We start from the raw sequence: 57,671 nt of genomic DNA, 5'->3' as shown, positions 1-57,671 counted from the left end.
ATTAGAATAATATTTAATTCTTTAAATATATTTAAAATAGGTATTATAAATTATTTAAGGAGTGAATTTAAATTGGATCCATATAAAGTATTAGGAGTTCAACCTGGCGCATCTAGTGATGACATTAAAAATGCTTATAATAATATTCTTGCAAATTATAATGTAAACATGAATAATTTATCTATTAATAATTCTACTGAAAAAGCTTTAACAGATGCTAATATAGCTTATGATTTATTAATCAACGGAAATCTTTATAAGGAAATAAGAAATTTAATTGAGCACAACAACTTTGTTTTAGCTGAATCTAAATTAAATCTAATCGATCATAGGAACTCTGCTGAATGGAACTATCTTCAAGGATTTATTTCTCTAAAAAAGGGCTGGTTTGATACTGCTGTAAATCATATAAAAGCAGCTACTGATTTAGATCCTGAAAATCCTGAATATAAGGATAGCTTAATAACTTTACAATCAAGAGCTAATGAAATTATGAATGTTTATAAACAAAATAATCCTAAGACAAACCCTCCTGGTGGTAACAATAATATGGGCGGGTGCCCTGGTGGCAACACTGGTGGCGGTGGAAATGGTGGTATGTGTTAATACTAGAATTTCTATAAAAAATAAGGGTAGAACAATTCTACCCTTATTTTTTTGTTAAGCCTTAGAAAGCTCAACAATTAATCTTGACAATATTTCTAAATCCTCTATTTTCATATGTTCTTCCAATGTATGAGGCTTTCTTTCTCCACTTGATAGATTAACTGCTTTTAATCCATTTCCATTAAATACATTAGTATCGCTACCACCACCTGTAGATTTTGTTTTTCCTTCTATTCCTATGGCTTTTAAAGCATTCTTAGCTTTAATTACTATTTCATCATCCTCATTAATTACAAATTGTCCAAACAATCTATTTACAGTTATTTCAACTTTTCCTCCAAACTTTTCAGCAGCCTTTTCAAAAGTTTCTATCATATGAGCTGTTTGTTTTTCAAGACTTTCAATTACTGTACTTCTTGTTTCTGCTTCTATAATAACTTCTGGACATACAATATTAGTTGCAACTCCACCATTTATCTTTCCTATATTTGCAGTTGTATTTTCATCTATTCTTAGCAATTTCATATTTGATATTGCTTCTGAAGCTATTTGAATTGCACTTATACCATCTTCTGGTGATACTCCTGCATGAGCTGATTTACCAGTTATTTTAACTAGTAACTTATCTTGAGCAGGTCCTTTAATAACTATAGTTCCTATATCTCCACTAGTATCAAAAATAAATGCATTTTTAGACTCAATCTTAGAGTAATCTAAATTTTTAGCACCATATATACCAACCTCTTCTGCTACAGTAAATACTATTTCTATATTAGGATGTTTAATATTATTTTCTTTAATAACTGTTAATGCTTCTATAATTGCTGCAATTCCACCTTTATCATCTCCACCAAGAACAGTAGTTCCATCTGAGTAAATAATATCATCTTTTATAATTGGCTTTATATTAGTGCATGGTGTAACTGTATCCATATGGCATGCAAATAAAATAGGTTCTCCTTCCACATTTCCTTTTAATTTAGCAATTAAATTCCCTGTATCTGATTTTACAACTTCACAAGCCTTATCAAATTCTACTTCTAACCCTAATTTTTCTAAATCTTTTGCAAGTCTTTTAGCAAAAGCTCCTTCTTTATAACTTTCTGAATCAATTTGAACATACTCTAAAAATCTTTTTACAACTCTATCTCTATTTATCATATGTAATCCCTCCATAATAATAAGTTTAAATATAATTATAACATACAAAAATAAAAATATTACTGAAATTAGAAATCTCAGCAATATTTTTAATAACCTTTACACTATGATACTTTTTTCTTCTTAGTTAAGTAACTGCCAATAGTTACTGCAATAAATCCTGATAATTCTAGTACTCCTCCAAATGGAGCTCCTGTATTAGGAAGTTTGGAGCCAACACTATGATTCTTAACTTCAGAATTTTTGTTATTTATTATAGTTTCTTTATTTTCCTTTTCATTTATTACTGTATCATTTTTATTATTATCTGTATCTGAAACTACTTCTTCCTTAGTATCATCTACTCCAGCCACTAATACATTTTTTTCTTTAGGATTTATACCTTCATTCTTCCAAAGATCCTTTATTTCATCTCTCATTACTAAATTAGTATTACATACATTTTTAGCTTTTGAAAAATCATAATTATCTCCACCAATTGCCATAAAATCATTTGTTACAACCTTATAGTATCTATCTTTTTCTATTTTGGTTCCATCTTCTAATCTTACTGATGTTATTCTTTTTCCTTCTTCATTTTCTGGTGTATACCAAACTTTCACTCCTGAAAATTGTCCCCATCCTCTTTTTTTAGGATCTATTCCATAATCTATTATTTTAATAATATCTTCACCTTTAAGCTCCATAGTTACTAAAGTATTATCAAAAGGAAGAACTGTATATAAATCTCCCATTGTAACTATACCTTTATTTATAGGTGCTCTTAATCCACCTCCATTAGTTATAGCAATGTCTGAACCAGTAATTTTCTTCATTGCATCACATACTGTAATCCCTAATAGAGTTACTCCATTATATTTATTATTAGTTAAATCTACCTCTAAATCTGATATCTTTTCTCCTAAAATAACTTCTAAATCCTTTTCATAATCTTTAACCATAGTTTGTACTTTTTCATTTTCTTTAATATCATCTTTTCTCTTATATACTTCATCATAACTACTTTCAACTGATATTAACTTACCTTCTGGATCAAATGTAAAACTTAATTTACCTAATCCTCTACCATTGCATCCACCTTCTGCAATTTTAACTCCATTAACTGTACCAGCTGTAAATCTATGATCATGAGCTGCTACAATTGCATCTACCATTCCTTTTTCAACAGATTTAGCAATGTCTACTGATTCACCTTTTAATTCTCCATTTTCAAACTTTGCTCCCATATGTGTAATTACAACTACAGCATTAACATGTTCTTCATCTCTTAAAAATTTACCATATTTATTTACTTCTTCTACACCACTAGTAAATTTATAATCTACTACATTTGTTGGCTTTGTAGTATATAAAGTATCTGGTGTTGCTAAACCAATTAACCCAATTTTAATTCCATTTCTTTCTACAACTAGATATGGCTTTGCAAAAGAAGCAATATCATTTGTTTTTTTATCTATTAAATTAGCAGCTAAAAATTGAAATCCACCATCTTGTGACCACTTTTCAAAATTTCCTGTTCCCCAATCAAACTCATGATTTCCTACAGCTGATGCTATTAAACCTATTTCTTTTGCAAATTTATTTATAGGTTCTCCTAATTTTAAATTTGACATTGCACTTCCTTGATACATGTCTCCACCTGAAACAATGAAGCTATTATATATTTCATTATTCTTATTTGTATATTTCTTTATCTCTGTTGCTAATTTAGCTACACCAGGATTTTTCTTTGTTTCTTGTACACTTCCATGTATATCATTAAAGCTTATTATATCTATTTTCTTATTTATTCCTCTTACTAACTCATCTAAATCATCCACTGATAATTGCTTTTTTATTTCTTCCCATGTAATAGTATCTTGTCCATTACTTAACTTTATTTTTCCTATGTTTAATAAACCTACTACTTTATTTTTTAACTCTTTATTATCTTCATATCCTAAAATCTTTATACTATCATAATCTTTATCTTTAGCAATCGTTTTCTTGTCAAGTAAATTATTATCATTCGATATATTAGATGTTTCAATTGCTTGTTCATCCATAGCGTAAACTTTTTCATAATTTATTGGAATTATTAATCCTAAAATTAATGTTAATGTAGTTAAAAATGCTATAAAATTCTTTTTACTAGTTTTTCTCCACATATATTTCTCCCCTATCCATAATAAAAAGTAAATGAACTTTTGTTAACAATAAATCCAATTTAATTTTAATTTATTTTTTTACTTTTTTCAATGTTTTTGTTAATAAAATGTATTTTTTACAGTATAATTTTATTAAAAATAAAATTATACTGTAAATTTTCTTTCTATTATTCTATCATTCTTTTATTTAAATAATATATTTAAAGTAAAAATGTTATAAAAAAAGAGTATTTTCTTAAAATTAAGAAAATACTCTTAAATAAACTAATTCTTTTTATATATAGAAACTATTGCATTAACTCATATATATCTGAAAATTCTATGGAAACCGTATCTATTATTGGTTTAGAACTTTTTTCTATAAAATCGTTATTAATTTCATCATTTAATTCTAACTTTTTATTAGGCAATTTTATTATAAATTCACTTCCCACACTTACATTATCATCTAAATAAATTTCACCATCTTGTAGTTCTACTAATGCCTTAACTAAAGCTAATCCTATTCCACTACCTTCATTAGCTCTTGTAAAAGATTTATCTATTTGAACAAATCTATCAAATATAACATGTTTTAACTCTGATGGAATACCTACTCCATCGTCTTTAACCTTTATAGTTACCCAATTCTCATCTGAGTCAATATATACTAATATATTTCCACCATCATCTGTAAATTTAACGGCATTTGAAAGAAGATTTAAAATTATTCTTTCTATATATTCTGGACTACATTTAATAATTAATTCCTCAATTGTTGTATCAAAAATTATATTTATATTTTTACTTTTTACATAAGGTATAGTTGATAATGATATTTCCTCTACTAAACTTACTATATCATAATTTATAAGCTTAGCTTTTATAAATCCTGAATCTATTTTAGTTATATCTACTAAATTATTTATAAGCCTTAGCATCCTAAAACAATTTTGTTTTATTGTTTTATCATATTTTCTATAAATTTCTCCTAGATCTTTGTCATTTGTATTTTTATATGTATCAAAAATTTGAACACATGAATATATAATATTTATTGGGGTTTTAAATTCATGAGATAAATTAGCAAAGAATTGACTTCTTATATTTTCAACTTCTTTTATTTCATTGTATTTTTTCTCTAAATTTTCCAACTCTTCTCTAAAACTACAATCCCTTGCAACTATTATCTTAGATAATTTCCTCTTCTTTTCCTCAGTAATATTACTTATTATACTTTCTACCGATAAATGGTCACCATTTTTTGATTTCCATATTTGTTCTTTTAAAATTATATTTTCATCATCATTACCTATTACATTCTTTTCTGAATATATAAAGTCTTTAAGTTTTTTACCATATAATTCTTCTCTTTCACACCCCAATTTATTTAATGCTATATTATTAGCATATGTTATATTTCCTAGGCAATCTTCTGTAATAATTAAATCTTTTATATTTTCAGTAATTGTTAAAAGCATTTTTTGATTATTCTGTAATTCTTCTGTTAACTTTTCACTTTCCTTTATTTTATTTATTGTTTCTATAAATAATCCAATTAATAATATTATAAATCCTACAAAGGCTAAACCAGCTCTATAGGCAAAAATATCCTTAATATTTATATTAATAGATTCAAATACATTAATTCTTCTCATATTAAATATACTTAAACTCGAAATTATTATAGTATAAATAAATTGATTTCTTTCTAAACATTTTTTAGCTAGTAATACAAGTAATATATAATAATATACTACTATTACATCGTTAAATAATAGTATATTTTCATATAATAATTTGTTATTTATATTATAATATATAGCCAGTTCACCTATAATACTTAAAATCGTTATTATTATTGTTGCTAAAACAGAAATCCCTTTTCTCTTTAAAATTACTTTTACAACTTTGCTATTATTAAAAACGGCTAAAGTTAATAAAATTGCTCTAAATATAAATGGAAGAATTATAGAACTAAATTTTAATATATTTTCTTCATATAACCCTCTTATTAAAATGTTTATTAAAATATATTCTATAGTTATACTTATATAACTCAAGTTTAATATAAAAAACTCGTTACTTTTATACATATAATAATATACGGAACAACACGCTATTGATATTATTCCTAACACATAATTTGTGCTATTTATACTTTGCGACTTCCCCAATCCATATATTGGAAGTAAATCTAAAAATAAAATATCTACTATTATTATAAGTAAAAATATTATAGTTCCAATTAAAACATCCTTAATTAATCTCTTTCTAGAATTATTTTTTTCATCTTCATATAAATTAAATATCATATTATAATTCCTATCTTTTATTTTTTATCTATCAAATAACATATTATCATAATATCAGCCATTATTGTTCATTTTTTCTTCACTATATTTCACCATTCATCGACTATATTAAGGTATTTTAATAATTATTTTTTTAATAAAAGAAGCATTAGTCATAAAAATAATAACAAATGCTTCTTTATTATAATGTTCTATTTTCTATTAATATAAATTCATTTTTTCTTTCTTAGATAAATACGAAGAAATTATTGCTGTTATAGGAACTGTTAATATTATACCTATGCTTCCTGCCAATCCCTGAATAATTTCAGTTCCTAATACATCTAAGTTTAATAATCTATTAGCTGTCATATTAGATGAGTATATTAAAATAAGTGTATTTAAAGATCCTCCAGCAAAAGCCAATATTAAAGTATTAGACATAGTTCCTATTATATCTCTTCCTATATTCATTCCACTTTTAAATAAACCTTTAATATTTATTTCTTTGTTTATTGAATTTATTTCAAATACAGATGAAGATATAGACATTGCAACGTCCATAACAGCTCCTAAAGATGCAACTAATATTCCAGCAAACATTATTCCATTAATCTTTAAACCTGTAGTTTCAGCTATATACATTATACTTTCTGCCTCTTCCATATTAATTCCTGAAAGGTAAGACATATAGCCGAATACATACGCTAATATGCCAGCTATTAACACTCCAAATAAAGTTCCTAAGATAGCTGAGAAACTTTTCTTATTTATACCTGAAACTAATAGTAATGTTACTGTTATACTTATAATTGCAATTACTATAGCTGATATTATTGGATTTATTCCTCTAAGCATTAAAGGTAACATTAAAAATACTACACATATCATAGTGAATAATAAAGATATAATAGATTTTAATCCTTTAAAACCTCCTACTAATAGTATTATTATAAAAAATAATAATACTAAAATTCCTAATGTATTGCTTCTTTTATATCCAATTATAGTAACATCTTTCAAGCTTCCATCCATAAAGTACATACCTGCTATTATTTTACTACCTTCTTCAACCTTAAAATTATATAACCTGCTGACATTATTAGTTATATTATATTCATTTCCCTTATAGGGACCATCTAATATTTTTAAAGTTACATTTTGATATCCCAATTCTATATCTTCTATGTACTTATCTACTTGAAGTTTTTCTTCTAAAACTTCCTTTACTTCTGCTTTATAATATTCAACACCTTTATTTAATTTATCATTTAAAAATCCGTTATTAAATATACTACTGGATGCAAAAATAATTACTACACTTAATATTACAGTAATTAAAATTGATATAATATCTTGCCTATAGTCTTTTATATTTATCAAAGGTATCACTCCTTAATTATATTCTTTATCTTTTGTAAACTAAAAGGCTATTTTAGAAGGAGTAAATCCCTCTAAAATGGCCCTTGATAATTATTTATCTTTTTTCTTTTTAAATACTAATATTACTCCACCTACAAGTACTATTATTGATAAAACCATAACTACCGTACTATTTACCCCACCTGTTTGTGGTAACTTACCTTCTGTTTTATTTTTATCTGTTGAACCTAAATTTGAATCATTCCCTGAATTGTTACCATTTCCTGATCCATTATCACTTCCTGAATCACCTTCTTGATCTCCACCTGAATCTTCACCGCCTCCAGGTATTTCTTCATTTTTCAAAAGTTTTATTTCAGAAGTATTTCTCACTCTTAATCTCTCACCTTCTGGGTCTATTGATACTAATCCAATTACTGATATAGTATCTCCAACTTTTATTTCTGGATCCCACTTTCCTTTTGATTCTTCATTCATTCCATCCCAAATATATCCTTCAACATATGATCTTGAAATACCACTTCCATCATCAACATAAAGATTAGAACCATCCATTTTAACGACTTTACCTTCAACCTCTACAAGTTTACCACCATTAATTGATAACATACTTTCTTTAGTTGTAAGTTTAGTTGGTTTTATTTCTGAAATATTTTCATCAATTATTTCTAATTGATTATCTTCATCCTTAATGGAAATTTCAAATTCACCTTGATAATGTTCAACTTGTCCTGTAACTCTAACCTTTTGACCTACTTTCAATTCAGTGTTAGAAACTCCAAATACACATAATCCACCAGTTTCATCTTCAATATATACTACTTCAAAGAATGCATTTTTAGGTGTTACTGCTTCAGATTGAGAAGTAACAGTTCCTTCTACAGTAAACTCTTCACCTTGTAAATCTGGAATTCCATCATTATTATCATCTTTTCTAACTTCTGCAATCTTTACTGTTTTAGCTTCTTTCTTTGGTAACATCCAATCTAAAACATTTTTAGTTACATTAATATTTGAATGGCTTTCAGAATTCTTACCATCTATTTCAAAATCAGAGAAAAAGGTATTTCCTGAAACTATTACTTTAGCTCCACTCTTTAGTTCCTCAGCTCCTACAACAGATACATTTCCCATTTCAACTTTAACATTATCTTCTTGATTATCTGCATCGTTAGCTGTTGTTGTTTCATGACCTTTAACTAAAAAGTCAACATTTTTACCTGTTGCCCCTTCTGCAAGAATTATTGATGCTCCACTATAAAAGCTATATTCTGATTTTCCATTTTCAATTCAATTTACTAAATTATATTTTGGTGAATCATATTGATTTAAATATAACCTATATGGCTGTCCACCATTTTTAATATCATCAACAACTTGATCATCATTTACTCTTAACTCTGTTCCTATTTTTTCTAATACAGAATTCATTTGAATACCATTGCTATACTGGCCAGTTCCATCACCATAATCAGCCTTAGTTGTAACTATTATATTACCACCATTGTCAACATATCTTTTAATAGAATCTATTTCACTATTTTCAAATTTGCTTGCAAGTAAATCATACTCTGACTTATCTCTACTTTGAGGATCTGTAAGTATTAATAAATTAATATTTTTTAATGTTTCATCTGTTATAGGATTCTTATTAATATTAGTTATAGCACCTCTTTCTTGTAATATATTTTTAAGTGCTGAATATTTTCCTGCATAATCTCCTGTAACATATTGATTATAATGAGCCCCATCTATTACTACTCTAGAAATATCTTCTTCATTTACTACATTTATCTTAATACTCTTAGTAAATACTCTTTCTTTTCCTTCTATAGAAACTGTAGCTTTAGTATATATTGTAAACTCTCCTGATTTTTTTGGTACCCATGATAATTCAACAGTTTCTGTTTTAGTTGATTCTATTCTATCAATAATTTCTTCTCCAATTTTATTATCAGAATTTATCTCATTTTCAAAAAATTCTATTTTTATATTTTCTAACGCCCTGTCTCCATTATTATAAACTCCAGCTGAAATATTTACTGATTCATTTGGTGTTGTTAATTCATTGTCAACAGTAGTTTCTATCATTCCAAAGTTTATATTATCTCCAACCCATATAGGTGCTGTAACTGCTATGTCTTTATCAGCTTGAACTACTTTTACATAATAATACGTATATTCTGGATTTAACTCAAAATCCCAATTAACATTATTACTATTAAACTCTTTTGAAGTAACCTCTACTCCTCCATTTGCTATAATTGAAACTTTACTTATAGCATCATCATCTGCTATATTAATTTTAAAGTTAAGCTTATCTACTCCACCTAATGAACTACCCATTAATGCACCATTAGCTGTATAGTCAATAGTCATATTAGAATCTTCTGATGCATAAACTTGCTTACTTCTCATTGAATCATATAAAGATTCTCTTGAGTTTTCTTCAGAGATAACTACTGTTCTAGCATTATTTGAAGTAAACCATTTTCCCTTATGATTATCTTGATTATTAGTAGGGGCTACATGCCACCCTTTGTCTAAAGCTCTTGTATAATATTCATAACTAGGAAAGTAACCTGAACCTCTTATTGGTCCTTCTCCATTTCCAACTTCTATTAAATTTACAACTTCATCTGTCTTTTCCCTGTAGAATCCAAAATCACTGAAGTCCCCAAAGGTTTTCCCTGGGTGATTTAGCTGTGATACTGATTGTGGTTGAGTTTGTAGTCTTTCATAATAAGTCTTTAAATCCATTGACTTATTAGTTCTAGTTTCAAACCCAGGTGTATTAAAAGTATTTATATGTCCCCAGCCACCAGTTGAACCTGACCAAGTCATTTCATAGCCATAAAGAGCTGTAAAATCTTTATTTTTATCATGCTTATCAGCTGTTTTATTAGCTTCTGTCCATACGGAACTTGCTGATCCATCTGCAAGTGATGCCTTTGTATCATTATCAAACCAATTTGAATGGTCTGTAACTCCTAAATAATCAGCTCCATTTGTTCTAGCCCAATTATATGCATCATTTAAAGTTCCAGTTCCATCTGAAATATTAGTATGCGAATGTAGTTGTCCAAAGAAATGATTTAATTCACCCTTTCTAAAAGTCCATTCCTTAGAAGATAAATTATCCAACGTATCCTTAACTTCTATTTTTACTGTATGAACTCCATCTTTTAAATCTTCATTTGGATTATATTCTACTAAATTTTCAGTTATTCTTGCTTTATTAGTAACTTCTTTTCCATCAAAAAATATTTTAATAGTTTCTACATTAACAGCTGTTCTATCCCTTAATGAGGCTTTTATTATAGGTCTTAATTCATTTCCTATACTTGAATTTTCAGCTGGTAAAACATCAAAAATTTCTGGTCCTATCATATCTTCATCAGTAATTTCTACCGAATAAACTTGTGTTTCTCTATTATTAATTCCATCAGTAGCTGAAATTCTATATTCTAATCCATTTATATTTAATTCCTCTTTAGATATATTAACTGAATATTTATTTTCACCTATTTTTCCCATATCTAATGTTTTAAATGGCTCTGTTCCTTTAGTTCTATAGGATACTACTACATTCTCAACATTTTTATTATCTGTAACATCTGTAACTATTTCTAAATCAGCATCCTTTGGAGCTTTCTTTATAGCTTTATGATTTATGACTGGAGCTTCTAAATCTGATGATTCAACTTTAGTAAAAGTACTTGAAGATCCATATATTTGTATATTATCTTTAAATCTTCCCATAGTTCCTTCTACATTAACAATATCTCCAGTCTCTACATTTATATCACTTGGTAAATAGTAAATAGATAAAACATCTTTTCCTTGAGTTAAAGTTTTTTCTGTAGTATCTATAACAGCATTAGTTATTGACACATATTTAGAATCATGATTACCTTTCAACAACTGTTTAATACTTACTTTTTCAGCCTTCACTGTAATATTTTCATCTAAAATCTTAACGTCTTCATTAGGTGTGACTTGTACTAATTTATTAAAATCACCTACAATACCTTTAACCTCTACCATTTGTCCTTTTTTAATATTATTAAAATCTATTGATGTATTATGATTTGAAATAGATATTCCACCTGTTTTGTCTTGTATATGAAGAGTTTTATTTCTATCATTAAATGATACAACACCTCTTATAACTAATTCTGTTCCTTTTTCTGAACCTCTAGCTTCTGATATATCCACCAATCCGTCTACTGGAGGAAAAGTATTTTTATCACTTGTTATTTTAATATCATCTATTGCTAAATTTCCTGAAGTCTTATTAAAGCTAAATTTAACTTTAGTTGTATCTTCTGGAATTTCAGTTTCAAAACTCCCTGAACTAGCTATGTCAGGTCCAGCTATTTCTTCCCAAAAACCATTCCTTAATATTTCTAGTTTTAAAGTTGATGTATAAGGACCATTACCAGTTTGTCCTTTATACCAAAAACTTAGCTTTCCTAAAGTCGTTAAAGTAAATTCTGGTGTTTCTAAAGTTTCAATTTTACTACCTTTTTTTCTTCCTAATCCTAATGCTGGAGATGCTTCCCCATAGTTTCCTGAAGTATCATAACCTGCTAAATTTGTTGCTGTCTCTCCATTTCTAGTAATAATCCAACCTTTTGAAACTAAGCTAGTTTCATTCTTATCGCCTTTAAACCCCTCATTTATAATTGTTTTAGTATTTTCCGTTGCAGCAGATATTACATCTATACCATTTTCAAAAGCTAATGTACTTTTAATTGGTACTCCTATAGATGTAAAGAAAACGGATAAAGCAATTAATAAGCTCATAATTTTCTTATTTTTTCGGATCATCAAAATTATCCCCCTTATGTTATATAATTCATATTCAATATAGCATAAGACTATCTTTTTTTCATCTTTAATCCGAATATTATATATAAAATTCTACTATATTATAAGATTTTTAATTAGAATTTAACATTTATTTTCTTATTTTAATTTAATATAATTCGTATTTTCTTATATTTTCATCAAACTTTACCAATATATTTATATAAACATATAATTTTTATTTATAACTTTTAAGCTTTATTAAACTATTATTATTATTATGTAAATTTTAAATTAACATAATTTAAATATTTTTTACATATTTTATATATTATAAATTTCTTAATTTTTTCATATATTACGTTTTAAATAACTAATTATAAAAAAGAAGTCCAATTTAATTTTAGTATTAAAAATAATTTTAACCATGAACCAATAGGTTACTTAAAGAATAATATATAATAATGTGGAGTTTAATTAACAGCTTTAATTATCTTATTAAAAGCAGGTGTTTTAAATGGTTGTTAGCGAAGTCAATCAAATTATTTTAAATATAAGAAGAGGAAATTATAGATATATTGGTTCAGGTTCTAGCCGACAAGTATTTGACTTAAGAAATGGTTATGTCATTAAAGTAGCAAGAAATAAAGCCGGAACTGCTCAAAATAGAGCCGAGTATATAATATCATCTTCTGATTATTCCGAGTTATTTGCAAAAGTTATATATGCTTCAGATAATTTTTATTTTATAATAATGGAAAAAGCCAATACAGTAAATACCTTTTCATGGGTACTAAAATATTTTAATGCTAGCTGTAATAAAGATCTTGTTAACTCAACAAAATTGCAGTATATTCACCAAAAATACAATTTATTATGGGCTGATTTATTTAAAAAAAGTAGTTGGGGAGTAATTAATGGACGACCTGTAATTATTGATTACGGGTTTACAAGAATGGTCGCAAAAAGATATTATTAATCTTTAAAATAAAAGGGACTATGAAAATAGTCCCTCCTCTTATATGATATACAGAAATCAATATATAATAATTCTGTTTCACATTTATATTAATTTTTATCCTATATAAAAACTCTTAAATTATTAAATATTCACAGTACATTTATACTAATCTAAGAATTCTGATTCAGCATTATGCCAAACTTCTTGAACATCATCATCATCATCTAAAAGATTTAACATCTTTTGGAACTTTTTAGCATCGTCTTCACCAATCTCTGTATAAGTATCTGGTATCATCTTAACTTCTGCTTCTAAGAATTCTATACCTTCTGATTCTAAAGCTTCTCTTACTGAACTAAAATCTTCAGGTGATGTTGTTATAATAAATACTTCATCTTCTGCAGCAAAGTCTTCTGCTCCTGCATCTAATGCCATCATCATTAATTCATCTTCATCTTGATCTTCTCTTTCTATAACTATTTCGCCTTTTTCTTGGAACATGAATCCTACACAACCTGCAGCTCCCATATTTCCGCCACCTTTTGTAAATGCACTTCTTACATTTCCTGCTGATCTATTTTTGTTATCTGTTAATGTTTCTACAATAACAGCAACTCCTGATGGACCATAACCTTCATATACTATTTTTTCGTAGTTCACACTTGCAAGTTCCCCAGAAGCCTTCTTTATAGATCTTTGTATTGTATCATTAGGCATATTTGCTGCCTTTGCTTTAGCTATTACATCTCTTAGCTTTGGGTTATTGTCAGGTATAGGCCCTCCATTTTTAACTGCAATTACTAATTCTTTACCTATTTTAGTAAAAATTTTACCTCTTTTTGCGTCTGCTTTTCCTTTTTTATTTTGGATATTATGCCATTTTGAATGTCCTGACATTTACTATTCCTCCCAACATTTAATTTAAAATTTTATATTTATAGACTATGTCTAGCAAAAATTATAACACAATTACTTAAACTTTACAATTATAGCTATTATGTATCATTTTTTCCTTTATTATATACATTTAAATAGTCTATTTTCTTCTTTAAAATAAATTTCTTCATCTGATTTAACATTTTCTATCTTTCCATTTGTAACCTCTACAAATTTACTTTCCATTTCATTAACACTAGTTAATTCAGCTAATATATTAACTTTAACTTTGTCTGAATATTCCACATCTTCAATATACCAGTTATTTTGGCCACAAATATATTGTATTTTTCCCAGCATATCATAATCCATAGTACTACTTAATTTAACACCTAACACTTTTTCAACAACACCACCTGCTTTTAAAGCAATTGCTGCACCTTTAGTATATGCTCTAGTAAGACCACCAGCCCCTAATAATACTCCTCCGAAATATCTTGTTACAACTACAGCACAATCTGTAATATCACTTTTCTTCATAACTTCTAATATAGGAATTCCTGCTGTTCCTTGTGGTTCTCCATCGTCACTATATCTTTGAGTACCCATATTTTCACCAATAATATAGGCCCAACAATTATGTCTTGCTTGCTTATGCATATTCTTTATTTCTGAAACAAATGCCTTAGCTTCTTCTTCTGTTTCACACCTTTTAGCATATCCTATAAACTCTGATTTTTTTTCTATAAATCTATCTTCTCCAAAGTCTCTTATTGTTATATAAGACATTACTTTAATTCCTCCCTAATAATTTTTATACCTTTTATTATTTTTTCTTCATCTACTTGTGAAAACCCTATTCTAAATGTATAAGCCCCATCACTTGGATATCTAAAAAATATTACTCCAGGAGTTATATAAATACCTTTTTCTTTCAATAAATAAAATAATCCCTTAGATGTATATTTTTTATCCTTAAGCTCTAAATAAAAATTTAATCCACCTTTTGGATCTATAAATTTTACTTTATCACTTAAATTTTCTTCTATTAATTTTTTCATTAATAAGTACTTCTTTTTATACTCTTCTTTTTGAAAATTAATATGACCTTTCCAAAATCCATCTTTTATATATAACTCTAATGCTCTTTGCATTAAACTAGATGTTGCTATATCTGTACTTATTTTAGAGTTCTGAATACTTTCTCTAAAGCACTCCGGTGTTATTATATATCCAAGTCTTATTCCTGGTAAAAATATCTTAGAGAAACTTTTTATATAAACAACCCTATCATTTTTATCTAATTTTTTTAAAGGCTCATGAACATGTCCATCTTCATATATTAGTTCTGATAAATAATCATCTTCTATAATATAAAAGTCATATTTTTCTGCAAGTTCTAATAACTTTATTTTCTTTTCTCTGCTACAGCTTATACCAGTTGGGTTATGAAAATAACTCATTGTATAAAAACATCTAATTTTATTTTTCTTTAGGATTTCTTCAAACTCTTTTACATTTATGCCATCTTTATCAAGATTAACTTCAAATATATTGGCTCTTCTCCACTTAAATACTGATAAAGCCCCTCCATAAGTTGGTTTTTCTACTATAACATTATCATTTATATTAAGAATTGCTTTTGAGGCTATATCTATACCTTGTTGAGCTCCTGAAACAACTAATATATTATCTAAATTTAAAGAATTATTCCAAAAAGAATTATTAATTGTTTTTCTTAATTCTTCATAGCCCAGTGGTTCCTTCATTATTAGCGCATTTGCTCCATCCCTATCTAAAACTCTATTCATAACATCTTTAAATTTATTAATTGGAAAATATACCTCTGTAGAGGTTTCTCCTGAAAAATCTATAATATTATTTAATTCCTTTTCATTTAACTTCTTAAAACACCTATTATATTCTCTATTAAAAATGGGAAGTATATCTTTTCTTTTTGCATATGTCCCTGATCCAACCTTTTGATATGCATATCCGTCATTTTTTAACTTTTTATATGCATTTACTATTGTTACATTGTTAACCCCTAACTCTAGAGATAGCTTTCTTATAGTTGGTAACTTTTCTCCATCTTGTATTTCCTTATTATCTATAAGTTTTTTTATATGATTTGATATTTGAATATATTTTGGTATCTCCTCTTCAAATAAAACATTAAAATCAATCCCCATTTCTTACCTCTTTACTAATTTTAAAATTCTTTATATGAATACACATTTTCTTCTGTTAATAAATTTTCAAAAGGATCTTTAAAATCTCTAACATCTTTTGAAACCATATTATTTTTATATAATTTTTTTAATATGTTTTCTATCTTTATATCAAAATTTTTAAATATTGTAGAATTTTTTATTTCATATGAACTTAAAGCTCTATTTTCATTTTCTAGAAATTCAATTAAGACTTTTGCTGCTACTTTTAAATTTAAATCTACATATGTTTCTATATATTTTAAAGCCTCATTTATATGATTTATATCAAACTCTTTAAATAGTACATCTTTTACCTTTTCATTAAATGAATCATTTAAATTACAAGCCATAGTTAATGAATCTTTACTTACAACAAGCCCATTCATGTTTAAATATAATTTTGAATAACTATCGAAAACTCTTATCAATATTTCATAGCAAGTATATAACCCTCCAGTATGTAAATATTTCTTACAAATTCCAATATCCTTAAGTAATTTACCTAGATACACTAAATTCCATATTTCCTTGTCCTTAAATGTTAAATACTTTATATCAGTATATATAACGTCTATATCTTTATCTTTTGAGTATATTAACTTTGAAGACAATAGTGTATCTTTTAACACTCTTTTCTGGCTAGATTCATTATATATATTAATAAATGATTCTTTACTTAAAAATTTAATATGAATAGGAATTGATAACGACTCTAAATATACATCTCTAACTTTATCAAACTCATCTTTACATAAAACAAATAAATCTATATCTGACTCTTCCCATAAATCTCCTGAAACCATACTTCCAAATACAAATATAGATAATATATTTTCATTTTTAGTTAACACATTAGTAATTTCCTTAAATGCTTTTTGATAATCAATTATTGCTTTTGCCATTTTAATCCTACTCCCCTTTAAATTGTACTATAACAATCATTATATAAAAAAACTGCGTTGAAGTCTAATCTTCATCGCAGTAAAAATTATTATAATAGTTCTTCATATCTTTAAAACACTCTTCATCTAAATCTAAAAAACTTGATTCATAACAATTATCAAAAGGCATATTACACCTTTCCAAATCGTCTTCTATTATTCTTCTATATATAGAATTTCTCTTTTTTAAAATTTCAAACATACAATATATCTCTTTAACTATTTCATAACTTAAATCTACGGGTAGCTTAATTTGCTTCTTTTTAGCAAATGCTATAGATTGCATATTTTGTGATGCTATAGCCATTGATTGAGCTGATTGTGATAAAAAAAACATTTCATCTAACAACGGCCTTATTTTTCTATCATAAAATATCCTTTCATCATCTCCGCCAACATTTAAAGAAGCTATATTATTTTGAAAGGCATTTACCCTATCTACTAATGTAGACATATTATTAAACCTTTCATTTAAAGTCTTTCCTTGAGGAGTCGTGCTATCATTTGATGTGCTCTTTCCTGTAGTACTTCCTGTTGTAGTGTTATTAGCATTAGATGTCCCTTGTCCTGCAGTACTTTCTGATGTGGTGTTAGCATTTTTTTCAGAATTATTATTAAAACCTTGAGCTATATTCTCACCTTCAACGGATTGAATATTTTGTTCTACAACAATATTCTCATCACCTTGTGTTGAATCAGGATCTCTATGCTTTTTCCCCACTTAATCAACCCCATAAAGTACTTTTTATATTATATTTTTATTTTATTTCATTTATTATAAATTCACTTGATTTATTAAAAGTTTCATCATCTACCTCAACAACCATATAAGTTCCTTCATCTCTGTAATCTTCCTCAAAAACTCTTCCATTTCTATGAAGATATGAATTTATATCACTTCTACTATACGGAATTAAATATTCACATTTTTTCATTTTATAAGGAAGTTTTTCTTCTATAAGTTTTAAAAGCTCTTCTAAATTTAATCCTTCCTTAGCTGATATTTCTATTGTTTTATATTCTTTTACAGCATCTTTTATAACATCTAGTTGTTCATCTGTTGCTTTATCTATTTTATTTAAAACTAAAATGGTATCTTTATCCTTAGCTCCAAGCTCTGATAATACATCTTCTACAGCTTTTATTTGTTCTAAAGCATAATTAGAAGAAACATCCACTACATGACAAAGTAAATCTGAATATATAACCTCTTCAAGAGTGGACTTAAAAGCTTCTACTAAATCATGTGGTAGTTTTCTTACAAACCCAACTGTATCTGTAAGAGTTACTACTCCCTTATTAGATAGTAAAATAGCTCTAGTTGTAATATCTAATGTTGCAAATAACATATCCGCTTCAAAGACCTTTTCCTTTTCTTTTGATTCCTTTTGAGCTGCTATTTCACAAAGTTTATTTCTTAAAGTAGATTTACCTGCATTAGTGTACCCTACTAATGACACTTTAGGAATACTCTCCTTATTCCTCTTTTCTCTTTGAGTTTCTCTTATTTTTTTTATCTTCTTAAGCTCTGCGTTTAAATCATATATAGTTTCTCTTATATGCCTTCTATCTGTTTCAAGCTTTTTCTCTCCTGGCCCCCTGGTTCCAATGCCTCCACCAGTTCTTGAAAGCACTGTTCCAAGCCCTTGTAATCTACCTAATCTATATTTAAGTTGCGCCAATTCTACTTGAATTTTAGCTTCCTTACTTCTCGCTCTTCTTGCAAATATCTCTAATATTAATGTTGTTCTATCAATAACTTTAGCTCCTAGAGCAGCTTCTAAATTTCTAACTTGTGAACCTGAAAGCTCATCATCAAAAATAATAAGGTTTGCTCGTTCAGTTTGCCTTAAATGCGCTATTTCTAAAACCTTTCCTTTTCCTATATAAAAAGCTGGATCTATTTTACTTCTGCTTTGAAAAATCATATCTAAAACAGGTATATCACAAGCTTTTGTAAGTTCTTTTAATTCTTCTAAACTTTCTTTAGTATCAGAGCCTACTAATATAGCCTTCTCTTCATCCTCTTCTACTACATCTTTTTCTTTTATTAAGCTTTCTATATATTGAATTTTATCCAAAATATTTATTGAAAGAATTTCATTAACTGAAAGATTATCCTTTTCCTCATAATCTAACATATCGTCAGTTATTGTTAGCATACCTAAAGAACAATCTATTACTTTTCCGCTATAAATACCAATTGCAACTATAGCATCTAATTTTAACTTTAATAATGCTGTTAAATCTAGAGCTGAGAAATTACATATTCCATTTGGGTGTGTATGTATAATTCTTACTCCTGATAATCTTTTTTCCTTTATATCAATCATCGCTATTTCAACTGAAGTTGAATCTCCAATAGCAACTGAAACCACTTTTCCTCTTCTATCTACTCCAACACTTATTTCTCTTTCTAAAATAGTAGATACACGTGTTATCGTTTCTAAAATTTCAATACTAAAAACTTCATCTTTAAGAACTCTAACTCTATAAAGATTTTCAAGTTCATCTAAAAAGCACTTTTTAACGCCCTCTATATTTCCATATATCATTTATTACATACCTCATTTTCTTTATTTTGGTCTACTATATATACTTGACAACTTTCATATAATTTTATACTATTAATTAAATATTGTAAATACGGCATTATGCTTTAAAATACTAGATTTTGGAGGGTCAATCATGGATATGGAAAATAAAAAACGTAACATACTTTTTACAGAAGAACAAATAAAAACTAGAATATCTGAACTTGGAAAAATTATAACTGAAGAATATAAAAATAAGAAACTTTATGTTCTACCTCTACTTAGAGGAAGCTTTGTATTTGGTGCTGATTTGTTTAGAGCATTAGATTGTAAAGCTAAAGTTGGTTTTATGACAACTTCTAGCTATGGTCATGGTGAACATAGTACTGGTGAGGTTAAAGTTGTTAACGATATCCCTGATAATATAGAAGGTTGGGACGTATTAATAGTTGATGATATAATGGATACAGGATATACTATGGATTTTGTTATAAATTATGTTAAAAGCCGTGGTGCAAACTCAGTTAAAACTTGCGTATTATTAGATAAACCTTCAAGAAGAAAAGTAAATCTTACACCAGACTACTGCTGTTTTGAAATAGAAGATTTATTTGTAGTTGGTTATGGATTAGATTATGAAAGTTTTTATAGAAATGTTCCTTATGTGTTTAACTGGGAAAGCTAACTTGAAATTCACATAATTTTATTAATAAAAAGCAACTAATACTTTATTAGCTGCTTTTTATTATACTTTACTTCTTAAGGTTTATTAAATTCAATTGCTGTATTAGGTATTTTACCAACTATTATAGTTTCTGCTATAGGTATTTGAGATATAATTTCTATCTCCTGGCTATTTAAAGGTATTATTACTCTCATATTTAATTTTACATTTAAATATATTTTATGTCTTGTTTGGTTTATACCAGCACTTTCAAATACAGATTCATAACTACTTGTTATATTTCCTACCTGCTCCATCTTTATATTTATCTTCGGTCCTAAGTTATGAATTACTGAATTATTAGTCATATATCCAATTGGAATTTCTACTCCTAGCGTTTCTAAATTTTCTAATCTCCTATTACTCTCCAAAATTAATCTAGAAGAAAGAGCATTTAGCTTTACAGTATCCGCCCTTACCATTGTAATATTCTCTTCTTTATCCTTCTCTATTATCATAGCTTCATCATAATTAAATTCTTTGGAATAAATATCAAGGGCTGTTTCATTAATTATATCTGTGGCTTCCCTTTTCATCTCCATTTCTGCTATTTTTATTACAGCTGGTAGAATGCTTTTACCGAAAAAATATAGTAAAGAATTAAAAAGAAAAAATATGGCAATAATAACCACTATAAACTTTTTATGCCTTATTTCAATATGTTTTTTTGATTTTTTTGTATAATAGTTCATATTCACCTTTTAGAGTTATTATTTTACTCTTTATATAAATATGCTATAATATTCTATAATATTTATTTTAATTTACTAAATATAGATTTATGAGGGAGGAACCGATGGCTAACAAAAACGATTCTAAACATGATATAAGCCAAGCTAAAAATAAAACAAACAAAAAAAATAATAGCAAAAAAAGCCAATCTAAATATAAAAAAATTTTTAAAAGGATTTTTTTAGGAATGCTAATAGTCCTTCTATTATTTTCTGTTATAGGATTAGGCTATATTTTTGCAATTATAAAAAGTGCTCCGCCACTTGACGTCAATTCAATATTAAATTTAAGTCAACCTTCAATGCTTTACGATAATAATGGAGAATATATCGATAATCTTCCAACTGAAGAAGAACGATATATTATTAAGTTTGAAAATATGCCAGAAAATCTAAGAAATGCTTATGTTGCAATAGAAGATGAGCGATTTTATGAACATAAAGGTATTGATATTAAAAGAATATTAGGCGCTCTTTATAGAGATGTAGTCTATATAGTTACTGGTAGAGGTGGCCTTCACGGTGCTTCAACTCTTACTCAGCAACTTATTAAAAATACTGTTTTAACTAACGAAACTACTATAGAAAGAAAAGTTAAAGAAATTTATCTTTCTTTAAAGCTTGAATCAAAACTTTCTAAAGATCAAATTTTAGAAGCATACCTTAATACTATTCCTTTAGGAGGATTAGTTTATGGTGTAGAAGCTGCTTCTCGTTATTACTTTGAAAAACCAGCAAAAGATTTAACACTTCCTGAATGTGCATTTATTGCTGGCCTTACACAAGCTCCAACATCTTATAGTCCATATAACCCTGAAAATAAAGAAAATCCTGACAGATATCTTAATAGAACAAAAGCTGTTCTTATGAAAATGAGGGATTTAAAATATATAACTACAGAAGAATACGATGATGCATATGCATTTGTAGATAACAATAAATTTGCTTTCTCTCAATCTGAAGCTGATTATTCATTAAATTATGAATGGTTTGCTTACCCAGCTGTAGATCAAGTTAAACGTGATTTAAAGGAAAAGTATAAGTATACTGATGAAGAAATTTCAAAACTTATGGTTAATGGTGGTTTAAAAATATATACTACTATGGACAGAAAAATTCAAGATTCTACTCAAGCAATATTAGATCAAAGAGAAAATCTTTCTATTGATCAATACGCAAACCCTGAGGATTTTGATGAAAATAATGTTCCTTTACTTCAAGCCTCTGCAGTAATAACAGACTATAGAACCGGTGAAGTTAAAGCATTAGTAGGTGGTAGAGGTAAGCAGCCTGCAAGATCAACTAATAGAGCTTACGATATATTACGATCCATTGGATCTACAACTAAGCCTTTAACTGTTTATGGTCCTGCTATCGATACTAAGCAATTTACAGCTGCAACAGTTATAGATGATGCTCCATTGCCATCTTCAATTGGTGATCAATATGGTGGATACAGTCCAAATAACTGGAACTTTAAATTTGATGGTTTAATTACTCCACGTGAATCACTTGCATTATCTAAAAATGTACCTACTGTTATAGTAGAACATACAATTGGAACAAAAACTGGTTTAGCTTATGCAAAAAAACTTGGTTTAGTTTATGATGAAAATACCACTTTATCAACTTTAGCTTTAGGTGAATCTAATGATTCTAACGAGGGTGGTAATTCTTACATTTTATCATCTGCATTTGGTACATTTGGTAATAATGGTATATATACTGAACCTCGACTATACACCAAAGTTGTTGATGCTACGGGAAAAGTTATATTAGAATCTGAACCAAAACAGACTCAAGTATTTTCCCCTCAAGCTGCCTATATTATGCAAGAGTTATTAAAAGGACCTCTTACTTTCGATGGAGCTAACGCAAAATTTAGTGATATACCTGTAATAGGTAAAACTGGTACTACTGAACATGTAACAGACTTTTTATTTGAGGGTCTTACTCCTTACTATTCAGGAGCTGTTTGGATAGGATATGATAACCATAGACCTATGGGTGGTGCTAGCTATAGTTCATCTGCCGCATCATTATGGGGTAAAGTTATGGCACCTATACATGAAGGATTAGAGCCTAAAGAAATTTCATCAAGACCTGATGGAATTATAAGTGTGTCTGTTTGTAAAGATTCTGGTAAAAAACCTACTGATCTTTGCACAAGAGACCAAAGGGGTTCTAGAGTCCATAATGAATTATTTATAGAAGGTACAGAACCTACTGGTGTATGTGATGTTCATGTTACAGCCAAAGTAAATAGAAACAATAATAAATTAGCTACTGAAAATACACCAAAAGGATTAATTGAGAATAGAGTATTTATAAGAAAAGAGAGACCTTATTCAGGAACAGCAGACTATCAATATATATTACCAACTGAAAAAGATGATACAAAAGCAGAAGTACAAACTCCTCAAGAAAAACCTAATAATAACAATAATAGTAACAATAATAATTCTAATACTAACGGAAATAACAATAATAGTAATAGTAATAATTCTAATAGTGACAGTAATAACGATAGTAACAATAATAATTCCAATAACGACAGTAACAACAACAACAACAACAATAATAATAACAATGGAAATAACCAAAGAAATACTAATGTCGTTAATACTAATCCATTAATGTCATTAAGAACTTTATGTAATTTAATGTTTTAAACAAAAAGAGCTAGAAAATTCTAGCTCTTTTTTTATTTCCATAAGAATTATTATAAAAAAAGTATTAATATATCACCTATTTTTTTGAATAAGTTGTCAGTTATCACTTCATCATTCCCTTATAATACACTAATATATAGGGATTTTTACCATAAAAAAATATTTTTATGAATTAAATGATTTTTTTTCTTGCATATTTTCAAATACTATTATAAAATATCTATAGTAAATAAGTTATTTAATAAGTAATATTTAGATAAATTTTAAGGGGGAGAAAGAATGGAATTGATAAATAAATTAATTTTAAATATTAATGATTTCCTATGGACTTATATCTTAATTGCCATGTTAATCGTTAGTGGAATATATTTTACTTTTAAAACAAAATTTGTTCAATTTACAAATATTAAAGAAATGTTTAAACTTTTAGGTGAAGGAAGTTCAAAAGAACACGAACACTCTGTTTCATCATTCCAGGCCTTTTGTATTAGTACTGCTTCAAGAGTTGGTACGGGTAATTTAGCTGGTATAGCTACTGCACTTGCAATAGGTGGTCCTGGAGCAATATTTTGGATGTGGCTTATTGCATTAATTGGAGCTTCATCTAGTTTTATTGAATCTACTTTAGCTCAAATTTATAAAGTAAAAGATGGTAACTCATTTAGAGGTGGTCCTGCTTATTATATGGAAAAAGGACTTAAAAAGAGATGGATGGGTGTATTATTTGCAATACTTATAACTATAACATTTGGACTTGTATTTAACTCTGTACAAGCAAACACTATAACTCTTGCATTAAATGAGTCTTTTGGATTTAATAGATCAGTTCTAGGTATAATACTTACTTTATTAACAGTTATTATAATATTTGGTGGAGTTAACAGAATCGCAAATGTTTCTAGTATTCTTGTTCCAATAATGGCTGTTGCATATATAGCTGTTGCTTTATTTATAGTAGTAATAAACTTCTCTGAACTACCTGGAGTTTTAAAAATGATTTTCGATAATGCATTTGGTATAAACCAAGCAGTTGGTGGTAGTCTTGGTGCTGCTTTATTACAAATTATTAAAAAAGGAAATCCTGTTTTATTACAAGGTGTTAAAAGAGGATTATTCTCTAATGAAGCTGGTATGGGATCTGCGCCTAATGCTGCCGCTACTGCAACTGTATCACATCCAGTTAAACAAGGTTTAATTCAAACATTAGGAGTATTTACTGATACAATTATAATTTGTAGCTGTACAGCATTTATTATTCTTCTATCTGGTGTACCACTTGATGGTTCTGTAAAAGGTATCCAACTTACTCAAATGGCACTTACTTCACAATTAGGTCCTTTTGGAGGAATATTTGTATCAATTTGTATATTACTATTTGCCTTCAGTTCAATAGTTGGAAATTACTATTACGGTGAAGCAAATATTTCATTTATAACAGATAAAAAAATATATGTTTTAGTTTATAGATTATCTGTTGGTTTAATGGTATTCTTTGGTTCATTAGTTAGTATGGATATAGTTTGGAATTTAGCTGATGTATTTATGGGACTTATGGCTATAATAAATCTAATAGCTATACTACTTCTTGGTAAAATAGCATTTAAAGCATTAGCTGACTATAATAAACAAAGAAAAGAAGGAAAAGATCCAATATTTAAATCTTCATCTATTCCTGAATTAGGAGATGAAGTTGAAGAATGGAAATAACAAAAAAGAGCTTTGATTAATCAAAGCTCTTTTTTATCTAACTTCTTTCTTTTCTACTTCATCATTACCTATACTAATTACTTCTCCAGAATTAGCACTAATAAAAAGTTTATTTTTTTTACCTAAGATCTCTTTGCTATTTATTTCTACTGTAAATATATAAGCTAATTCGCTTCTATTATCATCTTTTGTTTTTACATACGCTAGTAAAGGCTCTTGCTTTATATTTACCTTAATATTCAGCTTAGAAAAATATTCATTAGCTATTTCATTAGCTTTATCATATTTTATATTTATATCAGAAGTGTGTTTAATATCATTTAAAAAACTATTAGAATATCCGTCTAATTCTCCTGTTATTTTATTTATTTTTGCAACTATTTCATAATCGTAATATGGATATCCATCTTTAAATTTATAAAATACAACTGTATAAAATTGAACCATATCGTCATCTGGTTTTCTAATTTCTTTCAATTTTACTTCTTCATTAGAAATAGACTTTATATATTTCTCTGCTAAAGTTATTGCCATCTCTTCTTTTATAGCTATTGATCTAGAATTTACTTGTTTTATTTCTTTTTTTGAAAATCCTATAACATTATAATCCTTATCCAAATCTACTCCATAATTTCCTGTAGCTACTGTGTATTTAATATTAGAATTATTATTTAACTCTGTTTTTAGAGGCTTATACTCCATTTTATTAGCATTTACACTATTATCAATAGCATTTTCACTTTGAAGAACTTCAATAAATTCTTTAGTTACTTTTATTTCCCGTGAAGTACTTCCCAATATAAAATAGACTGAAACAACAATTGCAAATAATAAAATTACTGATAATAACAAAAAAGCAATTGTAGTTTTCTTAATTTTCACCGTCATCCCTCCTAATATAGAATATGGTATTTTTATTTATTTATATTGTACATTATTTAAAGATTAATATAAAGTTTTTTATTTGTGTTATAAATTTATAAATATCCATTAATCATATTGTAAAAAAGCATAATTAACCGTATAATTTCATTATATTGTACAAATTGGAGGTAATTAAATGAATTTATCAAAACTGATAGAAGAAAAGAAAAGAGAAAAACAAAAAAAACAAAAAGCTAAAACTACTAAAAATATAGCTATTGGAGCAACTGCTGGTATTTTAGCAGGTCTTGCTAGTGGAATACTTCTAGCCCCTAAATCTGGTAAAGAAACTAGAGAAACACTAAAAAATAAAACTTCTCAAACTAAAGAAAATTTTATTTCTAAGACTAATGAAACTAAAGAAAAAATTTCTAAATATCTTAAAGAGAAGAAGTCTACTGAGGACTCATTAGATGAACAATGTGTAATCAAAGATATCACTACACCTGTATCTAATGAAGAAGCTAATGATTCTGAAAAAACTATTTAGTTACATAAGTGAGGTATATATATGATTATAGAAATTAATCCTAATACTCTCCTTTTAGGTATTATAACAATTTCGATAGTTATTGCTATTATTTACTTAATTATAACATTAAGAAAAGTTTTAGCATTATTGGACAACCTTAATAAAACTCTAGTAGATAATAAAAGTAATTTGGATAATACCTTTAAAAATTTAAGTGACATAACTGATAATGTAAAAGACATAAGTGATGTAGCTATAGAAACTACAGCCGAAGCACTTGTTGTAAAAGAAGATCTAATTAATCGATTAGATATAATTAAAGATATAGCTAATATAATAGCTGGAGTATTTCTAAAAAAATAATAGAAAAGAGGTAGATACATTAATCTACCTCTTTTCTAAAGATTTTATAAAAATAAAACCTTTAGCCCCCTAATTTTACTTTAAACAAGTTTGCTTATTGCTAATGCGCTAGTCGAAAATTGCATTAAGTTTATTTAATGCAACCTACTATTTCATTTATATCCTTTATACCTTGTGATATACAGAAATTTTCTATTTCTTCTATTATCTCTTTTCCAGCCATAGGATTTATAAAATTTACTGTGCCTATTTGTATTGCTGAAGCTCCTGCCATTATAAATTCTATAGCATCAATACCGCTACTAATTCCTCCAAGACCTATTACTGGTATTTCTACAGCTTTAGCCACTTCATGTACCATTCTTAATGCTATTGGTTTTACAGCTGGTCCTGAAACCCCTGCATAAATGTTATTAAATATAGGCTCTCTTTTATATGGATTTATAGCTAATCCTTTTAAGGTGTTTATTAATGATATTGAATCAGCACCTGCTTCTTGACATTTTACTGCCATATCTACGATATTTTCAGCATTTGGAGAAAGTTTAACCATAATAGGTTTATCGGCTATCTTCTTTATTTTAGAAACTACATCAAAAGCCACATCTGATTTTATTCCAAAAGCCATTCCTCCTGATTTTACATTAGGACATGATATATTGAGTTCTATCATATCTATATCTTGTCCTCTTAACTTACATATTGCTTCTTCATAGTCTTCCATACATCCACCGCCAACATTAGCTATTATATTAGTTCCTAATCTCTTCATCATTGGCAGCTCTTCTTTTATAAATCTGTCTATACCTGGATTTTGAAGACCTACAGAATTCATCATTCCTGATGGTGTTTCATAAACTCTTATTCCTTCATTCCCTTCTTTAGGATTAAGTGTCAATCCTTTTGATGATATACCACCAAGAATTCCTACATTATAGAAGTTATTATATTCTCCTCCAAAACCAAATGTTCCTGATGCTGCAATTACTGGATTTTTAAAATCTATACCATTTATATTTACTTTTAACATATTAACCTCCTTGGTGATATTATAATTCTACATAGCTACCATCAAATACTGGACCATCCTTACATGTTCTTTTATGTCCATCTTTTGTTTTACATGTACATACTAAACATGCTCCTACACCACAAGCCATATGCTTTTCCATTGAAACATATACCTTCACACCATTTTCCTTACACATTTCAACTACTTTTTTCATCATAACTTCTGGTCCACAGCAAAGCACTGTATCATAATTTTCTACCTTAAGTAGTTCAGTAATAAATCCTCTATGCCCATAATTACCTGTATTAGTACTAATATATGTGTTATTCACAAACTCTTTCAAATCATTTATTAAATAAATATCATCTCTAAATCCAGCGTATAAATCCATTACTATATTAGTGTTTTTTTCTCTTAATCTTTTTGCAAGTTCTAGCATTGGCGCTATTCCAATTCCTCCTGAAACTAATGCTACTTTCCCTAAATCTTCTTCTATATTAAACCCATTTCCAAGTGGACCTGTTAAGCTTATAGTATCTTCTTCTTTAAGGTTAGCAAACTCTTTTGTTCCAGCTCCCACTACAGCATAAAGAAAGGTTATAGTTTCAGAATCCTTTTCACATATACTTATAGGTCTTGGTAATAAAGTTTTCCCTTCAATTTTTAACATATAAAATTGACCTGGCTTAGTTTTATTTTTATCCTCAACAACCATTTTATAGATTCCATTTACTATTTCCTTATTTGAAATTACTCTTGCTTTAGTATAATTCATATATAAGTCCTCTCCTTTTATAGTAATTTTACAGCATTTTTTATTTCATCTCTCATTCTTATAGCTTCTTCCCTTGCACAAATAGCAAATTCTTTTTCTCTTCCCTCTTGTTTCTTATATGCTAAAAGTATAGCTCTTGATGAATTAACTACTCCTCCATTACCATTATTTAAATATAACGCCACATCTTCAGCTTTACCACCTTGAGCTCCATATCCTGGTATTAAGAAAAACATGTTTTTAAATCTTTTTCTTATTTCTTTTCCTTCTTCGACATGAGTGCATCCTATAACTCCACCAATTGCGGAATACCCACACTCTCCAGTAATATTTTCGCCAAGCTCTTTAAGCTTATCTCCCACCACAGCATAAACTTTTCTTCCATCTACTGTATCAATATTTTCTATATCTTCAGCACCTTTATTTGATGTTCTAACTAATGAAAAAATTCCTTTTGTCCCCTTTTCTAAATATGGTATATATGGTTCTATACTATCCATTCCCATATATGGGCTTAATGTTATAAAATCTGCTTCAAAGTCTCCCTGAAAATGAGCCTTTGCATATTGAGTTGCAGTAGCTGCTATATCCCCTCTTTTAATATCAGCAATTATAATAGCATCTTTTTCTCTTAAATATTTTAATGTATCTCTATATGCTATCATTCCCTTTATTCCTAATGCCTCGTAATAAGCTATTTGGACTTTATAGCATGATACTACATCTAAAGTAGAATCTATAATTTGCTTATTAAACTCAAATATTGCCTGAGCTTCATCTTTTTCCTCAAATAAATATTTCGGTATATAATCAATTGATGTGTCTAATCCTACACATACAACTCCCCTTTCATTAACTCTATTAAATAATTTATCCATTATATTACTTCTCATAAATAATCTCCTATTTCTTATATAATATTCTTCCGCCTTTTATAGTCATTTCAACTTCTCCATAAAACTCCATTCCATCAAAGGGTGTATTTCTACCCTTAGAATGAAACTCATTAGAATTTATTTTTACTTTTTTATTTAAATTTACTAATACTAAATCTCCATCTAACCCTATACTAATTATTCCTTTATTCATACCTAATATTTTTGCTGGATTTTTAGACATTATTTCACTTAATTTATTTATACCTATAATATTATTACGAACTAAGATTGTATAACATATTGAAAATGCTGTTTCAAGCCCTACCATTCCTGGTGAACCCTTTTTCTTATCTTCTTCTGTATGAGGGGCATGATCAGTACCTATACAATCCACAACACCAAGTTTTATAGCTTTTAAAATAGCATCTACATCTTCTTGTTCTCTTATAGGTGGATTCACTCTATAATTATTTATTTTAGTAGTTAATGCTATATGATGAGGTGTAACCTCACAAGTTAAATTTACTCCATCATCTTTAGCTTCTTTTATATAATTAATTGCTTCTTTAGTACTTACATGAGCCATATGAAGTCTTGCTTTACTCTCTTTAGCTAATGCTATGTCCCTTAAGGTCATCATATTTTCTGCTATTCTCATATCTGTTTTTGAAAATTTATGATCTTCTGCATGTGACATTATAATCCAATTATTTTCTTTTGCTTTTTTCATAGCTTCATACATTATAAATGAATCCATAACTCCTACACCATCATCTGATATAGCTTTTATTTCTTTATCACCTTTAAGCTCATCTAAATGTTCTACAGTTCTTCCATCAAAATTCTTAGTTACTGATACACATTGGTGAATGTCTATAAGACTTATTTCTTTAGAACGATTTCTAACTGTATCTAATACCTCTTTACTTGAGCATATTGGAGATGTATTAGCCATTAGACAAACCCCCGTATATCCACCCCTTAATGCAGCCTTTGAACCTGTTTTTATATCTTCTTTATAAGTAAGTCCAGGCTCTCTAAAATGAGCATGTGTATCTATAAATGCTGGCATTAAAGTTAATCCTTTTGCATCTATTTTATCCACATTATCTATTTTTAACTCTTTTCCTATTTCTTTTATTTTTCCTTCTTCTATATAAATATCACCATAAAAATTTTGCATTGCATCTATTACATTTGCATTTTTAATTAATAAATTCATATTAAGCACCTCGTACATTATCCTATAATAATTTTGTTATATTATCACAATATTCACATCTATAAGTACATTCTTTTAAATTAACTAGTTTAAAAGAATGATTTACATATTTTTCATCTACTGTTATACATCTTGGATTATTGCACTTTAAAATATTTAATACCCTTGTTGGTAATTTCGGCTTAAACTTTTTATTTATTTCACCATTTCTAACTTCGTTTATTGTAATACTTGGAGATAATATACTTAAAACTGTATAATTTATTTCTCTTATATTTTCAATTTTTATTATGTCTTTTTTCCCTAATATTTTGCTATCTGCATTTATTATTAGAGTCACTTGATTTTTCTCATTTTCTAAGTTTAAATAATTAAAAATTTTTATACCCTTTCCAGCTTTTATATGATCTATAACTAATCCATTTTTTATGCTAGTTATTTGAAACATTATGCCACCTCCAAAAGTTTAGCAATTAACGCCATTCTTACATACATTCCATACTCTGCTTGCTTAAAGTATGCTGCTCTTTCATCTTTATCTACTTTCATTGATACTTCATTTACTCTTGGTAGTGGATGTAATACTATCATATCCTTTTTAGCTAAATTCATCTTACAATTATCTAATATATAACTGTCTTTTAATCTTATATACTCATCTTCATTAAAGAATCTTTCTTTTTGAATTCTTGTCATATATAATATATCAAGTTCTGATATAACATCTTCAAGTCTTTCTACTTCTCTAAACTCTATATTATTATTTTTTAATATTTCTTCTCTTATATATTCTGGTATTACAAGTTCTTTTGGAGATATTAATATAAATCTATTACCATTGTATCTTGACATAGCTTTTATTAAAGAATGTACAGTTCTTCCATTTTTCAAGTCACCACAAATACCTATTGTATGATTTTCTAAACCATTTTTTAATGACTCTATAGTTAAAAGATCTGTTAATGTTTGAGTTGGATGTTGATGTCCACCATCTCCAGCATTAATTACTGGAACTGATGAATACATGCTAGCTACTTTTGCTGATCCTTCCTTTGGGTGTCTCATAGCAATTATATCTGAATATATTGAAACTACTTTAATAGTATCTGCTAAAGTTTCACCTTTTGAAGCTGAACTTGAATTAGGTTCTGAAAACCCTAATATTTTTCCTCCTAATCTCATCATAGCTGCTTCAAAACTAAATCTTGTTCTAGTGCTTGGTTCATAAAAAAGTGTTGCTAATATCTTTCCATCACAAATATTGGAAAATTTTTTAGGATTTGAAATAATTTGATGTGCTAATTTGAATATTTCATCTAATTCTTCTAAATTAAAATCACTTGGGTCAATTAAATGTTTGTTTTTCATTACATATCACTCCTTATTAACATCTCTGTGTTAAATTTAAAGGTTGAAGTTCTATTAATTCTTTTTATAAAAATTTGCTAAGGCGCTTTTGGAGCCTTCGATTTTTTCACGTATGTCCCCTCTCCAAACTTTGTCTAAGGAGAAAACTAAGGTACCAGTATTTATTTTTTATTATTTAGGCCAACATACTTAGTTTTAAAATCATGATTAAGTTATCCTAAATTTAGATATCAATATAATTTCCTAAAGAATAAAAAAAGTCTTCCTATTTAAAGGAAGACATAATTAGTCCTTGTTTTATGGATTAATATAACTTCCTTTTTAATCTCTCGGATTAACTTAAAGGTTACTCTATTTTTGTTAGAATAACACTTATCTTCAAAATTGTCAATTGAAATTATTTCCACAAATTATATATAGTAAATTTCTGTATTTAAAAATATTTTTAATACATATACAATGCCATTATATTTTACAAATATAATTTTTTTATAAGTACTTTATATATTTTAATAGACTTACTTTCTGCTTGCTAATATAATGTTTCGAAACACTTATAATAACATTTTATTACCATTGTTATTTATAAATAGTAATATTATAATTTAGAATAATATATAAATCCAAAGGAGTTTTTCTTATGAATGAGGGCCAAGAAAAATTTTCAAACTTTATTATGCTAAATGTAGAAGAAAAAAATCAAGATAAATCTAAAGAATTATTAACTGAAAGTTTTAAAAAACAAAATGATGGTACATTTAACAAAGAGTATTTAATTACTTTCATTCCTAGAATGTTAGAATTAATAAAACCTGAATGTGTTGAACAAGTAAAAAATATTATTATAAATTATAAAGCATAATTATATTTTTATAATAAAAGTGACGTTATCCTAATTAAACGAGAGTGTAAAATAGTCTGTGTAAACTTCAGAAAATGATATAATAAATTATCAATTATGGAGGGAACACAGACTATGTCATTTTCAAAGGAAGAATTAATAAAAATATTAGCAAAGGATCCAAATATTAAAACAGCTGAAGATATTCAAAATGTTTTAAAAGACTTATTTGGAGGAATGCTTCAGCAAATGCTAGAAGCCGAATTAGATAATCATCTTGGATATGAGAAACATGATTACCAAAATAAAAACACAACTAATAGCCGTAATGGCAAGAGCCGAAAAACTATGAAATCCAATCTTGGCTACTTCGACTTAGATGTTCCAAGAGATAGAGAAGGTTCTTTTGAGCCTGAAATAGTAAAAAAACATCAAACTGATGTTTCACATTTAGAAAGCTCAATAATTGGGATGTATGCTAAGGGAATGACTACAAGAGATATAGCATCACAAGTAAATGAAATATACGGAATGGACATATCACCAACATTAGTTTCTAATATAACAGATAAAGTAATTCCAATGATTAGAGAATGGCAAAGCCGTCCGTTGGAAACAGTATATCCTATAGTATTTATGGATGCTATTCACTTTAAAGTGAGAAAAGATAACACCGTTGTTTCGAAAGCAGCCTACGCTGCGATTGGAGTAAATATTGAAGGAAAAAAAGATGTTCTTGGTATATGGATAGGAGCATCAGAGTCATCAAAATATTGGTTGCTTGTTCTGAATGAGTTAAAAAATAGAGGCGTAAAAGATATACTAATTGCTTCAGTTGATGGGTTAGTAGGGTTTAACGAAGCCATTAGAGCTGTTTATCCGAACACTGAAATTCAAAGATGTATTATTCATCAAATAAGAAATTCAAGTAAATACTTATCTTATAAGGATTTAAAAGCTTTCAATGCAGATTTAAAACTAGTTTACACCGCTTCTACTGAGGAGGTCGCATTAGCGGAATTAGATAGATTAGAAGAAAAATGGGGAGAAAAATACTTAATAGCAGTAAGGTCTTGGAGAAATAACTGGAATGAGTTATCAACATTCTTTAAATATCCACCAGAGATTAGAAAAATAATATATACAACTAATGCAATGGAAAGTTATAATCGTCAACTGAGAAAAGTTACTAAAACTAAATCTATATTTCCGAATGATGAATCATTAATGAAGATTTTATACCTTGCTACCGTTGATATAACAAAGAAATGGACCCAATCAATACGAGGATGGGCTCAAATTTTAGCTCAACTATCAATCTTCTTCGAAGGTCGTTTAGACGACCAGTTGTTCTAAAAAATATTTAGTCTAACTCTTATTAAAGTGCAGATTATTATGTAAAATTTATCAATTAAAGAAAAATAAAGGTTGGATGTTGTATTAACCTTTCCAACCTTTAAAATAAAACTAAATTTTCTAAAGTTTACACAAAAATATTGACAGACTCAATTAAACGGATACTTCACTTTTATTATTTTTACTAAATTTATTCTTAAAAACCACAAATTCCATCTTTAATTTATATAAACTACTTCTCTAACTATTCTTTTGTATTTACTTCTTTGCTTGTGTTATATCCTTCTTTAAACCCTTCCGTAAAACTACATCCTACAAGACTTAAAGTTATAATTCCACAAATTAAGATACATATTATTTTCTTCATTGATACCCCTCCATTTCATAATTATAAAGTATATAATAATGTTTAAATTACTTATATATACATTTTGCAATTTATTTTCATAAAATTGTATTTGTTCTTTGATTTTAGTAAATCCTACTTTCTAAACTTCTTTACTCAATATTTAATATAGTTTTCGCTATTGACATTAAATAACCTCCTATAAATTTTTTATGCCACATAGTAAGATTTTAAACTTATTCTATGTTTTTTATAATTAAAATTTTTATTATATCAATACTACAATTTCTTTTTAAACTCTAAATAAATTTTAATACTATATTAATTACAGTACATATCAAACTTACTATAGTTGTTAGTAAAATAAATTTAGTACATTTTTCCATTTTTCTTTTATCCCTTTTGTACATCATATTTTTTTATTATACAGATTATAAAATAAGAATAAAAAATTAAATAAAAGTAAAATTGATAAACATATAAGATATTATTAACAACATTAATAAATATCTTAATTGCAATAAGTACTTTAATACAAAAATCATTTATTTTTACTTTTTTCAAATATTATTATATAATTAAATATATAAAAAGTAAAATTTACAAATATTTTAAAAACCAAGTAAAGCCGATAATTGTATGGTATAGTCTGTATATTGGAAAGCTTAGATTAGTAAAGAATCGTAGATCATTGCCATTAAGTAAAATTTAATAAAGAGGATCATTAATAAAAAAAGTGCTTTGACATATTATTAGTTATCACTATATCTCTATTTATGATAGCTTATGATAGAGATAATATAAAAGAATATAATAAAACTAACATAAAAGAAGATTATAAAGTTAATACAAAGTACATTTTTAGGAAATAGTACTAAAAATGGGTTATTCATTGTTGCAGGAGGACATAATACATTACCGAAAGTTCGTGAATATTATTTATATGATATTGATGCTACACCAAGAATCAATCCTTCAATTAAGTATGTATAACCCTTTACTAATATACATAAAACTTAAATCATTTACTATTACTATATCTTTAAATTTATCTAAATCCATAATATCATCTCCTGTTACTCCAAAATATCCTTATGTGCCTTTCTATCTTTAGTGGTTATCTCTTTCGCTTTTCTATCTACAATTTTATCACTATTCCATTTATATAAATATATATACTCCCCACACTTTCCATAAGAATATAAATCTATTCTACCATGTGATCTTAAATATAATTTTTGACCAATTAATTAATAACAAAATAATAACCCCTAGAAACCTAGGAGTTATCACATCTTGGTTATTAATGCCAATTATTCATAACATTATCCCACATCATTTTACCACATTTTGCTAGAGTTACTGTTCCATAAACACTATTTGGTATGCTCATTGAGAGTATTGTAAAAACAAAATTTCCTTTAGATAATTGAATTAGTGCAGTATCATTTTCCACTCCACTTTTATCTCCAGTCTTACTTGAAATTTCATACTTTAAATCATCTGGAATATAAAGGGCTGATTTATTTTTTATTTGCTGTCTTCTTAATATATCTACAAGCATTTGACTATTGTCTGCATTTAAAAATGTTCCTTCATATAAATGTTTCCATATTTTTGACAAATCACTTGCTGTAGTAATATTTTCAACTTCATTTTTAGGCTTTCTCTCATCTGTAGTTTTTCTATTTAAGAAAGTATTCTTTAATCCCATTTTTTGAATATCTTTATTTATTTGCTCCATTCCTACAATGTCTATAATTTTATTAGCCGCTGTATTATCACTTTGTATAAGCATAGCTACTAATAGTTCAAATACAGTATATTCTCTTTCATTAAATTCATGAATAATTCCTGTGCCATATACTTTATCCTTGCCGTCTATTTTTATTTTATCCATAAAATCTACTTTACCTTGCTCCACTGCACTTATTAAAGAAACCGCTATCGGAAGCTTCATACATCCAGCTGCTATCATTTGAACGTTTTCATTGTAACCATAAATAAAACCACTTTTCAAATCTTCAAAGAAAAATCCATATGTTCCTATTCTTGATTCTAAGTATTTTTTTATCTCCTTCATAATACCCTCCAGCTTTCTTTTATATAATCTGCCTATCTAAAGTATATCATATTTTCAGAAAATTTTGAAGTATTTAACGAAAAACTTTTTCCCTTAGGTTATATATTTTTATAAAATAAAGTAGAACCAAAATATTTTGGTTCTACTTTAAAATTTATTAATCTGCAAAAGAAATGCCTATTTTTTTTGCAATTTGAACTAATTCCCCTTCTGGATTTACTAATTTGGATTTTTGACCAATAACATTTTCTAAACTATCACTTGATATCTTATTGCCTTTTAAACAAACCATTTCACCAAATTTGCCTTGATTAATTAACTCAACTGCTGCAACCCCATATCTTGTTGATAAAATTCTATCAAAAGTTGAAGTATTTCCACCTCTTTGAATATGTCCCAAAACAGTACATCTAACCTCTTTATCTGGAACTAGTTTCTCTAAATCATCAGCTAATTTATTACCTATACCACCTAACCTTATTGGATCTGGACTATCTTTAACTATTTTGGACACTACTACATCTCCATTTTTAGGTTTAGCGCCTTCTGCAACTACTATTATACTAAATCTCTTTCCTTGTGATTCTCTCTCTTCTATTTTTTCAACTATCTTATTTATATCATATGGTAACTCTGGTAAAAGAATTACATCTGCTGAACCAGCTATACCTGACTCTAACGCTATCCATCCTGCCCCTCTTCCCATAACTTCACAGATCATTATTCTATGATGTGATTCTGCCGTTGTATGAAGCCTATCAAGTGCTTCCGTAGCTACATCAATAGCTGTATTAAATCCAAAAGTAACATCTGTTGATGCTAAATCATTATCTATTGTTTTTGGAACACCTATTACATTAATACCTTTTCTTGCAAAATCCCTTGCTGAAGTTAATGTACCATCTCCTCCAATTACTACTAATACATCAACGCCTTCTTTTTTCAGATTTTCTACTGCAACATCTGATACATCTTTCTTTACTATAATTCCATCTTCTTCTATTTGATAATCAAAAAGGTTGTCCTTATTGGAGCTATAAAGTATAGTTCCACCTCTATGAAGTATACCTGATACACTATCAAGGGTTAGAGGTACGTAATCATTATTATATAATCCTCTATATCCAAACTTGTATCCTATTACTTCTATTCCATAATTTAATATTGCTGTTCTAGTTACTGCTCTAATAACTGCATTTAGTCCAGGACAGTCTCCACCACCTGTTAATAAAGCTATTTTTTTGACTTGTTGTGCCATTTAAAAATCCCCCTCACCCAAATACGCTTATTATTTTTCGAATCAATACTATATTTATAATTTTCTGCAAATTTATTTAAGATAAATGCTATTTTCTATTAATATAATAGCATAAAGAATAAAAAGTTAAAAGCAAAAATTTTTGTATATTAAAAATGTTTTTAATCTTTAGAATATTTATTTTCTTGTAATTAAAAAGGGATCTGTTTTAACAAATCCCTTTTTCTTATACAACTAATGATACGATTCCCAATACAGACAATATTAATAATACTATACCTGCTATAATTCTATATATAGCAAATACTCTCATTGGTTTCTTTTTTAAGTAACTTACAAACATTTCCATAACAACTAATGAAACTATAAATGCTACTACAAATCCTACTATTAAAGCTATGATATACGTTTTATTCATAATTGAAAAGTCAAATTTTAATAAATCAAGTCCTGTTGAACCTACCATAGCTGGTATTGCTAAAAAGAATGAGAATTCAGCAGCTACTGGTGTTGATAATCCTGCAATCCATCCTCCCATTATTGTAGAAGCACTTCTTGACATTCCTGGCCACATAGATAAAACTTGGAATAATCCAACCTTTAATGATTGCATTGGTGTCAGATCAAAAACATCTGTTGTTGAAATATTTCCTTTTTTAGAAACTTTATTTCTAAATCTATTTTCAATAACTAATAATAATACACCACCTACTATAAATGCTACTACAACTGCTGAAGGTTTAAATAATGCTTTTATTTTATCATGTAAAAGTAATCCTACTACCCCTGCTGGTATTGATGCTATTATTACATTAATACCAAATCTAAATCCTTTTTCACCTTTTTTACCTAAGGTAAAAATATAAGTAAAGAACTCAACTATTGAATACCATAGTTTTCCCCAGTATAAAACTACAACTGCTAAAATTGCTCCTAATTGTATTACAACTTCAAACATCTTTGCAAACTCTACATGATTTCCTGAATTGAAACCTATTAGACTACCAAATAAAATCATATGTCCAGTTGAAGATACTGGTACAAACTCAGTTAACCCTTCTATTATAGCTATGAATATAGCCTTAAGTATATAAATTAAATCTAATCCCATACTTTAAATACCTCTCCTTCTAAAAATAATGTATTTCAAAACAAATTATATTATACAGTTAAACACCAACTATGTCTATTCATTACATTCTATAACTATTTTTGACGCAACATTTTTCCCATCTAATGACAATTCTATTATGTTTTCACCTGGCTTCAATACTACATCTGAGTATCTCTTTACTTCCTTATATTCACCACTATTTTCTTTTATATAGTAGCTATCTATTATAGAGCCATTTCTAAACCCACCAATTATTAAAGATTTAGACTTCTCTTCTTTATCTTTGTTATTACCTTCAGCTTCTTGCTTTTTCATTAAAATTATATAGGCTTTTTGGTCTTTTCCAATAACATTATCTATTGGATTTTTATTTATTAATTCTAATTCTTCTGTGTATATAGTTGGAAGTATGTATCCACCCTTAAAATCTAATGTAATATTTTCTTTATCTTTTATATATGTAACATAACTATTGCTTTTTTTCATATCAACAGAATTATCTATAGCTACTGTATAGCTACCTAAAGATTTATTTAGGTTATCCATATAATCCTTTTTAGTACTATTTCCATTGTATTTTAATATTTTTGTATCATCTTCTAACAACTCTGTTGCACTACAAAGAAATCCTTGATTTTCAAAATATCCATGATCTTTAAAATCTATCATTATCCATTTATTATCTACTTTACTCCAATATTCTACCACATAGTAATTCTTTTGTTTATTAATATTGCCTTTAGGATTCCTAAATTCCCCAACTCTAACATCTAAATCTAAACATGATATAAAATCTCTGGTTATTATAGCCATATCTCTTGCAGATACTTTTTTAGCATCTTTCTTTTCTTTTAAAATATCATAAGCATTTATTCCTTTAGAATTTGGAACATCATCAAAAGAAACAACACTATTAACAAGTTCAACAACTTTTAATACTTTTTTTAAAGGTGTATCTTCATTCTTCGTAGATTCTTTTATTTTATAAATATTATCTAGTTCTTTTATTTTAGGGTTGTCCACTTCACTAAAATTATATGCTATATTTTTTTCATTATATACATTGTCCCACTCTACAACTTGAATACTTCTTTTTCCCTTTTCAAAATATATAAAAGCAGATATTCCACCTATTACCAAAAGTGTAATTACTAATATAATTATTCTTTTAAATTTTTTCATTATTATCACTCCCAAAATACATATATTTCTTATAATAACATAAAAAGTGCCATATGGCACTTTTTAATAGAATAATGTAAAATCTGCAATTCTTATATATGATTCTTTTCCATTTTGATAATTATCATATATTGATTTAGCTTTATTATAATTTTCTGTTAATGCTTTTTTTACATCTAAATCTGATATCTTAGACAAACTATCATAGGCTTCCTTCATATTTTCCATACCTCTTTCAATCTCTCCCGTAATAGCAAAATAATAGCATGCTGCATTATTTAATGCTAAAATATCATTTTCATTAATTAAATAAGCTGTTCTTGTTTCTTCTATACCATCTTCATATAACCCTTGCTCTAAATATAAAGCACCTAATAATCTATAATACTTACTAACATCTTCATTATTCTTTATTGCTTCTTTAGCATTTTTAATGGCCTCTTTAGGCTTTTTATCAATCATATATAGCTTGGATAAATTATAAAATGCTTCACTATCGTCTCTGCCAATATTCATAACTAAGTTATAAACTTTTTTTGCCTTTTCTATATCTATAGCTTTTCTTCCATAATATTCTCCTAGCTTATTTATCATATTGTAATTAAAAGGTTCCTTTTTTATAGCCGTTCTGAAAAATGGTTCCGCTATTTTAGTATCACCCTTTTCTACAAGTATTTGTGGAACTAATACACCATAAGCTCGTGCACAATTTGAATTTTTGACAATACATTTTTTAGCAAAATCTAGAGCACTATCATAATCTTTCTTCCAAAGAGCATCCCAAGCTAAAAGATTTTTTGCTAAGTAAGAATCTTTATCTTGATTAACTATTTCTTTTATAATTTCCTCAGCCTCTTTATCTCTATTAGCTTTATTATAAATTTCAATTTCTAATAATCGTACATTAATGTTTTCTTTATCATTTAGATCGTCTAATATTTTCTCTGCCTTAATTATACTATCTTTATCAGTAGAATATATTTCTGCCATAAATACTTTATAAAAGTCTTCATTTAAATTCTCTTTAGATAATAAATTTAATTTATCCAATAAATTCTTCTTATCTATTTCTTGAATTTGAGACATAGCATTATATATTTCTAATTCGTTTTTATCTAAATCCCAAGCTTTTTTTAATATGTCAATACCTTTTGTTACTTTCCCCATAGACATATACATTTCTGATGCCAGCGCATAATCAAAAGCTGTTGTATTATTAATTAAATAATCATTTATTAATTTTTCTGCTTTATCCACTTTATTATTTGCTATGTAAACCGCAACCATAGTTTTGATCATTTGCTTATTATTTAAATAATCATGTAAATGACTTTCACCTAAACCAAGAGCTTCTTCTTTCTCATTGTTCATTAAAAAAGTGAATACAACTTCGTTTATTAGCTCTACATCTTTTTCTTTATATTTTTCTATACCTTTCTCCTTTATTATTCTGTCTCTTTTAACTATAGACTCTTTTAATAAAGTGTTGGATCTTTCATATTCACCTTTAATTGAATATATTTCTGCTATTTTAACATTCCAAATAGGCCAGTCTTCTTCCTTTTGCAAATTCTTATATTCTTCTACAGCCTTATCATATTCAGCTTTATAGAATAAATCCTCTGCTACATTATTCGTAAATGTAGTATTATCATCTGTGCTTATACCTTTAATAGATAATATAATACCAAGTACTAAAAGCATAGATAATGATATAACTAAAATTGGCTCTATATGAGGAAATTTATCATATGCTTTTCTATAAAATAAATTAACCTTTTCGACAAACGTTTTCATACTTTCCCCTCTTTATACTATTTTTATTATTCTACATAATTTTTATTGTACCAAATATCTTATTATTTTACAACAAAATTAACATCCCTAGTAAAAAAACTAGGGATGTTAATTGCATTTTTAATTTTTACTTATTAATTTATTTTCTATTACAGCAACAATTTTATACATTAAAAATGCTATTACTGAAAGTATTACTATACTCATCATAACCATATCTAATTGGGAAATTTGTCCTCCATAAACAATTAAAAATCCAAGCCCTTCTCTTGCAACTAAAAATTCCCCCATTATTACACCAACCCAAGATAGTCCAACATTTATTTTCAAAGCTGAAATTAGAACTGGAAGGTTTGATGGAAAAATTAATCTTCTTAATGTCTGTATCTTAGTTGCACCTAATGTTTTCATAAGAGTAAGTTTCCCTTTATCAACTTCATTAAATCCAGTTAAAACACTAATTATAGTAGTTACAATTGATATAAGCAACGCAATAACTATAATAGCTGTAGTTCCATTTCCTACCCAAAATATAACTATCGGTGCTAATGCAACCTTTGGTAAAGCATTTAATACTACTAAATATGGATCTAAAACCTTAGAAGTGAAAGGACACGCCCATAAAACAACCGCAATAATTGCTCCTAATACTGTACCTAATGTAAAACCTAAAATAGTTTCATAACATGTAACCCAAATATGCCTAGGTAATATTCCATCATTAACAAAGGATATAAATGACCTAACTATTCTACTAGGACTTGAAGTTAAGAATGGATCTATCCATTTTAAATTTGCAGCAACCTCCCAAAGTACTATAAATATAACTAGTATAGCCATTCTAACTACAGCAAGCTTTATCTTATCCCTTTTTACATTCTTTAAATATTTTTCATGTTCCTTACTCATTATACTTATCCAACCCCTTCCATAACAAATTAAAATACTCATTAAATTCTGGTTCTTTTCTTCTTTGGAATGGAGTTGCCTCTTTATTTGCAAATTCAATTTTTACATCTATTTTTACTTTAGAAGGTCTTTTAGTTAACATAATTATTCTATCTGAAGTTGCTATAGCTTCACCTAAGTCATGAGTTACCATAATTGCTGTTTTTTCTTCTCTTTTTATTATATCAGTTACTTCATCACATACCTTTAACCTAGTTTGATAATCTAATGCTGAAAAAGGCTCGTCTAACAATAATACTTCTGGGCTTAAAGCTAAAGTTCTTATTAATGCAACTCTTTGTCTCATCCCTCCTGATAATTCGTTTGGTTTATGATTTTTAAATTTTGTCAAATCATAATTTTCAAGTAATTTATCTACTCTATCAATACTTTCTTTAGTTAATATTTTTTTTATTTTCAATCCAAGTAATACATTATCCCAAACGGTTAACCATTCAAATAAATAATCTTTTTGGAACATATATCCCATTTTATCTAATCTATTTTTAACATCTTTATCATTATAAATAACTTCTCCACCTGATGGCTTTAAAAGTCCACTTATAATATTTAATAATGTTGATTTTCCACATCCAGAAGGACCTATAATACTTACAAATTCACCTTTTGGCACTGAAAAATCTACACCTTTAATAGCTTCTGTTTCACCTTTTAAAGACTGATAAGTTAATTTAATATTTGATACTTTTATTAAATCCAATATATACACCACCTTTCTATTTATGTATTTTAGAAAGGAGCTTTTTAATTTAGCTCTAAATATACAAGTATTTAGAGCTAAAAGTTACTGTTGCTAATTATCTTTAATAGCTTCTTCAGCAAATTTATTATTAACTATTTTTTCAAAGTCAGGTCTTGATGGTAAAAGCGTTTTGTCATAACTTTCGATTATATCCATTAACCTATTAAGATCTTCTTCTTCAATCTTTGGTTCACTAGCTAAAGCATCTATCTTTCTGTAGTTTTTAACAACATTTACTATTATATCTTTATCTGTTCCTGGAAAGAAAGAAATAATAGATTTAGCTACCTCTTCATCACTATGTGTTTTTACCCATTGTTGTCCTTTATAGATAGCCTTTGTAAATTTTTCAATTATTTCTGGATTTTCATCCATATATGATTTAGTAGAAAAAAAACAAGTATACGGTAAATCTCCTGCTGACTCACCAATTGAAGCAACTATCTTACCACTACCTTCTTTTTCAAGCATAGATGCAGTAGGTTCAAATAAAGTTACATAATCACCAGTTCCTGCTTTAAATGCTCCTGCAGTTGCCGTAAAATCTAAATTAGTAACTAAATTAACATCAGTTTTAGGATCCAATCTATTTTTTCTTAGTACATACTCAAATGCCATTTGTGGCATTCCACCAGGTCTTCCCCCAATCATCTTAACATTTTTTAGTTTTTCCCAATCAAAATTAGGTTCATCTTTTCTTCCAACTAAAAATGAACCATCCCTTTGAGTTAACTGAGCAAATAAAACTGGATAATCTTCTCTTCCTTGATTATTAATGTAAATAACTTGTTCTGGTCCACAAAATCCTATATCAGCATTTTTACTTAATACTTGTTGCATAGTCTTATCATCAACCTATTCTTTTACACAAATAAAAATAGACATCAAAACTTCCTGTTATGACATCTATTTTTATTAAATTCTAGAAGAATATTTCATATAATCATACATTGCTGCTAATTTTTTTATTTGAGTACTATAGTATTTCATAAATTCATCATCTATAATTCTTTCTTTTAAATATGCTCTTAGGTCCTCTACTTCTATATTCCCCTTAGTTACACTATAAATTATGTAGGATAATTGTTTTGGTATGTGTTCACCATAATCTCGCTCAATATCTTTAATACACTTATATGTTTTTCGTTCTTTAGTATAAATTATTTCATTACTAGTAAGTATAATATCATCCATTGATTTAATAAATTTCCAATCTTCTGGTAAATCTTCGACATTAATATTTAGTTTATTTATATATTTATATACTGGTAAATATGTTTTCCCAGCAGAACTCCTTATATTTTTAAAAGTTCTTGTAATTAACTTCTTATTTATTAACCTTGGTTTATTATCTAATATAATATCTTCAATAATATCTGTAATACTGTAATAATTAAATCCTACATTAGAAACAATATCTAGTTTACCAAAAAACATTCCTAATTTTTCTTTTGTTATATCAGTTTTAATAATATTACCTATAATAACATTATTATCATTATCTGTTGTAGTAATAAAATTATTAATCATATTTTGCATTTCTTTAATTAGCTTTACAGAACCTGGTCTTTTAATATTAGATAATGATTGTAAAAATAAATAAAAATCATTTATTATAATCTGTTTTAAAGTAATTTCTTTATCTTCAAATTTAAATTTCTTATTCTCAATTTTACTTTTTTCTTTTGAATCAATTTTTATAAATATAAAATTATTTTTAACTTTTTCTATTTTATTTATATCTAAAAACTTAAAAATCTCTTTAAGAATACATTTTATATTTAAATCTTCAAATTCATATCCTATAAATATTATTGGATGTTCTATAAATATATTAAGAAATTTTGCTGATAGGTATTTAAATTGGCTCTTAAAATTATCATAATCATTTTCTGTTATTACTATTGAATTTGGATATTCAACACTTCCATATATTTTAAAAATATTAAATATATTATTTACATTTGATATTAAAATATCATCTTGTCCACTTATTACATTAAAATCTTTAAACAATTGTTCAAGTATATTATCATAATTAGTAGTAATTATTCCTGCTATTTTATTATTATTTCTTTTTATGTACGATATTTCTTTACATTCATTTTTATAACTAAGAATATGAAAGTTTTTAATTTGCTCTGCCATATAAAATTTAAATGGATCATAACCATTATCTAAAATTTCATGTAATTCATCTTTTGTAAACACTACTTCCTTAAAATTATTATTGTTATAAAAATTATCGTTAAAATTCTGCTGAATTCTAGTTGCTAATTTCTGATTTAAATAATATTGATTTTGATTGTTATTTAAGTTCTTAACATTATTTTCAACTTCTTTAATGTATTTTTCATAACCATCCTCATCATAATTATTTATACGTAACCATATATTTTTCAATAAACTACTTTCTAAAGGGACATCAGAATATCTCATAGATAATCCTGGACCTATAAATAAATATGGTAATTTATTAAAATTAGATACAAGTTTTTCTAATTTTTTCTCTACATTTTGATTCATAGTTTACCATTCCTTTTTATAATAACTACATAATAATATTATTTGCATATAAAAATATATAACTATCTAAAATTTTATCAAAATATAATAAAATTTTTATCTATAATATAACACTAAAAATATATTATTTAACTTAGATTTTATAATAATATCACTAATACTTCAATAATGTTAAACTAGTAATAAATATTTATTATGTAATTTCTAAAACTTATAAAAAACTTTCTTAATTTACTACAGTTTCTATAAACTATAGTAAATATTCTAAATTGAATAAAAATAAACTTTTAGGTAATACTACTATATATAATATTTTATTAAATTTTTAATAAAATATGTCTCTTTATTACTCTTATTATTATTAAAAAAACTATTAAAAACCTAGTAAGCTATTAAATATTATGCTTGCTAGGTTTTTTGCTTAAACCCTAAATTTATCTTGAAGGATTTTCAAATGACGGAGGGGTTGGATTAGGATTTTTATGATCTACACCTGGTGATGATAAATCAAAATAAAGTTTTGAATCTTCTGTAACTCCAAAATCCTTATTTGAACCTGTATTTTGTACTTTATTTAATGCTTCTCTAAATAAAGCATTATGTGCCTCTTCTCTGTTTAGTAAGAAATCTATAGTTTCTTTTACATATTTATCATCAATTTGTCTATATAAGTATTCATATACTACTTTTGCTCTTTGTTCTGATGCTATGTTAGAAAGCAAATCTGCTACTAAATCTCCTGTAACAGTTACATAATCTGCTGTCCATGGAGCACCTGATGAATTTATTAATACTGGAGATAATCCACATTGTACATGTGTTTGAATCTCTCCACTAGTAACTTTACAATTGTCTACATCATGACCATTTAATAAATTTATTGTTTGTGCAACCATTTCCATATGACTTAGCTCTTCCGCTGCAATATCTAAAAATAAGTCTTTTATTTCTTTATCCTTTATTCTAAAACTTTGTGCCATATATTGCATTGCTGCTTTTAATTCCCCATTTCCTCCACCAAGTTGCTCTTGCATTAAAACTGCATATTGAGGATTTGGTTTTTCAACCATTACATCTCTTAATAATTGTTTTTCATGTTTAAACATACAATTACCTCCATAATTTTTAAATTTTCTATTTTATATTTTCCTCAAATAGTTTTAGTTATTCATATTAACAATAAAATAATTTATTTTAATAAATTGTTAATTTAGACTTTTTATTATCTATGCATATTATTTATTAACAATAAACATAATAATATCGAAATACACTATAAGGAGTGATTAAAATGTCAAATTTAACACAATTAGAATTGCAAAATTTAAGACATCTAATAGGAGCTCATGGTACAATTGCAAATAAATTAGATGATTTTGCAAAACAATGTACAGATCCTGCAATATGTAATATGCTTCAACAAGATGCTAATGCAGCAAGAACTAGTAAAGATAAGTTAATTACATTCTTAAAATAGGAGGATTTAAAAATGAAAGAAAAAGATATAATGAACGATTACCTAAGTATGATTAATAGTAGCTTAACAGGATATGCTAGCATAATAGCTCAAACCGATAATCAAGAATTACGTCAAACTATACAGCAAATGAGAAATGAAGATGAAATTCGCCAATGTAAAGTATATCAAACAGCAAAAGAAAAAGGATATTATAAACCTGCACAACCAGCTAATCAAAATGATATAAATACTGTTAAATCTGAAGTAACAAGTGCTCAATAAAATAAAAAAAATAAAAGAAGAGTAAAATTCTAATATATTTTATTAATAATAATTATAAAAAGCAGAATAAAAATATTCTGCTTTTTAACTATTCTATTTATTCTGAATTTTAATTATGTAATATTTTTATTTTTTTATATTTAATTTTTCTTTGAAGATTAATATATTATTTTTTAAAATGAATGTTTTATATTTAATTAAGCTCCTCTCAATATTTTTTGCTTCTAAACTCATGTCTTCTAACTCATTTTCTTTAAAATATAAGGCATCTAATTTCTTATTCATACATACCTCCAATAATTAATTATCGATCTGTTAAGTTATATGAACATTGCTCTTCTCAACCCAAGGAAATACAATAGGTTTGCAAAACTAAATAATACCCCCTTCGAAAAGGAGAGAAGAACAATGAGCAAAACTAATATAAAATGCCCACGCTGTAATTCTGATAAAATATATAAGTTTGGTATGAATAAGCAGGCTAAACAAAAGTATCAATGTAAGCAGTGTAAGCGTCAATTCGTCCTAGTCGACGGTGACGGACGTCCTAAACTAAATAATCCTAAATGTCCTAGATGCGGTAAGGGAACTTACTTACATCATGCATATAAACATTACAATCGCTATAAGTGCAATAACAAGAAGTGTAATCACATAATAGTAAAACATCACACCACCAATATTGATACAGCTTCTAGTGAATTAGTTAGTGGTTCCCTTTCAATGAAAGGAATGCGTTTTCCGCTACATGTAATACTAACTGCATTAACACTATATTTTTTAAATAATTCATCAACAAGAGCCATTTCTCAATTCTTGATGATTAACGCTGGTATTAAGGTATCCCATGTTACTATAGCAAGTTGGACTAATAAATTTGCACCTTTCTTTAAACAGAAAGCTGATAAATTTAAAGCTAGTTTAAACTTACAATCTGACGATTGGCACGCTGATGAAACAGTAATATTTATTAATGGTGAAAGATACTACCTTTGGTTAGCTATTGATTCAGAAACTAGATTTATTTTAGCATTTCATTTAACTAAATCTAGAAGTTCTGATTCAGCATACACATTGGTAAATGAAGCTAAAAAATTTGGTGAACCAGCTAATTTTATAACTGATAGATTACCTTCATATAATGAAGCCGTGGCTACGCTATTGCCCAATACAACTCATATTCCTGTAGCTCCAATGTCTAGTGATACAAATAATAATTTAATTGAATCATTTAATAAAACATTTAAAGCCTGGTATAAAAGCAAGAAAGGATTCAACTCTTTTCAGAAAGCTAATAACCTTATATATTTATCTTTCACTATAACTTTATTAGACCACATGGATCATTAAATAACTGTACTCCAGCAGAAGTTGCCGGCTTCGCCAGCGATATCTTTGCTAAAAACTCTTGGTTTTCAGCATCTTAATTAAATTTAATACCTTTGATTAACCTGCAAAAAATCAATGCTATTGTAGGCTTATTTGCCATACAATAAAACATTCAAACTTATATAATTTTCAAAGAGCAAGTAATTCTATGAAAAATCAAGCTATTTTTTCATATCAACTTAACAGATTCTTAATTATAAACTCTATTTAATTTTATAATGATTGTGTTATATTCTCAATAGTATTGCTAAATCTATTAAAAGTATTTTAATATCTTAAATAAAAATATAATTTAAATTCAATAAAATATTAACTTCTTAATTTAAACTAAATTTCTATAATATGAATAAAAATATAAATTTAGTTAATACTACTAACTGTAAATATTTTTTATTTTCTCATTAGTTAAACTCTCAAATAAGTCATTGTTATAATGCATATTTACAAAATATCTTTTAAAGGGGCTGTCGCACTAAATAATAGTGCACAGCTCCTTTTTGATGCAAAAAAAATAAATCCCAAACTCAATAGTTTAGGATTTATGATAAAATGTTTTTTATGCAACTAAAAAATATTTTACAACAAAATTATACTGTAAATCGAAAGTTTTATCAATTAAAACTTCCTTTTGATATAGATTGCATAATTCCAGAAAATGATTCGGTGAGATTACTAAGTCAGTTTGTAGAGGAGATGGATTTAACTGACCTATATTCTACTTATTCTAAAATAAGAGAAAATCAAGTATCGCCAACGAACATGTTAAAGATTGTGCTTTATGGATATATGAATGGTTTCTATTCTTCACGAGATATAGAAACAGCATGTCTTAAAGATATAAATTTTATGTTTTTACTCGAAGGGGCATCCGCTCCGGATCACTCAACATTTGCAAGATTTAGAAGTTTACATTTTGCTCCATGTGCTGAAAAGATATTGGCTGAAATGTCTAATTTTCTTTATGAGATTGGAGAAATATCAGGCAGATTAATATTTATTGATGGTACTAAAATAGAAGCTTATGCAAATAAATATACATTCGTTTGGAAAAAAGCTGTGACAAAAAACATGGCTAAATTATTAACAAAAATAGCCGACCTTGTAAAAGAATGCGAAGAACTTTATGGTATTAAATTGATTTATAAAAATAAAGTTCAAATGAGGCACGTAAAAAAGCTAAAGAAAAGGCTTTATGAATTAAAGAAAATTGAAACTATTGAATTCGTTCACGGATGTGGTAAAAGAAAATCACCACTTCAAAAATCTATAGAGAAGCTTGAAGAGTATCTTTCAAAATTCAAAGAATATAACCAAAAAGTATACACCTGCGGAGAAAGAAATAGTTATTCAAAAACAGATAATGACGCTACTTTTATGAGAATGAAAGAAAATGCTATAAAAAATGGTCAACTTAAACCTGCTTATAATGTACAACACGGTGTTGATGCAGAATATATTTCGTGGCTTACTGTGGGACCACAGCCAACAGATATTACTACATTAATACCCTTTTTAAAAAGTATGGAATGGCATCTAAATTTTAAATATTCAAAAATAGTTGCTGATGCTGGCTATGAAAGTGAAGAGAATTACTCATTTATTGAGGATAATAATCAAATAGCATTTATTAAACCTTCTAATTATGAAATATCAAAAACAAGAAAGTATAAGAATGATATTGGCAGAATAGAAAATATGGATTATGACGCTGAGAATGATTTATTTATTTGCCAGAATGGTAAGACTCTAAAATTCAATGGTATAAAGTTCAAGAAATCTAAAACAGGATATGAAAGTGAAAAAACAATTTATTCATGTGAGGACTGTAGTAATTGTAGCTTTAAGAGTAAATGTATTAAAGGAAATAATTCTAAAATTCCATTGGGGGAAAGAACTAAGAAATTTGAAACTTCAAAAAAGTTTAATCGTCAAAGAAAAGAAGATTTAGAAAGAATTATTACTGATGAAGGCATCTTACTTAGAATAAATAGAAGTATTCAAGCAGAAGGCTCTTTTGCACAAGTAAAACATGATATGAATTTCAGAAGATTTATGTGTCGTGGTCAAAAGAATGTTTTAGCAGAAAGCATCCTAATTGCTATGGCTCATAATGTTAATAAATTACATAACAAAATACAATCTAACCGAACTGGTAAGCATTTATTTGAGCTAAAAGAAGCTTCATAGTTAAATTTTTCAAGTCTTTTTTATTAGCTTTATTAAAGTGTGTCTATTTTTAAATAGAGTTTATTTATATTATAAAATGTGTAATAAATTTTATAAAAATATAGAAAAGGAGCTATCGCTAGCGGATTTTTTTACCCGCTATGCGACAGCCCCTTTTTTATGTATAAAGTCGTTTAATAGATGATATACTATTACTGTATCTTACGTTCTTTTACGGAATATATTAATTTATTTTCTTTTTCAACCATATAAATAATTTACCCTTTGTATTATTTAAAATCCTAGTAAACTATTTATTTACTAGGATTTTTCTGTTCATAAATTTATTATGCAAATAACATTAAAAATTAATTTCTATAATATTTAACTTGTAATATGAATAAAAATATAAATTTGGTTAATAATACTAATATAATTATTTTAATTATATTAGAAAAGCTAGTAAGTGGTGCAGTGTTTACTAGCTTTTTTACTACTCTACTATATTTTTAATCTTTGACATCTTTTCTTTTAATTCTTTGTTTTCTTTTCTTAGTATTTCATTATCTTTTTTTAAAACTTTATTATCATTCGATATACTTTTAGATGCTGTAAAAGTTTTTGTAACTTCTATAATTTTATTATTATCTGTAGCTCTTACTGTACATTTATGCTGACCTTTTTCTAACTCCGTAAATTCTAATGTTTTTTCATATCCTGAGAAATGGTTATTATACTGCGGATATGCTTTATAAACATCTTCCCTCTTTTGACCTGTTTCTACTGTTCCATAACTAACATTATCTATCAATATTTCTAGTTTTGTATGATTTAAAGCCCAACCTCTAACTTTTAACTTATTACTATCTATGGTAATGTGATTTGGTTCATCTAATGCTACTCTCATACCAATAGCTAATTGTACTGGTTGTTCAATATTTTTACCAGTAATACCTAATACTATAGCTTCCGCTATTTTATTTTGGCCTAATTTTCTATATAAAGCAACATCTTCTGTAGCTTCTACAAAACATACTTCTACTATAATGCTAGGCATTTTAGTTGCTTTTAACTCATACAAGTCTTTCTTTTCTTTTACTCCCCTATTTTTAAATCCTAAGTTCCCTATAGAATTAACTATTTTTTGGGCATATTCCTCATCATTATAATTATCATTTTTACTATATACCCATGTTTCGGTACCTATTTTACCATTATAACTATCGTAAGCTTTATTAAAATGAATAGAAATAAATATGTCAGCATTCCAATCATTTGCCTTGCTAACTCCATAAACTAAGTCACTATCACTATCCATATCTGGTGGCGTTACATCTAATACCTCGTGTCCTAAACCTCTCAGTCCTTCAATAACAAAATCTTTTACTTTCCTATCCTCTACAGTTTCATCTATTAGAACACTTGCTCCTTTTGCTAAAAAGTTATGTCCACCTCTTACAGCTATTTTCATTTTACATCACCTTTCCTTTTAATTTATTATATTAACTTAATATTATTATTGTTCTTAATTACTATTTTTCTTGTTAATTTCTACAATATAAAAAGCAGGATTACTCCTGCTCTGTAAACTAAATTTTTAACTTTTTATAGTAATTTACTCTTGATCTTTTTTAGCTGACTTTACTGTTCCTTTTACAGTTGATTGTCCAAAATAAAATGATACAATCATTATCTCAACAGTTGTAAATTGTTCTGTACTTACAACCTCTCTAGCACTTAAAATACAAAATACTGTTATAACTAATAACGCTCTAATTTTTTTACTTCTACGAGACTCGTTACCTTATTTACGAATTTATTCATGTATTATTCCACCTTATCTAATTTAATCTTTATTTCTGTAACATCTTCCTTCATATTTTCTACTACATCAAATTTTTCTGCTAACTCTGAAATAACGTCTTGATTCTTGTTAATTATCCCTTAAATCCTTTCCTCTCTTGTTTTACTTTCTCTTCTAGTATCTATAAGAAGCCATACAAATAGTAAAGCCCATGTTCCTTGGATTATTATAATTTTTATTAACTCATTTTCCATTTCACACCTACTTTTATATAAAATAAAAGGAACCTACAATTGTAAGTTCTAATTGACATATATCTTGTCCATAACTTATTATCTTTTTATAGTAGTTAACTAAATACTAGGTGGATTATTATTAACACATACTGCTATATCCTACTTCCACCTAGTATTTTTTTATCTTTAAGTTAAACAACTCCCTTGTCTTTTAGATTTTCTATTTCCCTTTCTAAAGCTTCTATCTTATTAATTGCAACTTTCAATGCATTCTCAACTACTCCTATTCTACTTCCTACGTCATAACAAAGATATCCATCAGGATCATATCCTATTAAATATTGTCCTATTTTTGTATTTTGTATATCGTGTGCTATAAATCCTATCTTTGCTCTCCCTTGTATATTGCTTCCTTTTTGTGGATTGATATAAAAGGTTGTAGGCTTTAACTCATCTTTAATAAAGTTATACATATCTGTGGATGTTAACATAATTTCATCATTTAAATATGTTATATTATGTTTTAATCTTAAATCAGAGTTTACTTCATTGGCTCTATAAACGTTATATCAATTGCACTTTAAATCTGTAAATAACTCAATCTCTTGACCATATCTACCATCTGTTCGCTCTCTTATCCATAATGCTACTTTATTTGTATTTCCCCAAGTGGTGTTATTATAAAATAGATAGATATATAATAGATCAATTATTTGTTACGGATTTATTTCCGATAGTATTTTCACTAATTAAAAACTTATATTTTTCTCCTACTGCAAAGTAAGAAAATGTACCATTATTTCTTATAGTTCTATGTTTAAGAACCCCTATATTAGCCATTTTCTTTAACTTTCTATATAGGCTATCTTTTTTCTTTAACTTTAATATTGGAATCTCATTTATAACTGCTTCATATTTTATCCAATATTTTTCTGCTAATACTCTAAGTTCAGCATCTCTTTTTTCTAATCTAGTAAAAAATCCTACTATCCTATCTAAATCATCATATTCACTTTCATCTATAATTTCATCCTCAACTATTTTTAATAAAGTTGTTTGAATCCCTTACTTTTTGCAAGATCATTAGATGTTAAAACTGCAAATCTATAAAGATTATAAATATTTTCTTGCTCTATAGGTTGAATTATTTTTCTTCCTATAGGACATTCATTACAGCAATAATTATTTAAAATCTCTGGAGCATTATACACATCCGCCATAATAACCACCTTGTCCACTGGAACAACCTTACAAAGCTCAAGTTCATATTGTGTTAATGAGTCTTTACTAACACCTAATACCTAACTTGCACTTTGTCTACTTGCAAAACTTGAATTAAACTTAGCTGCTGTAAGTCTTGCTTTACAATAAATATTTTATGCTGCCTTAGTAACTTTTTTAGCTATTTTTATACTTCCTTTCATTCTTTAACATTAATACAGTTATGTAATATTATAATTTATCTAGTATCCATTTATTGTCTCATGTCTAAATGAGATAATAAATGGATACTAGTATTAAATAATTATCATACTCACCTTTAGCAGAGCACCCAAGCTCTGTTCTTTTCTTATATGTTTAATTTTTAGATTTAACCTTTTTCATAACTTCTGTTCCCCAATTAGTGCCAAATTGCCTTTCTAGCCCTTCTATCATGGACTTGTAAAAAACATTACTTAGTGTTTGGAACTCCTCTTCTGTATCTGGATAATTCAAGCATATAGCTGTTAAATCACATTTATCACTTTTAAACTCTTTAATACAAGCCATATTCTCACTCCTAAAACTTATTTATATTACAGTATATTTCTAAGGATTTTTAATGTTACTATTCTTAACAGCTAACTATCTCTCCATTTTCTTCTCTAAAATATAGCCAAAATATTTCTTCACTTTTAATATTTTCAATCCAAACCTTTAAATTACCATTTTCATTTAGCTTACTTTTTGTAACTCTTAATTCTGTTCCTTTAAAAACTTCTTCAACCCTTTCTAATAAATATTTCATATAAAATACTTCCTTTCATTTAACTAGACTTTATATATAATTTAAATTATTCACTTTACACTTATTTAATTTATATTCCTTCCTTATTTCTTTTAATTTAATTTTTTCATTTTAACCTCATTTATTATTATTTCAAATCATATTATTAATAGTTCTTATGTATTTTTATTCCTTTTGGTCATATTTATAGATTTAAAATCATATTCGTTATAATATTTATATAGGAGGTGGATTTATGACAACTTTTGCAGATAGACTTAAAGAAGAAAGAACTAAAAAAAATTTAACTCAATCTGAATTAGCAACTATATTATATTTAGGTCAAACTTCTGTATCTAAGTACGAGAATGGAAAACAAATTCCCGAAACACCTACCCTTCAAAAAATAGCAGATTTTTTCGAGGTTTCAGTCGATTATCTCCTTGGAAAAACAAATATAAGAAATTACGAAGAAATTACAACAGAAGATAAAATAAATAAACTTGTTGAAGAAAGTGGTATTAATACTATTGCTGCTCACTTCAAAGGAGAAAAATTTACTGAAGATGATCTTGAAGATATTGAGAACTTCATTAATTTTGTTTTAGCTAAAAAAAAGAAGAAAAAATAAGGTGTTCTTCACGAACACTATTATTTTTTGTTTTTATATGTAACTATTTTACATAATATAATATATATTCATATTGTGTAATTTATATATATTTTTTTATTTAGGAGGTATAATTTATGGGATTTAGAAAATCTAAAAGTTTTGGCCCTTTTAGGGTTAATGTATCAAAATCAGGTATAGGATGGAGTGTAGGTACCAAAGGTATTCGATTTACTAAGAGAGCTGATGAAAAAAAACAAACTACTTTAAGTATTCCTGGAACTGGTTTAAGTTATGTCGATGTTAGTGGAAATAAGAAAAATTCTTCAACTAATTCAAAAACTGATGAAATTAATTTTTCTAATAATAACAATGATAATAAACCTAAGATTCCTTTTCATAAGAAATCATGGTTTATTTGGTTAATGTTAATATTTCTTCCACCAGTAGGTATAGTTTTATTATGGACTTCAAAAAAATATAATAAAAAACCTAGAGTTGCTCTTTCTATAATATTTGCTCTTTATGCAATGATTTTATTTATACCACATTCTAATACTGCTACTCAAAATAATTTAGTAGCTCAAGAAACAAAAAATAAACAAGAGAAAATCGATAAGGAAACAACTGAAAAAGAAAGAGTTCATAAAGAAGAGGCTGAAAAGAAAAAAGTTGCTCAAGAAAAAGCAGAAAAAGAAAAAGCAGAAAAAGAAAAAATTGCTGCTGAAGAGGCCGAAAAGAAAAAAGTTGCTGAGGAGAAGGCTGCCGC

Annotated in this window: 50 protein-coding genes and 4 pseudogenes (1 of these 54 running past the window's edge); 15 read left to right on the top strand and 39 right to left on the bottom strand. The window is 27.1% G+C overall.

The window, feature by feature from the left end; translation table 11 throughout:
- Positions 1–72: 72 nt before the first annotated feature.
- Positions 73–606 (top strand): J domain-containing protein, encoded by a 534-nt coding sequence (locus CP523_RS14095; RefSeq protein WP_120140976.1) that lies wholly within the window; start codon positions 73–75, stop codon positions 604–606.
- Positions 607–660: 54 nt separating this feature from the next.
- On the opposite strand, the gene CP523_RS14090 is transcribed toward CP523_RS14095, so the two are convergent.
- The 6 genes from CP523_RS14090 to CP523_RS14065 all read right to left on the bottom strand — a co-directional run bounded on the left by CP523_RS14090 (position 661) and on the right by CP523_RS14065 (position 12,403).
- Positions 661–1,767, bottom strand: a complete 1,107-nt coding sequence (locus tag CP523_RS14090) for a M20/M25/M40 family metallo-hydrolase (protein WP_120140975.1) — start codon at positions 1,765–1,767, stop codon at positions 661–663.
- A 104-nt stretch (positions 1,768–1,871) separates the two neighbouring features.
- Positions 1,872–3,914, bottom strand: coding sequence for a 5'-nucleotidase C-terminal domain-containing protein (locus tag CP523_RS14085; protein WP_120140974.1), 2,043 nt, complete (start codon positions 3,912–3,914; stop codon positions 1,872–1,874).
- A 287-nt stretch (positions 3,915–4,201) separates the two neighbouring features.
- On the bottom strand, positions 4,202–6,208 hold the full coding sequence (locus CP523_RS14080) for a PAS domain-containing sensor histidine kinase (RefSeq protein WP_120140973.1): 2,007 nt from the start codon (positions 6,206–6,208) through the stop codon (positions 4,202–4,204).
- 201 nt (positions 6,209–6,409) lie between these two features.
- Positions 6,410–7,561, bottom strand: coding sequence for a YibE/F family protein (locus tag CP523_RS14075; protein WP_205687154.1), 1,152 nt, complete (start codon positions 7,559–7,561; stop codon positions 6,410–6,412).
- Between the two features lie 99 nt (positions 7,562–7,660).
- Positions 7,661–8,704 (bottom strand): LPXTG cell wall anchor domain-containing protein, encoded by a 1,044-nt coding sequence (locus tag CP523_RS14070; RefSeq protein WP_120140972.1) that lies wholly within the window; start codon positions 8,702–8,704, stop codon positions 7,661–7,663.
- Between the two features lie 156 nt (positions 8,705–8,860).
- On the bottom strand, positions 8,861–12,403 hold the full coding sequence (locus CP523_RS14065) for a CehA/McbA family metallohydrolase (protein ID WP_120140971.1): 3,543 nt from the start codon (positions 12,401–12,403) through the stop codon (positions 8,861–8,863).
- A 496-nt stretch (positions 12,404–12,899) separates the two neighbouring features.
- Here CP523_RS14065 and CP523_RS14060 point away from each other — a divergent pair, with 496 nt between their 5' ends.
- Entirely contained in the window at positions 12,900–13,361 is a 462-nt protein-coding gene (locus CP523_RS14060) for a hypothetical protein (RefSeq protein ID WP_066678647.1), read from the top strand.
- 147 nt (positions 13,362–13,508) lie between these two features.
- Here CP523_RS14060 and CP523_RS14055 read toward each other — a convergent pair whose 3' ends face one another.
- The 6 genes from CP523_RS14055 to hflX form a co-directional block, all read right to left on the bottom strand.
- Entirely contained in the window at positions 13,509–14,240 is a 732-nt protein-coding gene (locus tag CP523_RS14055; RefSeq protein ID WP_066678645.1) for a YebC/PmpR family DNA-binding transcriptional regulator, read from the bottom strand.
- Positions 14,241–14,360: 120 nt separating this feature from the next.
- Complete coding sequence (locus CP523_RS14050) at positions 14,361–15,008, bottom strand: YigZ family protein (RefSeq protein ID WP_066678643.1); 648 nt, start codon at positions 15,006–15,008, stop codon at positions 14,361–14,363.
- Entirely contained in the window at positions 15,008–16,411 is a 1,404-nt protein-coding gene (gene pdxR / locus CP523_RS14045; RefSeq protein WP_066678641.1) for a MocR-like pyridoxine biosynthesis transcription factor PdxR, read from the bottom strand. The genes CP523_RS14050 and pdxR overlap by 1 nt, the downstream gene beginning before the upstream one ends.
- A 20-nt stretch (positions 16,412–16,431) precedes the next feature.
- A complete protein-coding gene (locus CP523_RS14040) occupies positions 16,432–17,334 on the bottom strand; it encodes a nucleotidyltransferase domain-containing protein (protein WP_066678639.1) in 903 nt (300 codons plus the stop codon).
- Between the two features lie 64 nt (positions 17,335–17,398).
- On the bottom strand, positions 17,399–18,094 hold the full coding sequence (locus CP523_RS14035; RefSeq protein ID WP_066678637.1) for a hypothetical protein: 696 nt from the start codon (positions 18,092–18,094) through the stop codon (positions 17,399–17,401).
- Positions 18,095–18,131: 37 nt separating this feature from the next.
- On the bottom strand, positions 18,132–19,928 hold the full coding sequence (gene hflX / locus CP523_RS14030; protein ID WP_066678635.1) for a GTPase HflX: 1,797 nt from the start codon (positions 19,926–19,928) through the stop codon (positions 18,132–18,134).
- Positions 19,929–20,067: 139 nt separating this feature from the next.
- Here hflX and hpt point away from each other — a divergent pair, with 139 nt between their 5' ends.
- The gene (hpt, locus tag CP523_RS14025; RefSeq protein ID WP_066678655.1) at positions 20,068–20,592 is read left to right on the top strand and encodes a hypoxanthine phosphoribosyltransferase; all 525 of its coding nucleotides are present in this window, start codon (positions 20,068–20,070) and stop codon (positions 20,590–20,592) included.
- Between the two features lie 74 nt (positions 20,593–20,666).
- Here the strand turns inward: hpt and yunB are convergent, their stop codons facing one another.
- The gene (gene yunB, locus CP523_RS14020; protein WP_066678633.1) at positions 20,667–21,323 is read right to left on the bottom strand and encodes a sporulation protein YunB; all 657 of its coding nucleotides are present in this window, start codon (positions 21,321–21,323) and stop codon (positions 20,667–20,669) included.
- 104 nt (positions 21,324–21,427) lie between these two features.
- Between yunB and CP523_RS14015 the strand changes: the two genes are divergently transcribed.
- Together CP523_RS14015 and CP523_RS14010 are read left to right on the top strand one after the other, a co-directional pair.
- Complete coding sequence (locus CP523_RS14015) at positions 21,428–24,034, top strand: transglycosylase domain-containing protein (RefSeq protein ID WP_066678632.1); 2,607 nt, start codon at positions 21,428–21,430, stop codon at positions 24,032–24,034.
- A 279-nt stretch (positions 24,035–24,313) separates the two neighbouring features.
- On the top strand, positions 24,314–25,741 hold the full coding sequence (locus tag CP523_RS14010; protein WP_120140970.1) for an alanine/glycine:cation symporter family protein: 1,428 nt from the start codon (positions 24,314–24,316) through the stop codon (positions 25,739–25,741).
- A gap of 33 nt (positions 25,742–25,774) precedes the next feature.
- Here CP523_RS14010 and CP523_RS14005 read toward each other — a convergent pair whose 3' ends face one another.
- Positions 25,775–26,623, bottom strand: a complete 849-nt coding sequence (locus tag CP523_RS14005; protein WP_066678824.1) for a hypothetical protein — start codon at positions 26,621–26,623, stop codon at positions 25,775–25,777.
- Positions 26,624–26,801: 178 nt separating this feature from the next.
- Between CP523_RS14005 and CP523_RS14000 the strand changes: the two genes are divergently transcribed.
- Together CP523_RS14000 and CP523_RS13995 are read left to right on the top strand one after the other, a co-directional pair.
- Positions 26,802–27,155 carry a YtxH domain-containing protein gene (locus CP523_RS14000; protein WP_120140969.1) on the top strand — a complete coding sequence of 118 codons (354 nt, stop codon included), beginning with the start codon at positions 26,802–26,804 and terminating at the stop codon, positions 27,153–27,155.
- A gap of 21 nt (positions 27,156–27,176) precedes the next feature.
- Positions 27,177–27,500, top strand: a complete 324-nt coding sequence (locus tag CP523_RS13995) for a hypothetical protein (protein ID WP_120140968.1) — start codon at positions 27,177–27,179, stop codon at positions 27,498–27,500.
- A gap of 130 nt (positions 27,501–27,630) precedes the next feature.
- Here the strand turns inward: CP523_RS13995 and CP523_RS13990 are convergent, their stop codons facing one another.
- The 6 genes from CP523_RS13990 to pyrB are packed head-to-tail and all read right to left on the bottom strand — an operon-like array spanning position 27,631 to position 32,755.
- Positions 27,631–28,530 carry a dihydroorotate dehydrogenase gene (locus tag CP523_RS13990; protein ID WP_066678817.1) on the bottom strand — a complete coding sequence of 300 codons (900 nt, stop codon included), beginning with the start codon at positions 28,528–28,530 and terminating at the stop codon, positions 27,631–27,633.
- A 19-nt stretch (positions 28,531–28,549) separates the two neighbouring features.
- Positions 28,550–29,287, bottom strand: coding sequence for a dihydroorotate dehydrogenase electron transfer subunit (locus CP523_RS13985; protein ID WP_120140967.1), 738 nt, complete (start codon positions 29,285–29,287; stop codon positions 28,550–28,552).
- A 17-nt stretch (positions 29,288–29,304) separates the two neighbouring features.
- Positions 29,305–30,180, bottom strand: a complete 876-nt coding sequence (pyrF, locus tag CP523_RS13980) for an orotidine-5'-phosphate decarboxylase (RefSeq protein WP_066678813.1) — start codon at positions 30,178–30,180, stop codon at positions 29,305–29,307.
- 10 nt (positions 30,181–30,190) lie between these two features.
- Positions 30,191–31,387: a dihydroorotase gene (locus CP523_RS13975; protein WP_066678811.1), complete on the bottom strand. Its 1,197-nt coding sequence runs from the start codon at positions 31,385–31,387 to the stop codon at positions 30,191–30,193.
- A gap of 22 nt (positions 31,388–31,409) precedes the next feature.
- Positions 31,410–31,835 (bottom strand): aspartate carbamoyltransferase regulatory subunit, encoded by a 426-nt coding sequence (locus tag CP523_RS13970; RefSeq protein ID WP_066678809.1) that lies wholly within the window; start codon positions 31,833–31,835, stop codon positions 31,410–31,412.
- The gene (pyrB, locus tag CP523_RS13965; protein WP_066678807.1) at positions 31,835–32,755 is read right to left on the bottom strand and encodes an aspartate carbamoyltransferase; all 921 of its coding nucleotides are present in this window, start codon (positions 32,753–32,755) and stop codon (positions 31,835–31,837) included. Before pyrB ends, CP523_RS13970 begins: the two co-directional genes overlap by 1 nt.
- A gap of 640 nt (positions 32,756–33,395) precedes the next feature.
- Between pyrB and CP523_RS13960 the strand changes: the two genes are divergently transcribed.
- Complete coding sequence (locus CP523_RS13960) at positions 33,396–33,617, top strand: hypothetical protein (protein WP_066678805.1); 222 nt, start codon at positions 33,396–33,398, stop codon at positions 33,615–33,617.
- Positions 33,618–33,731: 114 nt separating this feature from the next.
- Positions 33,732–34,952: an IS256 family transposase gene (locus CP523_RS13955; RefSeq protein WP_120140434.1), complete on the top strand. Its 1,221-nt coding sequence runs from the start codon at positions 33,732–33,734 to the stop codon at positions 34,950–34,952.
- 244 nt (positions 34,953–35,196) lie between these two features.
- Here the strand turns inward: CP523_RS13955 and CP523_RS16545 are convergent, their stop codons facing one another.
- The 11 genes and pseudogenes from CP523_RS16545 to CP523_RS13905 form a co-directional block, all read right to left on the bottom strand.
- On the bottom strand, positions 35,197–35,319 hold the full coding sequence (locus CP523_RS16545) for a hypothetical protein (RefSeq protein ID WP_265586008.1): 123 nt from the start codon (positions 35,317–35,319) through the stop codon (positions 35,197–35,199).
- Between the two features lie 1,282 nt (positions 35,320–36,601).
- On the bottom strand, positions 36,602–37,381 hold the full coding sequence (locus tag CP523_RS13950) for a serine hydrolase (protein ID WP_066678802.1): 780 nt from the start codon (positions 37,379–37,381) through the stop codon (positions 36,602–36,604).
- 157 nt (positions 37,382–37,538) lie between these two features.
- Complete coding sequence (locus CP523_RS13945) at positions 37,539–38,639, bottom strand: 6-phosphofructokinase (RefSeq protein ID WP_066678801.1); 1,101 nt, start codon at positions 38,637–38,639, stop codon at positions 37,539–37,541.
- A gap of 226 nt (positions 38,640–38,865) precedes the next feature.
- Positions 38,866–39,750: an undecaprenyl-diphosphate phosphatase gene (locus tag CP523_RS13940; RefSeq protein WP_066678799.1), complete on the bottom strand. Its 885-nt coding sequence runs from the start codon at positions 39,748–39,750 to the stop codon at positions 38,866–38,868.
- 75 nt (positions 39,751–39,825) lie between these two features.
- Positions 39,826–40,935, bottom strand: coding sequence for a hypothetical protein (locus CP523_RS13935; RefSeq protein ID WP_066678798.1), 1,110 nt, complete (start codon positions 40,933–40,935; stop codon positions 39,826–39,828).
- A gap of 63 nt (positions 40,936–40,998) precedes the next feature.
- Positions 40,999–42,732 (bottom strand): tetratricopeptide repeat protein, encoded by a 1,734-nt coding sequence (locus CP523_RS13930; RefSeq protein ID WP_066678795.1) that lies wholly within the window; start codon positions 42,730–42,732, stop codon positions 40,999–41,001.
- A 120-nt stretch (positions 42,733–42,852) separates the two neighbouring features.
- Complete coding sequence (locus tag CP523_RS13925; protein WP_066679306.1) at positions 42,853–43,641, bottom strand: ABC transporter permease; 789 nt, start codon at positions 43,639–43,641, stop codon at positions 42,853–42,855.
- Positions 43,634–44,401 (bottom strand): ABC transporter ATP-binding protein, encoded by a 768-nt coding sequence (locus CP523_RS13920; protein ID WP_066679305.1) that lies wholly within the window; start codon positions 44,399–44,401, stop codon positions 43,634–43,636. Before CP523_RS13920 ends, CP523_RS13925 begins: the two co-directional genes overlap by 8 nt.
- A gap of 93 nt (positions 44,402–44,494) precedes the next feature.
- A pseudogene (locus tag CP523_RS13915) lies at positions 44,495–45,292 on the bottom strand (ABC transporter substrate-binding protein); the annotation flags it as partial.
- Positions 45,293–45,358: 66 nt separating this feature from the next.
- Positions 45,359–46,969 (bottom strand): SIR2 family NAD-dependent protein deacylase, encoded by a 1,611-nt coding sequence (locus CP523_RS13910; protein WP_120140966.1) that lies wholly within the window; start codon positions 46,967–46,969, stop codon positions 45,359–45,361.
- Positions 46,970–47,403: 434 nt separating this feature from the next.
- A complete protein-coding gene (locus CP523_RS13905) occupies positions 47,404–48,075 on the bottom strand; it encodes a manganese catalase family protein (protein WP_120140965.1) in 672 nt (223 codons plus the stop codon).
- Positions 48,076–48,260: 185 nt separating this feature from the next.
- Between CP523_RS13905 and CP523_RS13900 the strand changes: the two genes are divergently transcribed.
- Together CP523_RS13900 and CP523_RS13895 are read left to right on the top strand one after the other, a co-directional pair.
- The gene (locus CP523_RS13900) at positions 48,261–48,446 is read left to right on the top strand and encodes a hypothetical protein (protein WP_120140391.1); all 186 of its coding nucleotides are present in this window, start codon (positions 48,261–48,263) and stop codon (positions 48,444–48,446) included.
- 12 nt (positions 48,447–48,458) lie between these two features.
- Positions 48,459–48,710, top strand: a complete 252-nt coding sequence (locus tag CP523_RS13895) for a spore coat protein (RefSeq protein ID WP_120140964.1) — start codon at positions 48,459–48,461, stop codon at positions 48,708–48,710.
- 126 nt (positions 48,711–48,836) lie between these two features.
- Here the strand turns inward: CP523_RS13895 and CP523_RS16060 are convergent, their stop codons facing one another.
- Positions 48,837–48,995, bottom strand: a complete 159-nt coding sequence (locus CP523_RS16060) for a hypothetical protein (RefSeq protein WP_162925997.1) — start codon at positions 48,993–48,995, stop codon at positions 48,837–48,839.
- A 123-nt stretch (positions 48,996–49,118) separates the two neighbouring features.
- Between CP523_RS16060 and CP523_RS13890 the strand changes: the two are divergent.
- Together CP523_RS13890 and CP523_RS13885 are read left to right on the top strand one after the other, a co-directional pair.
- Positions 49,119–50,137: pseudogene (locus tag CP523_RS13890) on the top strand (IS6 family transposase).
- 520 nt (positions 50,138–50,657) lie between these two features.
- Positions 50,658–52,286, top strand: a complete 1,629-nt coding sequence (locus CP523_RS13885) for an IS1182 family transposase (protein ID WP_120141069.1) — start codon at positions 50,658–50,660, stop codon at positions 52,284–52,286.
- A gap of 472 nt (positions 52,287–52,758) precedes the next feature.
- Here CP523_RS13885 and CP523_RS13880 read toward each other — a convergent pair whose 3' ends face one another.
- The 7 genes and pseudogenes from CP523_RS13880 to CP523_RS16055 all read right to left on the bottom strand — a co-directional run bounded on the left by CP523_RS13880 (position 52,759) and on the right by CP523_RS16055 (position 56,313).
- A complete protein-coding gene (locus CP523_RS13880; RefSeq protein WP_083089517.1) occupies positions 52,759–53,736 on the bottom strand; it encodes an N-acetylmuramoyl-L-alanine amidase in 978 nt (325 codons plus the stop codon).
- Positions 53,737–54,092: 356 nt separating this feature from the next.
- Positions 54,093–54,323 (bottom strand): annotated as a pseudogene (locus CP523_RS13875) (BhlA/UviB family holin-like peptide).
- 173 nt (positions 54,324–54,496) lie between these two features.
- Positions 54,497–54,832 (bottom strand): annotated as a pseudogene (locus CP523_RS13870) (hypothetical protein); the annotation flags it as partial.
- A gap of 178 nt (positions 54,833–55,010) precedes the next feature.
- Positions 55,011–55,145 (bottom strand): hypothetical protein, encoded by a 135-nt coding sequence (locus CP523_RS16540; protein ID WP_265586009.1) that lies wholly within the window; start codon positions 55,143–55,145, stop codon positions 55,011–55,013.
- Between the two features lie 203 nt (positions 55,146–55,348).
- Positions 55,349–55,525, bottom strand: coding sequence for a hypothetical protein (locus CP523_RS16245; protein WP_176712687.1), 177 nt, complete (start codon positions 55,523–55,525; stop codon positions 55,349–55,351).
- 358 nt (positions 55,526–55,883) lie between these two features.
- Positions 55,884–56,075 carry a hypothetical protein gene (locus CP523_RS13860; protein WP_066677127.1) on the bottom strand — a complete coding sequence of 64 codons (192 nt, stop codon included), beginning with the start codon at positions 56,073–56,075 and terminating at the stop codon, positions 55,884–55,886.
- 64 nt (positions 56,076–56,139) lie between these two features.
- Positions 56,140–56,313, bottom strand: a complete 174-nt coding sequence (locus CP523_RS16055) for a hypothetical protein (RefSeq protein WP_162925996.1) — start codon at positions 56,311–56,313, stop codon at positions 56,140–56,142.
- Positions 56,314–56,548: 235 nt separating this feature from the next.
- Here CP523_RS16055 and CP523_RS13855 point away from each other — a divergent pair, with 235 nt between their 5' ends.
- Both CP523_RS13855 and CP523_RS16240 read left to right on the top strand, forming a co-directional pair.
- Entirely contained in the window at positions 56,549–56,923 is a 375-nt protein-coding gene (locus tag CP523_RS13855; RefSeq protein WP_066677129.1) for a helix-turn-helix domain-containing protein, read from the top strand.
- A 116-nt stretch (positions 56,924–57,039) separates the two neighbouring features.
- Positions 57,040–57,671, top strand: the 5' portion of a protein-coding gene (locus CP523_RS16240) for a DUF4236 domain-containing protein (RefSeq protein ID WP_066677131.1). Its footprint extends 283 nt past the window's final position; 632 of the gene's 915 nt are visible here — the first part of the coding sequence; its start codon is at positions 57,040–57,042; its stop codon lies beyond the right edge, outside the window.

Origin of the sequence: Clostridium septicum, from assembly GCF_003606265.1 — a bacterium.
GTDB lineage: Bacteria > Bacillota > Clostridia > Clostridiales > Clostridiaceae > Clostridium > Clostridium septicum.
Note: the sequence above shows the minus strand (reverse complement) of the source record. Positions and strands in the feature narration are given on the sequence as shown.

Coding starts and splice junctions, on each gene's coding strand:
- CP523_RS14050 (WP_066678643.1), bottom strand. CDS start 15,008: ATGTCTTATATAACAATAAGAGACTTTGGAGAAGATAGATTTATAGAA.
- CP523_RS13975 (WP_066678811.1), bottom strand. CDS start 31,387: ATGAATTTATTAATTAAAAATGCAAATGTAATAGATGCAATGCAAAAT.
- CP523_RS14085 (WP_120140974.1), bottom strand. CDS start 3,914: ATGTGGAGAAAAACTAGTAAAAAGAATTTTATAGCATTTTTAACTACA.
- CP523_RS13895 (WP_120140964.1), top strand. CDS start 48,459: ATGAAAGAAAAAGATATAATGAACGATTACCTAAGTATGATTAATAGT.
- CP523_RS16245 (WP_176712687.1), bottom strand. CDS start 55,525: ATGGCGGATGTGTATAATGCTCCAGAGATTTTAAATAATTATTGCTGT.
- CP523_RS13985 (WP_120140967.1), bottom strand. CDS start 29,287: ATGAATTATACTAAAGCAAGAGTAATTTCAAATAAGGAAATAGTAAAT.
- CP523_RS13860 (WP_066677127.1), bottom strand. CDS start 56,075: ATGGCTTGTATTAAAGAGTTTAAAAGTGATAAATGTGATTTAACAGCT.
- hpt (WP_066678655.1), top strand. CDS start 20,068: ATGGAAAATAAAAAACGTAACATACTTTTTACAGAAGAACAAATAAAA.
- CP523_RS13945 (WP_066678801.1), bottom strand. CDS start 38,639: ATGGCACAACAAGTCAAAAAAATAGCTTTATTAACAGGTGGTGGAGAC.
- CP523_RS13910 (WP_120140966.1), bottom strand. CDS start 46,969: ATGAATCAAAATGTAGAGAAAAAATTAGAAAAACTTGTATCTAATTTT.
- CP523_RS13930 (WP_066678795.1), bottom strand. CDS start 42,732: ATGAAAACGTTTGTCGAAAAGGTTAATTTATTTTATAGAAAAGCATAT.
- CP523_RS13880 (WP_083089517.1), bottom strand. CDS start 53,736: ATGAAAATAGCTGTAAGAGGTGGACATAACTTTTTAGCAAAAGGAGCA.
- CP523_RS13885 (WP_120141069.1), top strand. CDS start 50,658: ATGCAACTAAAAAATATTTTACAACAAAATTATACTGTAAATCGAAAG.
- CP523_RS16540 (WP_265586009.1), bottom strand. CDS start 55,145: ATGGCTAATATAGGGGTTCTTAAACATAGAACTATAAGAAATAATGGT.
- CP523_RS14080 (WP_120140973.1), bottom strand. CDS start 6,208: ATGATATTTAATTTATATGAAGATGAAAAAAATAATTCTAGAAAGAGA.
- yunB (WP_066678633.1), bottom strand. CDS start 21,323: ATGAACTATTATACAAAAAAATCAAAAAAACATATTGAAATAAGGCAT.
- CP523_RS13950 (WP_066678802.1), bottom strand. CDS start 37,381: ATGAAGGAGATAAAAAAATACTTAGAATCAAGAATAGGAACATATGGA.
- pyrF (WP_066678813.1), bottom strand. CDS start 30,180: ATGAGAAGTAATATAATGGATAAATTATTTAATAGAGTTAATGAAAGG.
- CP523_RS16545 (WP_265586008.1), bottom strand. CDS start 35,319: ATGAAGAAAATAATATGTATCTTAATTTGTGGAATTATAACTTTAAGT.
- CP523_RS16055 (WP_162925996.1), bottom strand. CDS start 56,313: ATGAAATATTTATTAGAAAGGGTTGAAGAAGTTTTTAAAGGAACAGAA.
- CP523_RS14060 (WP_066678647.1), top strand. CDS start 12,900: ATGGTTGTTAGCGAAGTCAATCAAATTATTTTAAATATAAGAAGAGGA.
- CP523_RS13935 (WP_066678798.1), bottom strand. CDS start 40,935: ATGAAAAAATTTAAAAGAATAATTATATTAGTAATTACACTTTTGGTA.
- CP523_RS14070 (WP_120140972.1), bottom strand. CDS start 8,704: ATGGGAAATGTATCTGTTGTAGGAGCTGAGGAACTAAAGAGTGGAGCT.
- CP523_RS14015 (WP_066678632.1), top strand. CDS start 21,428: ATGGCTAACAAAAACGATTCTAAACATGATATAAGCCAAGCTAAAAAT.
- CP523_RS13905 (WP_120140965.1), bottom strand. CDS start 48,075: ATGTTTAAACATGAAAAACAATTATTAAGAGATGTAATGGTTGAAAAA.
- CP523_RS14090 (WP_120140975.1), bottom strand. CDS start 1,767: ATGATAAATAGAGATAGAGTTGTAAAAAGATTTTTAGAGTATGTTCAA.
- hflX (WP_066678635.1), bottom strand. CDS start 19,928: ATGATATATGGAAATATAGAGGGCGTTAAAAAGTGCTTTTTAGATGAA.
- CP523_RS13970 (WP_066678809.1), bottom strand. CDS start 31,835: ATGTTTCAAATAACTAGCATAAAAAATGGATTAGTTATAGATCATATA.
- CP523_RS13940 (WP_066678799.1), bottom strand. CDS start 39,750: ATGGGATTAGATTTAATTTATATACTTAAGGCTATATTCATAGCTATA.
- pyrB (WP_066678807.1), bottom strand. CDS start 32,755: ATGAAAAACAAACATTTAATTGACCCAAGTGATTTTAATTTAGAAGAA.
- CP523_RS13960 (WP_066678805.1), top strand. CDS start 33,396: ATGAATGAGGGCCAAGAAAAATTTTCAAACTTTATTATGCTAAATGTA.
- CP523_RS14010 (WP_120140970.1), top strand. CDS start 24,314: ATGGAATTGATAAATAAATTAATTTTAAATATTAATGATTTCCTATGG.
- CP523_RS14040 (WP_066678639.1), bottom strand. CDS start 17,334: ATGGCAAAAGCAATAATTGATTATCAAAAAGCATTTAAGGAAATTACT.
- CP523_RS13925 (WP_066679306.1), bottom strand. CDS start 43,641: ATGAGTAAGGAACATGAAAAATATTTAAAGAATGTAAAAAGGGATAAG.
- CP523_RS14055 (WP_066678645.1), bottom strand. CDS start 14,240: ATGTCAGGACATTCAAAATGGCATAATATCCAAAATAAAAAAGGAAAA.
- CP523_RS16060 (WP_162925997.1), bottom strand. CDS start 48,995: ATGAATAAGAAATTAGATGCCTTATATTTTAAAGAAAATGAGTTAGAA.
- CP523_RS14065 (WP_120140971.1), bottom strand. CDS start 12,403: ATGATCCGAAAAAATAAGAAAATTATGAGCTTATTAATTGCTTTATCC.
- CP523_RS13955 (WP_120140434.1), top strand. CDS start 33,732: ATGTCATTTTCAAAGGAAGAATTAATAAAAATATTAGCAAAGGATCCA.
- pdxR (WP_066678641.1), bottom strand. CDS start 16,411: ATGGGGATTGATTTTAATGTTTTATTTGAAGAGGAGATACCAAAATAT.
- CP523_RS13990 (WP_066678817.1), bottom strand. CDS start 28,530: ATGTTAAAAGTAAATATAAATGGTATAGATTTTAAAAATCCAGTAATT.
- CP523_RS13995 (WP_120140968.1), top strand. CDS start 27,177: ATGATTATAGAAATTAATCCTAATACTCTCCTTTTAGGTATTATAACA.
- CP523_RS14000 (WP_120140969.1), top strand. CDS start 26,802: ATGAATTTATCAAAACTGATAGAAGAAAAGAAAAGAGAAAAACAAAAA.
- CP523_RS13900 (WP_120140391.1), top strand. CDS start 48,261: ATGTCAAATTTAACACAATTAGAATTGCAAAATTTAAGACATCTAATA.
- CP523_RS13855 (WP_066677129.1), top strand. CDS start 56,549: ATGACAACTTTTGCAGATAGACTTAAAGAAGAAAGAACTAAAAAAAAT.